The sequence below is a fragment of the Flavobacterium sp. WV_118_3 genome (assembly GCF_039778605.1).
GTDB lineage: Bacteria > Bacteroidota > Bacteroidia > Flavobacteriales > Flavobacteriaceae > Flavobacterium.
This window is the reverse complement of sequence record NZ_CP156060.1, coordinates 2,001,165-2,058,835: the sequence shown is the minus strand read 5'-3', so window position 1 is coordinate 2,058,835 and position 57,671 is coordinate 2,001,165. Positions and strand designations below refer to the sequence as shown.

Here is a 57,671-nt window from a genome sequence, read left to right as displayed (position 1 = left end):
CTGGGCACTCAGCGTTTTGTGAATTGAACTACACACCGGAACTGGAAGACGGTTCCGTAGAAACCAAAAAAGCCGTAAAAATCGTGGAATCGTTTGAAGTTTCCCGTCAATTCTGGGCCTATCTGGTAGAACAGGGATTACTGGATAATCCGGAAAGTTTTATCAGAAGCGTACCACATATGAGCTTTGTTTGGGGTGAGAAAAACGTAAAATACCTTAAAAAACGATTTGAGGAACTACAAAAATACCATCTTTTCAAAGGGATGGAATATACAGAAGACCCGAACCGGATTCGCGAATGGGCTCCTTTGATCATGGAAGGCCGTAAAGGAACTAAAAAACTGGCGGCTACTTCAATGAAAATTGGTACCGATGTAAACTTTGGAGCCTTAACCCGTAGTATTTTTAATCACCTGCAAAAACAGGATGGTGTAAAAATGCACTTTAACCACGAGGTAAAAGACCTTAAAAAATACGAAGACGGAAGCTGGAAAGTAAAAGTAAAAGACGAAACCAACGGACAGAAGAAAAGAGTAAAAGCGAAATTCGTTTTTATCGGAGCGGGCGGTGGATCGTTATTGTTACTGGAAAAAGCGAATATTCCGGAAGGAAACGGTTTTGGTGGATTCCCGGTAAGCGGGCAATGGCTAAAATGTGTAAACCCGGAAATCATCGAAAAACACCAGGCAAAAGTATACGGAAAAGCATCGGTTGGTGCGCCGCCAATGTCGGTTCCGCATATCGATACCCGTATGATCGATGGTGAAAAAGCCTTGTTATTCGGACCTTATGCCGGATTTTCGACCAAATTCCTGAAACAAGGATCGTATTTCGATTTGGCACAATCCATCAAATTAAACAATATCAAACCGATGCTTTCTGCCGGTATTAAAAATATTCCGTTGACAAAATATTTAATTGATCAGGTATTTCAGTCTTCGGAAGACCGTTTAAAAGCGTTAAAAGAATATTTACCGGATGCGAAAAAAGAAGACTGGGTATTGGAAAATGCTGGTCAGCGTGTACAGGTAATTAAAAAAGACAAAGAAGGAAGAGGTGTTTTGGAATTCGGAACTGAAGTAGTGAATGCAGCCGACGGTTCACTGGCGGTATTGCTGGGCGCTTCTCCGGGTGCTTCGACTACCGTTTCGATCATGTTGGATTTGTTGGGACGTTGTTTCCCGGAACAGTTGGCAACTCCGGAATGGCAATCCAAACTAAAAGTAATGATTCCTTCTTACGGTACTTTACTGAATGATCAACCGGAATTGGCCGATACATTACGTGCCCATACGGCTAAAGTATTAAAGTTGGAAAACTAGATTATAGTTTAAAATATAGAAATGAAAAAAACGGCACTGTTATAACAGTGCCGTTTTTTTGTTTTATACCTGACGGTTTTTAAAACCTGTCAGGTATGGATAAACGTTATTCCGCATTTTTATTTTTTAGTGCAATAGTCGCTTTTAAAATATTTTCCGAAAGGTTGGTCAGCCAGATTAATTGTTCGATGACCAATTGGGCTTCTTCCAGTTTTAGTTTAAAATCGACATCATTTTCCAGATCTTCATGAAGCTCTTTTGCCCGTATGCTCTTTAATTCTGAAAAACTGACTTCCAGTTTGGCGCGTTCTTCTTCCGAAAGCAAATCACTTTTCGTATTATTCAATACGGCAATCGCCTGATCAAGATTTCGAACCACGGTATTGACCACGATATTAAAAGCTTCCGAAGCCTTGGTGGTTTTATGCGATTGCACATAAGTTCCGATCGAGGCCAGCGACGATAATAAGGTATGATTGAGTACCGCCAGTTTAAAAACCTGCGACTTCTGACGTTGCTTGGATTTCGGTTCCTGAATCATCCGTTGAAACGAAGCCATCAGGTTCCCGATTTCGATAAAAGCATGTTTTCGAGCCAGTTTATACGAAGTAGTCACATCGCCTTTTTTATTGTAAAAAGCACTGATTTCCAGTAAATATTCCCGGTTGGCGGCGATCGCTTTTTCCAGAAAAGTCTGTACATTCAGGAATTCCCAGGACGGCCATAACAGGTAACTAGCGGTAAAGGATAGCACCGCACCTACAAGCGTATCGAGAATACGGTATTGAATTACTTCGTTTACATTTGGAGTTAATATTCCGTAAATAAAAATCACATAAATCGTAACAAAAGTTGCCCCGATCTTATAATTGGTATTTGAAAACGTAAAGCCCAAAAGCATCGAAATCACACATAAAACGCCTAATATTGTATGATTGTTGGTGATGTACAGAAAACCGAAAGCGATAATACCACCTAAAACCGTTCCCAATATCCGTTCGATGGAACGCTGTTTCGTAAGCCCATAACCCGGGCGCATGATCACGACAATCGTTAACAGAATCCAATACGGATTTTGAAACGGTAAAAACTGACCAATGATGTAACCGAGTAATAACGTGATCGTCATTCGCAGGGAATGGCGGAAAAACGTAGAGGAAAAACTCAGGTTTTCGACCAATGTATTCCAACGGTAGTTTTGTGGTGTCAGGAATTTTTCAATGTCCTTGTTTCGGTTTTTATAATCCTGAAGGTTGATGGAATCGGAAAAAACACGTTCCAATACCTTGATTTTTTCAATCTGACGTTCGGCATAATGCAACATATTGTTAAGCATCAATACACCTTCATAAGCTTCGGCTTTACCCACGTTTTGCTCGTAAGCTGCAATAACCTTTTGCAATGCCTCCAAATCTTCCAGTAGCGAATGTCGGGACGTATATTTGGTGCCTTTTTCGATACTTCGGGCAATTTTCTTCAGACTGGCGGCGAGATTATACGCCAGATTCTGATAGGTTGCCAATACTTTCTGATGGTCGGCAAACTTTTTATGTAATTTATCGTAATCGAAAGCTGTGGATAAAGCCAGTTCCAGAATGTCGACCATCGTGGTAAACACGATCAGCATCTTACGGTTATGATTCGAGTTGGACGCGCTATTGTTTCGGATTAAAAACTCGCGTAGATTCTCATGAATTGTATTGATTTCCACCTGTAAGTGCAATTGCTTTTCGATGATTTTGGATTTATTGGCATCGATATTCCAGAGATCACCTCTCAATTTCAGATATTTTGAAGTCAGTCGGATACAATCCACGGTTAGTAATTCTACATAGCGTTTCGGTCGGATAAAATAGAAAAGCAGTGAAATCAGAATATAAAAAAGACCCCCAACGGCAATCCATACACTATGCATGATCAAGTCCCATCCTTTATAATCGTGACTAAAAGCCAGTGCAATAGCGATAAGTCCTGAAAAAGCCACCAGATTTGCCCGTTGCCCATAGGCCGACAACATCGAAAGGAAAAACAGCGTAATCCCCATCACCGGATATAAAACCCAGGGATTCTGGCTACACGCGCTAATCAATAAGGTACAACCGGCACCGAGGAAAACCGCTACCAGCAAGCCGTTAATTTTGTGTTTCAGATTTCCGTGAATATCACTTGGAAACGCCATAATTGTTCCCAAAGCGACGGTAAAACCAATACTGGAATAATCCAGTTGGGCAAAAACTATAAATGGAATTACAGCGGCAAGGGTAACTTTAAAAGCATTCGTGAAGTTGGTACTGTCGATGAATTTTCTAATTTGATATAGCATTGTCACAGTGTTAAAAGCAAAGGTAGAAAATGTAAAAAAAGTAAGCATAAAATTAAGAATGATTTTGCATAAAAATGTTTAAAAAAGTCAAATCCGGGGAATCGGTATCGGAATCTGTAAAAATTGATTACTTTTGCGGACGGATTAAGGGTATGATTTTTGCTTTTAATTCGTGTAAATCCTTTAAAATAAGAATAATGATTTTACCTATTATCGGATATGGTGATCCCGTACTGCGCAAAGTATGTGAAGAAGTGACGCAGGATTACCCGAAGTTAAAAGAAACGATTGCAAACATGTACGATACGATGTATAATGCCTATGGCGTTGGCTTGGCCGCACCGCAGGTAGGAATGCCAATACGTATTTTTATCATCGATTGTGAGCCGTTTAGCGATAGTGAAGATCTGACGCAGGAAGAACAGGAACTGTTAAAAAACTTCCGCAAAACGTTTATCAATGCCAAAATTCTGAAAGAAGAAGGCGAAGAGTGGGGATTCAACGAAGGTTGTTTAAGTATTCCGGATGTTCGGGAAGATGTATTCCGTAAAGAAAAGATCACCATCGAATATTACGACGAAGACTTTAAGAAGCATACCGACGTGTATGACGGATTGATTGCCCGGGTAATCCAACACGAATACGATCATATTGAAGGAATCTTGTTTACCGACAAAATTTCATCGTTGAAAAAAAGATTAATTTCAAAAAAATTACAAAACATCATGGAAGGCAAAACGCGTCCGGATTATAAAATGAAATTTATTGCCAAAAAAGGGCGATAATTTTTGTTTTTCAATTCAAAGATTAGATATTTGTCATCCTTTAAAAAAATAGAAAAATGAGCATCGAAAGAATATTAGCAATTTCAGGAAAACCAGGTTTATACGCATTAAAATTACAAACCAGAACCGGATTTGTAGCCGAATCATTATTAGACGGTAAAAAAATCACGGTTGGTTTACGTAGTAATGTAAGCTTACTGTCTGAAATTTCAATCTATACCTATGATGGAGAAATCCGTTTGGCAGAAGTTTTCAGAGCAATTGCTGAAAAAGAAGACAACGGACCTGCGATTTCACACAAAGAAGACAACGCAACATTGGAATCCTATTTCAGAGAAGTATTACCGGAATTTGACGAAGACAGAGTATATGCTTCCGATATTAAAAAAGTATTGAACTGGTACAATATGTTACAGGCAAATGGATTGGTATCGAAAGAAGCACCGGCTGAAGCAGCTGAAACAGAAACAGCTACTGAAGAATAATTGCGGAAACAGCTATAAAATAATCCTGCCTTCGGGCGGGATTTCTTATTTTTACACAAATTCTGAACCTATGAATACACGGCAGCAGCAACTGGACGCTTTTAATCGTTTACTCGACATTATGGAAGACCTGCGGGCAAAATGTCCCTGGGATAAAAAGCAAACGCTGGAAAGCCTTCGGCACCTTACGATTGAAGAAGTTTATGAACTGGGCGATGCCATTCTGGACAACGATCTGGACGAAATCAAAAAAGAACTGGGCGATGTTTTGTTGCATATCGTTTTCTATGCCAAAATCGGAAGTGAAAAAGAGGCATTCGATATCGGCGATGTAGCCAATTCGATCTGTGACAAGCTCATTGACAGACATCCGCATATCTATGGTGATACCGTTGTAGAAAACGAAGAACAGGTCAAACAGAATTGGGAAAAACTAAAACTTAAGGAAGGTAAAAAATCCGTTTTGGAAGGCGTACCTAAAAGTCTGCCGGCATTGGTAAAAGCCAGTCGGATTCAGGATAAGGTAAAAGGCGTCGGTTTCGACTGGGAAGAGCCGCATCAGGTATGGGATAAGGTTCAGGAGGAACTGGAAGAATTACAGGTTGAAGTGAAGAAAGGGGATCAGGACAAGATGGAAGCGGAGTTTGGCGATGTGTTGTTTTCAATGATCAACTATGCTCGTTTTCTAAATGTAAACCCGGAAGATGCCTTGGAGCGTACGAATAAAAAGTTTATCAAACGTTTTCAGTATCTCGAAAGTAAAGCCGCCGAAATGGGTAAGCCATTAGCCGATATGACATTGGCCGAAATGGATGTTTTCTGGGAAGAAGCTAAAAAGCACTAAGATGATCGCACAAACACCGGAACCACCGTATTATGCGGTGATTTTTACATCCGAGCGAACGGAAATTGACGACGATTATGGTGTGACAGCCGATCGTATGGTCGAACTTGCCAAACAGCAACCCGGTTTTTTAGGAGTGGAATCGGCACGAAATGCGATTGGTATTACGGTTTCCTACTGGACCGATTTGGAGGCGATTACCCACTGGAAAAAAAATGTCGAACATACTATTGCCCGTGAAAAAGGGCGTGCCGACTGGTATCGTGTTTTTAAAGTGCGTATTGCCAAAGTGGAACGCGATTATGGTTTTGAAAAATAAAAGATAACAAATTAAAACATGAATAAAATTACCCTACTGTTTTTACTGACAGTTAACGTTCTTTTTGCACAAAAAAATAGTACAGTTGCCGAAATCGTCGTACAGGTAAAACCCGGCACTACAGAAGAATTGGTATACGGTTTTGCTGAAGGTGATCAGATTTTGCTCACTTTTGAAGAGGAAAACGGAAAAAAGCTAAACGAAGTATCGGTTTCGGAATTTCCGGACATCCTTAAATTTAAAGCGATGGATGTCAAAAAAGTAAAAAAGCAGGCCATTTTGGTCAGTCATAAAGGGGTTTATAAATTCCTTTTTAAAAATACCGAAAAGGAGCCGAAGCAGCTTTCGGTACTGATACAGCGTACACCGGCTACTGAAGAAAACCGGAATTTTAATACGACGGTCAAATGGGTAACAGAACAGGATACGACCTGGAATTCGTTTACCAAAGAAGTTGTGGTAGGTTATGATACGGTATATGTTCGTAAAAGCCGAAAGGTAGTTACTTTCGAAAAGAAATACGAGGAAATGGTGGTTGACAAAAGTCAGCGGGTGAGTGCCAAAACAAGTCTGGATCCGAGCCAGTCGGGTATCTTTTTTACACTACCGGGGAATTCCATCACGGCAGATGAAAGCAAAAAAGTAGTGGCCTGGGCGTATTGGGTTGGTGTTGGAAAAGAAAGCAATGATTATTGGCAACAAAACCGCAAGGTTATCGTAGGAGCTGTTCAGGGCGCAACAACGATTTTTACCAGTCCGTTAGGTGGACTAGCGGCCGGAGCGGTAACCAATCTGGCATTGCCGTCTATTGGGGAAGACGTGGAATATGCATTGGTAAACGAAGAAAACAAAAAGTTATACCTTCAGGGGAAACCGATTAAATCCTACGATTTCGGAAAAGGAATTGCAACATCGAAACGCTTTACCGAACCGGGAATGTTACAGGGTAAATTCTATGTGATGCTGAAAAATGACAACTACGTACAGCCTATCGATGTGAATGTAAAAGTGTCGGCCATTATAGAACATAAAAAGTTTAAAGAGGAGACCTATATGGACAAACAGATCAGTCCGAAATATGAAAAAAAGATATTGTCCGAACCGAATATTGTAACCCGGAAATTCCCGGCAACGTTCGATTATAAAAGGAAATAGGAAGAGAATAAAGAATAAAGAGGTTGGAATTTTCAACCTCTTTTTGTTTTACACCTGACCCGTTTTAAAAACGGGTCAGGTGTTATAGGTGTTCAAATTATATCTTTTTAAAGATCACAATTCCGTTATGACCGCCAAAACCGAATGCGTTGCTCATAGCGACGTCCACTTTTTTCTCAAGTGCCTGATTCGCTACAATATTTATACCTTCCGGGATATTCGGATCAACGTCATCTAAATTGATTGTTGGCGGAATGATACCGTGATTAATTGCTTTAATCGACAATATGGCCTCGATCGCACCGGCGGCTCCTAATAAGTGTCCTGTCATCGATTTGGTAGCGCTCACACTAAGATTCGGACTGTTAGCAAATACTTTTTTAACAGCGGTTAACTCGCTCACATCACCAACAGGAGTGGAAGTTGCATGCATGTTCAGATAATCCACCTGATTCGGAGTCAATTGTGCTTCTTCAAGAGCCAATTCCATTGCTTTAGCGGCACCGATTCCTTCCGGATGCGGAGATGTCATATGATACGCATCGGCTGTCATTGCAGCACCTACGATTTCAGCATACATTTTAGCCCCTCTTTTTACCGCATGATCATAATCTTCAAGGATTAAAGCTCCGGCACCTTCACCCATTACAAACCCGTCGCGATTCACGTCAAAAGGACGACTAGCCGCTGCTGGATCGTCATTGCGGGTCGACATGGCTTTAAGGGCCGAAAAACCACCCATCGAAGCCGGCGTAATAGGTGCTTCCGAACCACCGGTGACAAACACTTTGGCTTTGCCCAGTTTGATGTAATTATACGCATCCATGATGGCCGTATTAGACGTCGCACAAGCCGAAACCGTCGTATAATTAATGCCGCGCAATCCGTATTTCATTGAGATCATTCCCGATGCCATATTGATAATCAACTTAGGGACAAAAAACGGACTAAAACGAGGTGTTCCGTCGCCTAAAGTATAGTCGCGCACTTCGTTTTCGAACGTTTCCATTCCACCTTGTCCAACACCCCAGATTACCCCGATATCAAACGGATCGATAGTCGTTAGGTCCAATCCAGAATCTTCCATCGCCTCGGCGGCACTATATAAGGCATACTGTGTAAACAAGTCACTACGCTTGATTTCGTTATGGGTGAGATAATTCGATGGTGTAAAATTCTTTACCTCACAGGCAATCTGCGATTTGAATTTCGAAGCGTCGAAACGTGTTATTTTGGAGGCTCCGCTAATTCCTTTGATACTGTTGTTCCAGAATTCGGTGACCGTATTTCCAATTGGGGTAAGCGCCCCAAGTCCTGTAATTACAACTCTTTTCATTATTAATGGTTTTCTACTGATAAGTATGTTTAAAAATCTACGTTTCCTGAATATTTTGCTGAATCACCTGGCAAACATCGTTTTGCAATACCTTGTTTAAAAGCAAAGAAGCTAATAACGACGACTGGATGCAATAGGCTTTTGCTTTTGGAGTTTCCGTAAAATGAAAACTACCATCGGCTTTTCCTTTTTCCAGTAATCCGGTAAGCCACTGAAGAATACTTTCGGCCATTTCCTTGAGCTTTTGCTGCATTTCGGGCGATAAGGTATCGTGTACCGGAGACAAAGCACCCATAAGACATACCCATCGATTCTCACGGGTTTTATTATGCATACAGGTATACTGATGCAATTGCGTCTCATACGGTAATGATTCCCAGGCAGCAATAGTTTCCTTAAATCGTTCCGTTGTATGATCAATAACAGCTGCGCCCAAATCCGATTTGGATGGGAAATAGTAGTGTATGGCCGCGTTTTTAATGTTCAGTTCTTTGGAAATATCCGCATAACTAAATGCATTATAGCCTTTTGACCGGATCAATTCGTCGGCAAGCCGGATAATATGGGATCGGGTATCCTTCATCAGGGCAAAGATATAAATTTTACTTATTAGTAAGTAAGTGTTGTAATTTATTTTATATCCGTACGCAACAAGTTGGTATAACCTTTGGCTAAGAGTCGGGTTTTATCGTGATTCCAGATTTCGCATTGGGCATTTACGATTTGTTTTCCTTTTTTGTTGATGGCGGTTTCGGCAATAATCACATCGTTTTCGCGTGCCGAAGCAAAATAATCGATCACATTATTAATTGTCGGATAAAAATAAGGCTCATTATACGAAATCAGCGTCGCACCGATTGCATCGTCGATCATGGCAGCGATAATGCCACCGTGTAGTGTGCGATACGGATTGGTCATTTCGTGACGTATGGTATATTGGAAAACCAGTTTGCCTTCTTCCACTTCCAACATGGTTGGTCGGAGCCAGTTCATAAAAGGAGATGGAGAAGTATTAACCTCCTTACCGATATGTTGTTTTAAAAAATCAAAAGCGTCGTTTTTCATAAGATAAAATAAGATTACAATTTTTCGAGAACTACGGCCGATGCGCCACCACCGCCATTACAGATAGCCGCGACACCATAACGGCCGTTTTCCTGTTCCAGTACCGATAGTAAAGTTGTGATGATTCGGGCACCGGAAACCCCGATTGGATGCCCCATCGCAACCGCACCACCGTATACATTTACTTTTTCGGGCGCAAGACCTAGTATTTGCTGATTAGCGAGAATCACAGCCGAATAAGCTTCGTTGATTTCAAAATAATCGATTGCATTCAAGGATAGCTTTGCCTGTTCCAGAGCTTTCGGAATCGCAAGCGAAGGTGAAGTGGTAAACCATTCCGGAGCTTGTGCTGCGTCGGCATAGCCAATAATCCGGGCAACGGGTTTTAGGTTATATTGTGCGACAGCTTCATCGGAAGCCAGTAAAATCGCGCAGGCAGCGTCGTTTAGGTTACTTGCATTCGCAGCGGTTATGGTACCGTTTTCTTCAAATGATGGCGCCAGTTTTGCAATTTTTTCCAGGATGATTTTATAAATGTCTTCGTCCTGATCCATAATCCGGGTTTCCTTTTTGTCTTGTATGGTGATCGGAATGATTTCGTTTTTGAATTTACCCGATTGGGAAGCTTCAGTGGCTTTGCGATAGGATTCCAACGCATAGGCATCTTGTGCTTCCCGACTGATATTGAATTTTCGGGCGCAGATTTCGGCGGCATTTCCCATATGAAAATGATGGTACGGATCGGTTAGTCCGTCTTTTAAAAGTCCGTCGGTTACCGTATCATGTCCCATTTTGGTTCCTTTTCGATGTTGGATATAATGCGGAACATTACTCATGCTTTCAAAACCTCCGGCCAATACGATTTGATCAATGCCTAATTGAATTTGTTGTGCGCCCAACATAACGGCTTTCATACCGGAAGAGCAAACCTTATTGATCGTTGTACAATCTGTTTTGTCCGGAATTCCGGCGGTTAATGCAGCTTGTCTGGCTGGCGATTGTCCTAAGTTGGCCGAAAGGACATTCCCCAAATAAACGGAATCAATAGCAGTTGGCGGTAGTCCGCTTTGTTCCAAAAGCCCGGTTATGGCGATTTTACCCAATTCGGTCGCACTTAGTGACGCTAAACTACCCAGAAATCCTCCTATGGGAGTACGTCGGGCTAAGATGATGTTTACATTTTTCATAAAATAGTTTTTATACCGATCGGTATATTTTTGGTTAAAAAAAATCAGAGTTCTACAATTAGTTTTCGAAGCGTCTGCATGATGGAACGGTTATGGTTTAGTTTTCCAGTTAGTTTGATCATCATACGCGAACCTTCGATTAATGCAATGATCGCCAAGGCATTTTCTTCGGCATCGGTTTCGGGTTTAAATTCGCCTTTTTCTTTGCCTTTGTTAATAAGATGCATCAAGGAATCTTTCCAATATAATAAGGCATTTTTAGCCGTTTCTTTTAGTGCCGGATGCGTATCATCGGCTTCAATGGCTGTATTCAAAATCGGACAACCACCAGCCGGGAAATCGTGTTTGGCAAAATCTTCGTATAAATCCGGATAACATAATAATTTGTCCCGATAGCTCTTTTTTTCGGCAATCGCACGAATCACCAGACTACTCACTTTATTGAGATTGTATTCCAAAACAGCCAACGCCACCTCGTCTTTATTTTTAAAATTTCCGTAAATACTCCCTTTGGTTAGCCCGGTTGCGCTGGTAAGATCCTGTAACGAAGTACCCCAAAAACCTCTGGAATTAAAGATTGGAGCAGTTTTTTCGATAATGAACTGTTTGGTTTTTTCGGCTTTGCCCATTGGTTACAGATAAAAAACAAATATATACCGATTGGTATTATTTTGCAATACTTTTAATTTAAAATTAGTATATAGAAATGGTGTTTCGCCTATTTTGGTACTGATAAAACCGCAAAAGACCATGAAATTATCCGATTATACCATTAATTGACAAGCAATCAGGTCAATTGTGATCGTTTTCGCAACAGCATATAAACTAAAGCAAAGACCGACATTACGGCTGTGGTGTACATAATGATCGGGATTTTTGCGATGACATCCTGATAATACCATCCGGCACAAAGCGCCCCAAGACCAATACCGGCTTCGAGTGCGATATACATGGTTGCCATGGCTTTTCCACGATGATCCACATGACTCATATCGACAGTCCAGGCGTTTAAAGCCGGTGATAAAATACCGGTGGCAATACCATAAATAGAAGCACCGACCATCAATCCGGTAAACGTATCGGCAAAACCGATAACCGCCAACGAAACGAACAATAAAACCAGTCCGATATTGATCACGCGGATACGACCGTATTGATCGGAGGCTTTACCGGCTATAAAACGGATCACCAATGAAGCGATTGTATAGACCATAAAAAACAAACCCTTATTCTCAATACCCATATGCTGACTCCAATCCGGGATAAGCGTTAGGATCGCGCCATAGGCAATATAAGACAGAAAAGTAACAATAGCGGCCGGAAGTACTTCGACGGCTATGATATCCTTTCGGGAGATTTTTAAAATGGAAAAACGGAAACGTTCTTTGTCCTTAAGCGTCTCTTTCATGTTCAGTAAAATCAAAATCGACAACAGCGCAAACAGGGAAGAGGCATAAAAGAGTATATTCATCGAAAAATAGAGCTTTATCGAACTTCCGATTGCCGGTCCGATTGCCATTCCGGTACTAAAACAAAGTCCGTGTAAACCCAACGCTTCGCCCCAACGTTCCCTTGGAATAATATCGGCTACATAGGCGGCCGTAGCCGTAGGTTTAAAACCGGTTGAAAAACCATGTAGTAATCGCAGGAATAAAAAGCCGGAAACCGTACTTAAAACCGGGTAAAGGAAACCACATACAAAACAAACGATAGAACCGGTAGCCATAACGGGAACGCGTCCCATGGTATCGGTAAGCCGGCCGCTAAAAGGTCTTGAAATACCGGCAGTAAGTGTAAATAAAGCGATGATCAAGCCTTTATATTCCGCACCGCCCATGCTACTCAGATATTCCGGTAGTTCGGGTATAAGCATATTAAAACTGGCTGAAAATAGTAAAGAACTCAGGCATACCAAGCCGAAGTGAATATTGTAAATGGGATGGGAGGGCTTAGTAATCATTTCCGATAAAGATTTTAAGCACGCAAAATTACGAACTAAAAGCGAGACCGGAAAAAATAGTCCGATCTATTTGGAAGCGTTGTGACGTTATTTTGAGCCATCAGATTTGTTAAAAAAATAAAATGGCTTGGATTTAACCGAGTAAAAAGACATTTTTTGTAAGGTGATTTTGATTCTATTTTATTTTTGTAAAGCTTTTTTAGTTAAAAAAATAGCGGAGTTAATTATTTTTTTTTATACTTTTAGGAGTAAGTTTCAACCATTAAAATTATAACTAATGAAAAAGTTAACGTTAACCCTTGCTGTATGCGGAATGTTATTCGCAACATCGTGTAAAAAAGAAACACCAAAACCGGAAGAAGAAACAATGGAAGTAGCGCCACCACCAGCACCTGCTGAAATGGAAGCCGACACCAATTCGGATATGACGAAGTTGGAGGCTGACGTGAAAGCGGCGGAGAAGTCGTTGGAAGAAGCGAAAGCTAAAGGTGACAAAGCTGCAGAAAAACTGGCTCAGGAGGCTGTAGATAAAGCGAAAGCGGCCTGGGAAACAGCAAAAACCAAAACAGCAGAGGCTGCTCAGGACGTAAAAGATGCTGCAAACAAAGCCGCTGAAGACGTTAAAGCCGGAACTGAAAAAGCAAAAGAAGACGCTAAAAACGCTATGGATAAATTGAAAAAATAAGTCCTGTAATGAAAAAGTAAAACCGGGGTTTCGATCCCGGTTTTTTTATTGGTTTAAATTTATAATGTTGATATGTAGTGTTTTAGTGTAATTTTTTTAAATTTGAAAAGACTTTGGCAATTGAGCCGTGTCGGACCAAACAACAATAACCCCTATAAACGAATGACTATGAAAAAAATACTACTTCTTTTTACAGGTTTGTTACTGGTTGCCTGTAGCGATGATGCAACAACTGTAGCGAGCGCTCCACAGGATCAGAATGTCAATTTCCAGATGGTTGGAAAAGGAAACCTTTATGGTGGCAGTTCTGAAAATATTGGTCAGCAAAATTTAGTGATCAATTCACAAGCGGAATGGGATGCCTTAAAAGCAGCGATGGATGCCGTTAATAATACGACCTATCAGTTTACGCAAACGGAGGTTGATTTTGAGTTATATCAGGTATTGGCCATTTTTGATGAAGTTAAAATGAGCGGCGGATGGACGATTGACATTACGGATATAGCCGAGAACCAACAAAATTTGTTAGTTCATCTGGACAATATCAAAACAGGCGATGCGACCACGGTGATTACACAACCTTTTGAAATTGTAAAAATCAAACGAACCGGGAAGCCGATTGTCTTTGAAGACTAAAAAAGCAGATAAAAATAAAATGAGCCATTAAGGCTCATTTTTGTTTTAAGATAATTACAAATACAATCGTTATTGTGTTATTGTTGGAAACATAATGGTGAAAATTTGTGTATTCCGTCATAAATAGTGATTTTAGCGAGGCCAAACCAACACCCATGAAAAACATTGCACTCGCTTTTTCCGGAGGCGGATTCCGGGCAGCGGCCTATAGTTTGGGATGTCTGTCTTATCTAAACAGAATTCAATACGAAGGGAAACCGTTGTTACATAATGTCCGTTATATATCATCGACTTCCGGTGGTAGTATTACCAATTTATCCTACAGCAGCTTTCTATTTGAAGGGAAAACCTTCGAGGAATTTTATACCTTTCTGGATCAGCAACTCACAGGCGAACAACTTTTAGCCGATGCAATCCAAACCTTAGACAATCCAGCCTTCTGGAAGGAACGACCACATAAGAGTCGTAACTTTATTAATGCTTTTAGTCTGGTATACGATAAAATGTTTGCCGGAAAAACCTTCGGAGTATTTTCACAATCCGAAAACCCGGTACACCTGGAGGAAATCTGTGTCAATGCAACCGAATTTTCAAACGGATTACCGTTTCGTTTCCAATCGCAAAATGGTGATAAAAAACGATCCGGTGGAAAAATTGGAAACCGCTATATCTATTTTACGCCAAAAGGAAAAACCGTAGCCGATCAGCTTAGATTGTCCGATATATTAGCTTGTTCGTCCTGTTTTCCGTCCGGTTTTGAACCCATGTTGTTCCCGGAAGACTTTACAGGTCCGAATCTGACTAAAGAAGCGTTGGAAAATGCCATTGCCTATGAAGAAAACGAATATACCCTGTCCGATTACAATCGGGTGGATTTCCTTAAAAATAAAAATTTCGAGCAAAAACAATTCGGAATCATGGACGGCGGAATTACCGACAATCAGGGAATCGGTTCCTTTTTAAAAGCGGACGACCGACGAAAAAAAGCGGATAAATTTGATTTGTTTATCAGTTGTGATGTGAGCAGTTATCTGATGGATGGTTATACGTTGCCGGTTTATAAAAACCGTTGGTATAATGGTTTTTCACTTCGTAGTATCGGAACCCTGTTTTTTCTGCTGGCATGCGTGTTCCCATTGCTATTGGTTTTTATTAATCAGTGGAAGCCGTGGCATTACATTGTAGGAACGCTGTCCGGAATTTTTTCGGCGGTAGTGATCGGATTTATGGTGTCAAAAATGATAAAAGCGGTCCGAAAAACTTCCGAAACCGGATCCTGGAATACCGTATTTAAAAAATACAGTAATGTATTGTACAGATTGCGTTTTGACATTTTAAAACACATGTTGCTATCAAGAGCCAAATCGGTTTTTATTTTGGCCAATGATATATATCTGAAACAAATCCGGCGCATGTATTACGATCGTTTGTTTACGGATAAAAAATACCGTGATAAAGTCATTCAGAATACGATTTACGATCTGAGCCGAACCAAATTTAATCCCGACGATGTTTCCATCGATCCGTTATATCCGTCGCAAAAACTAATTGCAACAGCCGAAAAAGCCAGAACGATGAGTACAACCTTATGGTTTGATTCCCGTCATCAGTCGGAAAAAGTAAAGGAAAGCATTATTGCCACCGGACAGTTTACCACCTGTTATAACCTGTTGCAATACCTGAAAAAAATAAAAGAAACCGATAAAACACCTGAAATTATCGAATTGGAAGCGCTGTTAAAGTTTGATTTTGAAACCTTTAATGCCGATCCGTTATTTATGATCGCGGCTAGGGCAACGTCTTAATAAATGCAACGGAACGTTGTAAGGCAATAGTTCCGGCTTTATCGTCGAGATCAAATTGGTACTGGTGCGGCAGTTTCGGAGTATAGGTATTCGGGAAAAACAAGGTGTCGACCGGAACGCCCAAATCACATAGATGTCGGGCCAATACCTGTGATTGCAACAATAAATCGTCTCCATTTCCGGCCGAAATAAACGCCGGTGGAAAATTTTTAGTGATGTATTGGTTTACTGAAGCGGTTTTAAAATAAGCATCGTTCATAAAATCTTTGGTACCGCTATACGACCATAATATCGGTCTGGCGAGTCCTTTAAATCCGGTTTCCACATCGGTTTTGCCAATGTCGTATGGTCCACAATACAGAACCAATCCGGCAATGGGACAAACCGGAGTTTTCGGAAGAATCCCCAGTAGTTTGGCATATTCCGGGGACGTAAGTAAAGCAGCGGTTTGTGCTGCAATTTGCGCTCCGGCCGAATCGCCTGCCAAAATCATTTTCGCAGTGCGGATATGCAATCGGTGTTGGTTTTGTATCAGATAATCCAAGGCTGTATTCAATTGGCGTACCGGACCGGGATAGACTACGGATGGTGCCAGTGCATAGTCAATACTAACCACCGAAAAACCTTTTGAGGCCAGTATTTTACCATAATTGGCTACCTGTTCTTTATTCCCGGAAAGCCATCCGCCACCGTGAACCCAGACAATGGAGGCCGTTATCGGTTGATTTTCGGGATAATACACATCCAGAAGCGCTTCCGGATCGGTCGGATCATAACATTGATCCGGTATTGTAGTAATACGATCCGGAACGTATTTTTCTATGGCTTCCGACTTTTTATCGGCGCCGTAATCAAACGCATACCGAAGAAAAAGTGCCATAGGCCACGGACTGATTTTAGAAGTGGTATAGCCAGCAATACCCAAAATCAGAAGGGTTCCCAACAATCCTAAAATGATCTTTTTAATTTTCATAACGAAGTATTGGTTCAGCATTTTTTTGATCCGTATCGCGAGGTTATACAAATATAACACTTCTGTTTTTCCGGTTAAAATTTGTTACTGTAACGAAAACAAGGTACATTTAAGGTAAAATTTGGCATTGATGACTTTGGAAGGATTGATCAACCAGTGGAGCACTTTATTCCTATCGGTTTATTACCTGATCGTAATAACGGTTTGCTGTATTGTTATCTACAACACCAAATCACCAGCCAAAGCCTCTGCCTACCTGCTTTTGGTTACTTTCCTTCCGGTAGCGGGTATTTTTGTTTACTTTTCTTTTGGATTCAATTACCGGAAACGGGAAATTTATTCCAAGAAGATCATAAAAGACGATAATTTACTGGCTCAGGTAATACGGGCGGTCAACGATAATTCCCGGAAGATACTGCAAAACAAACCGGAAGCTTTCGGCAATTTTGACAGTGTAGCGAAGATGGTTTTAAAAAATGAAAACAGTCTGATTTCCGATACCAATCGTGTTGATTTACTGATTAACGGGGAGCAAAAGTTTCCAAGATTACTGGAGGATATGGAGGCGGCCGAAAAAAATATTCATCTCGAATATTATATCTACGAAGACGATGAAACCGGAAATGCGATTGCCAACCTGCTTATCCGAAAAGCCAGAGAAGGTATAGCGGTACGTTTTGTTTATGACGCTTTTGGGAGTTCCGGGATCAAAAAACTGGCGCGTCGGCTACGGGAAAACGGTGTGGAAGTCTATCCATTTTATAAAATCATTTTTTCACTGCTCGCCAACCGTGTCAACAACCGAAATCACCGGAAAATAGTGGTGATAGATGGTAAAATTGGCTATGTAGGCGGCATTAATGTAAGCGATCGCTATATAAACGACTCTCGTTTTGAAAACGACTATTATTGGCGGGATGCGAGCATCCGTATCGCGGGAACTGGTGTGTATAACCTGCAATATACTTTTTTAAGCGACTGGAACTTTGCCTCCGGACAAACCTTACAGCCGGAAGAATGCTTTTTTCCGTCCGGATTAAACCGCGAAAAGGCAGGAAATACTATTGTGCAGACGGTTGTTAGTGGAGCCGATTCGAAGATACCGTCCATTATGTTATCGATGGCACAAAGCATCGCGGTATCGCGAAAGGAAGTATTACTTACCTCACCGTATTTTATTCCGGACGAAACCCTGTTGAACGCGATTAAAGTTGTCGCGTTAAGCGGTATTGCGGTTAAAGTACTGGTTCCAGGCATTTCCGATTCGAAAATAGTAAATGCGGTATCGGCTTCGTATTATAAAGAATTGATGGAAGCCGGAGTTGCGGTATACCGTTACCAAAAAGGATTTGTTCATGCCAAGACTATGGTTTGCGACGGACAATTTAGTATGGTAGGTTCGGCCAATATGGATTACAGGAGTTTTGATCTGAATTTTGAAGCCAATGCGATTATTTATGATACGACCATAGCGGAAGCGTTACGCGCTCAATTTTACAAAGACCTTGACGATTCCGAACAGATTGATCCGGTACAATGGCGAAAACGATCCCGGATGCAAAAATTTAAAGAGCGACTGGTACGTTTGGCAGCTCCGTTAATGTAACTGATCGTGATAAAAAGGGGAATCATCGGAAAATTGGTATCAAAATTGACAAATGCCGTACCTTTGTAACAAACCCCAAGCCTATGAGTCGAATAGCTATTTTTAGTGATGTACATGGAAACCTTCCGGCTTTAAAAACCATTTTAGCCGATTTGGATGTACGAAAACCCGATCAGGTATATTGTCTGGGTGATCTGGTCGATTTTGCACCCTGGCCGAATGAAGTGATCGAATTATTACGAAGTTCCCGCATACCTTGTATCATGGGAAATCATGATGAGCGCATTGCTTTTGATTACCCGGTGATTCCGTTGAAAAAACATTCCGAGGATGAAACCCGTGCGCGGATTCAGGCTGTTGCTCATACCCGTGATACCATTACGCCCGGAAACAAAGACTTTTTAAGCAAACTGCCGCAAAAAATCAAGCTTACTTTTACGCAACAGGAACGCGAACTGGCCCTGTTACTGGTACATGGCAGTACGAGAAGTAACGAAGAATATATTTATGAAAACCATAACGAGGCCGATCTGTACGACATGATGGAACAGGAAAATGCCGATGTTCTGGTTATGGGACATACCCACCAATCGTATATCCGAAAAATCAAAGCCGGTGAAGCCATCGAAAAACTGGCGCTGAATTGTGGTTCGGTGGGACGTTCCAAAGAAGGTGAATCGATGGCGACCTATTTACTGTTGGATATCGGAACAACAACATTAACGGTCGAAATCATTAAATTACCCTATCCGGTAGAAGAAACGGCTGATGCTATTATGACAAGCGGAATTCCCGATTTTTACGCCAATTTCCTATTGTTACAACGCCAGGAACGGGTTATTCGAAATTATCATAATACGTAAAATCTTTAGTGATCATTCCATTTTCAATTGTAAAAATAGTACAGATCGGTAGCAGGAACCGGGACTTATCCGGTGCTGTACCACTTGACGTAAACTCGACTACTACATGATGTTCTCCAGCCAGATAAATCGTCGAAACGGTATCTTTCAGATCGGGAAAGAGCTGTGCTAATTCCGTATATTTTTTAATGATCTGATAGCGGGATTGCTTGACCACATCCGGACCGAGTGACGGATCCCGGAATTCGGCCGTTTCGGTATACATTTCAGACAGTTTTGCCCAATCGTGCTTGTTAAAATAGTCGAAATACTGTTGGATCAGTTTTTCGTTTTGGTGTAACGTTTCTTTTCGATCTGTTTTTTTATCGGAACAAGACACCATTACCGCTAAGGCGAACAAGGCTAAGATAAGATTTTTCATAAGCGTATCGATTAGATATAATTGTAAAAGTCACAGAAATTTAGTAATTTAAAACCAGATAGTAGTTTCTTCTGACAGGAAATTTTGAATTTGGGCAGGTAAAAGAAGAAATAAGAAGCTGTATTCACTTTTAAATCGATCGATATGGAAAAACAATTGTTCAAAAACATTAAAAATGCTGTAAAACATTGGTATTTATCGCTTATTGTAGGTATTCTGTTTCTTTTATTCGGATTCTGGATTTTAAAAACACCATTGGAGTCCTATGTAACGCTGGCCCTTTTGTTTGGTGTTATTTTTTTAGTAAACGGGATTTTCGAAATTATTTTTTCAATTAGCAATCGAAAAGAAATCGATAACTGGGGTTGGATATTGGCCGGTGGGATTATCGATTTGCTGTTCGGAATTGTATTGGCATCCAACGTGGGATTGTCGATGGCAGTATTGCCGTTTTATGTCGGATTTATGTTATTGTTCCGATCGGTGGCAGCCATAGGCTATGCGTTCGATCTGAAAGGTTTTGGCATACGTGACTGGTATTGGCTGTTGCTACTGGGAATTTTGGGATTACTTTTTTCGTTTATTATGATCTGGAATCCGGTTTTTGGCGGAATGACCATCATCATCTGGACGGCAATGGCTTTTATCACCTATGGTATTTTTAGGATTATTCTGGCTTTTAAACTACGCCGATTGCATACATTCAGTAAAAAGCATTTTGAAGACTAATGTTTTTTAAATCTGTTGATTATGAATACTTTGGACTGTTAAATATAAACGAAGAAAAAACAAATTCTTTTTACCGGAAATGATTTTTTCGTAATTTTAAGAGGCTAAATTTAAAAAGAAAGTTATGTCTGATAAACTTAATATAGTATTGGTTCACGGCGCATGGGGTGACGGTTCGCATTGGAAAAATGTGATTCCGGAACTCGCAATGGCAGGACATACGGTCGTAGCCGCACAAAATCCGTTAACGGCATTGGCTGATGATGTGGAAACGGTTAAGCGACTGGTTGAATCTTTGGAAGGTCCTACACTTTTGGTTGGGCATTCGTATGGAGGAGTAGTTATAACAGATGCCGCGGCAAAATGTCCGGATGTAGTAGGACTCGTCTATATCGCTGCTTTTGCGCCTGATGAAACCGAAAACCTAAAAACCCTGCTGACTAAGGATGCCATTCCGGCCGGAGGTGCTCATATTTATCCGGATGCTTATGGGAATTTCTGGATCAAAAGAGACAAATTCAGAGAAAGTTTTGCCCACGATTGTAGCGAAGCCGAAGCGCTGGTTATGGCAGCAACCCATAAGCCCACATCGGGAAGGTGCTTTGAAGACAAGCCCACAACCGTAGGTTGGAAGCGATTACCGGTTTGGTATCAGATTTCGGAAAGCGACCAGATGTTGCCACCGATCACACAACATTTTTTTGCCGAAAGGATGAATGCCAAAACCTTGTCGCTCGATGCCAGTCATGCGTCAATGGTTTCTCATCCGCATGAGATTGCAAAACTGATACTACATGCGGTTAAAGAACTGGAAAAGTAATACTGAAACAAAATAGCAACACCCGGATTTCCGGGTGTTGCTATTTTAATATTAATGATGCAAATAATTGCTCGGTCCGCCGGTACCTTCGATCGATTCCGGTAATATGCCGTAACGATTTCGCAAATCGACTTTGCCCAGTTTTTCGCCGGTCTTCACATCGACTACGGTAATCGTCCCGGAATTTAAGTTGGGTAGATTTAGCAGATTGTTCTGAACCGCAACCACCTCTCTTCCGGATTTTGTTTTAAAGAAAACCATATGATGCGCCCCCTCATCGGCATCCAGTGTTCGCAAAAGCTTTAAAGTCGGCAATTCGCTGATATCGAAAACCAACACTTTTCCGGGTTCTCCAAAACTAACATAAAGATGTTTGTTATTGTCCATATACATTTCCAAAGCCCATCCCAATCCCATAGTCGAACCGTCGAATGCCTTGGTAAAAGCATCGTATTTACCGGTAGTCGCATTATAAGGAGCCATCCAGATATCGCCGCCCAACATCGTCGTCGCCAGCGCAAATTTCGGAAACTGACCGCGCAGTAATAAAACCTCCACCGGACTCGACATATCCGAAGGACTATCGGCAACCGTATAAGTTTCGATCATTTCATAGGTGTTCAAATCGATTAGGGTACAGGTATTGCCCACACCGGAAGTCAGATCCGGATGAATCGTTGAGGTTACCATCATCAATCCTTTTTCGGCACTGATCGAAATACCGTGCGGATACATGATAAACGTATTCGGATTTGCATCAATAGAACCCGATATTGTTTTGATCAATTGATTATTAGTCGCGTTAAAAACACCCACACTTCCGCCCTTCAGACTACCGTCGCCACCCATAAATGTCACAAAATACCGATTATCACTTGTAAAGAAAATATCTTCACCAACCGTACTTGTCCCGGTATTTATCGGAGTAGCGCTCACCAATGTCGGTAAGCCATTGGCATCTTCCACCGTACGGATCTGATACAGATAACTACCACCTAAAGCCGTCGTATAGAGCCTTTGGGCAAAATAGTCGTAATAAATATGATGCGGAAGTACGCCAACACCCAATTCCAATCGACTGCTAATATTTCCAAAATTAGGCGATTCAGGATCGAGTTCGATCACCGCCATGCCATCCGAACCACCGTTCAGATCCCGATAATCGATAAAAAACATCGAATCATGCGAAGTACCAACCGGATTGTCGTCGTGATCATTACAACCGGAAAGAAGTGCCCAAAAAAGGCATCCGGAAAAGAAAAGTAATTTTTTTACCATAACAGTATTGATTTTTGGGATTAATTCTAAAAACTAAAATACGCAAAATGTGATTAATTTTAAAATAAATATAAAAAAAAAATGGTTCTTTTTGAGAATATTTTATATTTTTAAATTCACCAAAGCTAATTCCTTTTATTACAGTATTTTATGGTATTTGTATGAAATTACTGCTGTTATCAATAGCATTCGGTATAAATACGTGAATTGATAAACGGGTATTTGTACTTGGTAATTAAGGGTTTGTATTTGTGATATTTATAGTTTATTAAATTGAAAGTGAAGGTGTTGAACATTCACTGTCGAATAATGAGAAATACTAGATTTTGAATACATAAAAATATTCTCATTTTGAGAATAAAAAAATACCTCAAATCGTTCATTAACGTAATTATTTAACTTGTTATAATATGGCTTATTTAAATTCACCAAGACTAACCTTTTCAGGGAAGTTTCAGGCAGATCCTTCCACGGTAAACAATGATGTGAATCATTACAACAATGCGACCTTCCAACCCAGCTATCAGGAATACGGGGAAGGAGGAACGAATGGTTGGTGGAATCCGGACGGAACCGGGAACTGGCGTTTGATAGACTGCGTCATAACCAGTGTGACCTATATGGACGGCACTACAACCAGTGATCCTGCTAAGGACCCGATTATCGGGATGAGTATTATGGATGCCAACAGCCGGGTAGCTGGAAAAATTGTGGATCTGGACCCGCAACAACAATCGGTTTCCCAAATTTGGGGAATGATTGTTCGGATTGGACAAGGCGAAACCGATTTTGTAAAAGGAAATTTTGAACCAATTGCCTTTAACGACATCTGGTGGAATCGTTCAACGACTCAAAAAGGATCCGGTGGCGCATCGGCTAGCTATCAGTCGGTAGTTACAGACCTGCAATGGTCGGAAGTAGAAAGTAAATCCCGTTATCTGGAGGAACTACGAAAAGAAAGCCCGGAGCGCTTATCGATGAAATTCAATGTGGATATTTTTAACCAGCAACACGATTCCGCCCATTTTACAATTGGCCGAATAGTGGGAAGTATCGGACCATCGCGTATGGACGAACCGAAACACTTTATAATGGGTAGACAATTCGTTTCCGATCTTACCTGTAACAGTGGAATGTATATGCCATTGAGCACCTCCGTATATGTGGCCAATGGACTACTACAGGAAGAAACCAAAGAATTTATTCTGGATCTTGGAAATTTTCTGCAAACTGCAGGTCCGGAAGGAGCCATTGCAGAATCACGCACATTGGTTCTAGCTGCAAATATTGGAGGTGAAGCGTATGTTCCGCTGGGAGAACTCAACTTTAAACTACCAAAATGGTATGAAAACAGAGGTGGTTTGGTTAAGATCAGGCTAACTGACGAGCAGGTGGATATGGTGAGAAATTGCCCATTGGCCATCATGAACCAGCAATCGGACGGAAGCTTATCGCCTTTAGTTAAAGAACTTACCCATTATGTAAGAGCCGACCAGTTTGTATTCCGGATGAATTCGGGAGAAGAAAGTAACATCGATTTCTACGCAACCTATTTAGGGAAACCGATGGTAAATCAGGCTATTGTTTGTCAGTTTCAAGATAGTTTGATCAATATTATGGGACAAGGAGACGGAACGCCGGCCACTTCCACACCAAATATTCTGGCTTTCGAGCCCGGTGTAGTAACCGATACTAATGGAAAAGCGACACTAACAGTAAAAGCATCCAATCCGCAAAATCCAAGAGGATTTATCGATGGTCAGGTTTATGCACTATGGTATTACCTGGAAGGATATCCAACGGTCGATTTCACTTTTACAATAAAAGATGGAAATCCGGTTGTATTACCAGCCGCATTATCGGGGATCGATCCGACGAACTTTATCAGTATTCTGGTTTTCGATTCCGTTAAGCCGGAAGTCATTGCAAAACCAGATTGGGACAAAGACGTGCAACCGGTAATGCAGCAATATGCCAATTTGTACCCGCTAATGTCCAAAGGCATTTTTAATCTTGCCAATAGAGAAGTGGTCGATAATAACGCCAAACTACTGCGCTTTGTTTTCGATCTGCCAAGAGAAGATCCGAACCATATGCCGGTTACCCGTGACCTTTCGAGAGACAAAAAACAGATGATACTGAATTATTTGGACCGTGCCATAAAAGAAAATGCATTGGCCGATTTATCAACAGCAGAACGTATCATCCAAAGCACCTAAAACAAACAAGCAAACAACAAAACAAAACCAACTACTCATGATTTATCTTAAAAATATACAAATAGAAACGATTGAAGATATCAGAAAGGCACTTCAAACGGCAATTGAGCTGGAACACTCGACGATTCCACCTTATCTGACTGCTATGTTTACCCTGTTTGAAACCGGGAATAATGAAATTTCAAAATTAATCGGATCCGTTGTAGTAGAAGAAATGCTGCATTTATCCATCGCATGTAATTTAATGAACGCTATTGGAGGAAAACCGGTACTAAACCAACCGGGTTTTATCCCAACGTATCCGGGGCCACTTCCGGGCGGCGTGGATTCCGGTTTGATTGTACCGATCGCAAAATTTACAAAAGACCTGATGAAAGACGTTTTTATGGCGATTGAAGAACCGGAAGATCCGATCAAAATAAAAAGTTTTATGATGATGAAAGGAGCAGAAGACAAACTGACCATCGGAATGTTTTACGATAAAATTGCCAAACAGCTTACCTTTTTGGAAGCAGAAGCAAAATTAAAAGGTAAAACCATTTTTACAGGCGATTCGACGTATCAGATGACCAATGAAAAATGGTTTCCGGCCAAAGAATTATTCCCGATCAAGGATTTGATTACTGCATTAAAAGGGATCAATATTATAGTGGATCAGGGAGAAGGAACCAGTACCGATCCTTTTATAAGTGAAAAAGATTTAGGGCCGGGTGAAGCAACAGAACCGGCACATTACTATCGTTTTGAGGAAATCTATAAAGGTCGAAAACTGGTTAAAGATCCGAATGCCGAAAGTGGGTATTCGTACTCCGGAGATCCTATTCCGTGTGACGAATCAAAAATCCCGAATATGGCCAAAAACCCTAAAATGAGCGATTACCCTGTAGATTCTCCAGCTTATGTAAACAGCAAGTTTTTTAATTACACCTATACCAACCTGTTAAACAGTTTGCATATCACATTTAACGGAGCACCGGAAAAAATCGACACGGCAATGGGGTTGATGTATTCGTTGCGATTATACGCTTTACGACTATTAAAGCTGCCTAGTCCGAACCAACCGGGATATACCGCCGGACCTAGCTATGAATATATCACAAACGATAATCTAACGCCAAGTGAAAAAGATCAGTACATGGAAAACAAAGTAAATGTTTAATATAAAACACCGGACAGATGTATAAAACGGCAGAAATTACAGCACACCAGGTACTACTGGAATTGTTGCAGGACAGCTTACCGGAAGTCCAACGCAGCTGGTTCGACGCCAACATAGGTTCTAAAAATAGAGATGAACTGGGAAACCAGTTCATTTCCTTATTTAGTTTGATTCCGCGTCATATCACGCTGGATTTACCGGAATACAAACCGGAAACCCTAAGCCGACTGGAAAAATTGTATCCCGGATTTGCGGCTTCAGAATGGAACAACCAACAATTGAGCCGGGTATTTTTAATGGTTAACCTACCGTTGGAAAGAAATGAAAACCTACTGAAACTGATCTTTGAAACTGCCGATATAAAAGAGCTGATAACCCTTTACAAAGGCTTGTATTTTCTGGATAATGCAGAAGATTTCACCTTGCGGATGCAGGAAGGTGTGCGCACCAATATGACCGATGTTTTCGAAGCCATAGCGCTGCACAACCCGTATGCTTATTTGTATTTACCCGAAGACGCCTGGAACCAGTTGGTTTTAAAAGCCGTTTTTACCGCACGACCCTTATTCCGTATTTATGGTTTGGATTTGCGGGCCAACGAAAAACTGGCTTTTATGCTCCACGGATACATCCACGAACGCTGGTCGGCGGGAAGAGCCGTAACCCCGGAAATATGGAGAGGAATTGAAGGTTTTGTCGATGAAGTAATCGAAACCGATCTGTATAAAGTCATGCAAACCGGCACGCCGCTCGAACAAGAAGTGGCCGCCAAAGTTTTGGAGTCCAACGGCAGAGGTTGGAACGAAATAGGAGCCGATTATGAGGCGCTGATCAAAAACACATAACACCATTACAAATTATTAAAAAAGAAACACGATGTATTTTATAGACCCACATATTCACATGGTATCCAGAACAACTGATGATTACCAAGCCATGCGCGCCGCCGGAATTGTAGCCGTAATTGAACCTGCTTTTTGGTTGGGACAACCCCGAACCGAAGCCGGATCCTTTAAAGATTATTTCAGTACGCTAATCGGTTGGGAACGTTTCCGTGCTTCCCAATTTGGAATCAAGCATTATTGTACGATGGGACTTAACTCCAAAGAAGCGAATAACGAAGCACTGGCAGAACAGGTAATGGAATTATTACCCTTATTTGCCGGAAAAGAAGGCGTCGTGGCCATTGGCGAAATTGGTTATGATGATCAAACAGCTGCGGAAGACAAATATTTCAGATTACAAATAGAACTGGCGTTGCAGTTTAATCTTCCGGTTATGGTACATACGCCACACCGCGATAAAATCAACGGAACCATCAGAAGTATGGACGTACTCGAAGAACACGGTATTCCGCCTCATATGGTTGTGATTGATCACAACAACGAAGAAACCGTAAAACACGTATTGGACAGAGGCTATTGGACCGCATTTACCATTTATCCGAATACCAAAATGGGGAACGAACGAATGGTTGAAATTGTCAAAAAATACGGCTCCGAAAGAATTATTGTCGACAGTTCAGCCGATTGGGGTGTAAGTGATCCGTTATCCGTACCCAAAACAGCCGCTTTAATGCTGGAAAGAGGTATTGCTAAAGAAGACGTACACCTGACTTGTTATAAAAATGCCTTAACCGCCTATTCGCAAAGTGGACAGATGAAAGAAGACGACTGGAAAAAAGAAATGATCGTAGAGCAGTCGGCTTTGTATGACGGTAGCGGAATCCTGAGAGGACAAGAAGCCAAAGTCGTATCGTTTTCGAATATTGTTGATAATTAACCGATACAATGAAATTATATTATTATCTGACGTTAATGCGACCGGCCAATATCATGACGGCTTTATCCGACATTTTGGGCGGCGTAGCGATTTCCGGTTTTCTTATCGCAACCGATTGGGACACAACGTCGTGGAGTAGTGTCGGATGGTTATTGCTTGCTACCATTGGTCTTTATGCCGGAGGAATTGTTTTTAACGACGTTTTCGACCTTAAAGAAGACCGTGTCAATCGTCCGGAAAGAATTTTACCCAGTGGAAAAGTCTCTGTTACAGAAGCATCGGTACTCGGAATTGTACTTTTCGTTATGGGGATTGTATCCGCTTTTATGGTGTCCAAAATCAGTGGCATTTTGGCTCTGATTATTATGGTATTGGCTTTAACCTACGATAAAATCGGGAAACACCATTCGTTTCTGGGACCCTTAAATATGGGACTTTGTCGTGGCGGTAATTTATTACTCGGCATGAGTATCATCCCCGAAAACATATTCCGTGACGGGTATATGGTGATCATCCCGGTATTGTTTATTGCCGCGATAACGTTAACCGGACAAAAAGAAGTAAGCGGCAACAACAAAACATCCATTTTGCTAGCCATGCTTTTGGATGCGGTAGTCGTAATTCTATTTATCGGGATTAGTCAATACGGCAACCTTAATTTAAAAATTGCCGCACCGTTTCTGGTACTTTGGTATGGTGTTAACTTTTTAGCCAAGTACAAAGCCTATAAAAACAACCAACCCGATTGGATCAAAAAAGCCGTAAAAACAGGCGTGTTGTCGCTAATACTACTCAATGCCTGTTATATCGCCGGATTTGCAAACTGGAATTATGCCCTTCCGGTTTTAATCTTATTGCCATTATCCGTTTTACTGGCTCGAAAATTTGCAGTAACCTGATTTATAATTTAATACGATAAATTATGTATAAAGCCCAAAATATCCGTCAGCATTTTCAGGTAGACTATCATTACGATGTTGTTTTTACCCGTAATGTCTTTAAAACCGACAATAAAGAACTTATAAACATCATTAAAACCGAAAATTCCAAAATAGTGGTGGTGATCGAACGAGATATCGCGGTTTATCATCCCAACATCATTAACGATATATCCGATTATTTTGAATTACATACAGTTGACAGCAGTATCTTGATTGTAAGAGGCGGCGAAAACATTAAAAATGATGATCATACTATTGAAGAAATATTACAACTCATTCACAACAACCGCATCGACAGACATTCCTATTTAATCGCCATTGGAGGAGGCGCCGTACTCGATGCCGCAGGATATGCCGCCGCTATTGCTCACCGCGGGATTCGTTTGATTCGCGTTCCGACAACGGTATTGTCGCAAAACGATTCGGGAGTAGGCGTAAAAACCAGTATTAATTACTTTGGAAAAAAGAACTTTCTGGGAACCTTTTCGCCACCATATGCCGTTATCAACGATTCCTGTTTTTTGGAAACCCTTGACGACAGAAACTGGCGTTCGGGAATTTCAGAAGCGATAAAAGTAGCGTTGATCAAAGATGCTGCTTTTTTTAACTGGATCGCCCAAAATACCGAAGCACTAAACGAACGGAATATGGCGGTTATGGAACAATTGATTTTCCGTTGTGCCCAATTGCATATCGAACATATAGGAACTGCAGGTGATCCGTTTGAAAAAGGCTCGTCACGACCATTGGATTTCGGACACTGGGCTGCGCATAAACTCGAATATTTGTCCGGATACGAAGTGCTTCACGGAGAAGCCGTTGCTATTGGAATAGCACTGGATTCGGTATATTCATACAAAACCGGACGATTGGATGAAGAAGCGTTACAGCGCATTCTGACCTGTTTAACCGATTTAGGCTTTGAAATTTTTCACACTTTATTATCGGATAAAACCCAATCGGAAGTCAATCCGCTATTGTATAAAGGACTTGAAGAATTCAGAGAACATCTGGGAGGAGAACTCACTGTCATGTTGTTAAAAGGTATCGGAACTGGTGAGGAAGTACACCATATCGAAAAAACGATCCTTTCGCAGGCAGTTCAATATCTGATAAAATCGAATGTTCTAATTCAGGAATAAAATGAAAATCAGGAACAACGCCCATTTAAGTTATTGTACGAACATTCATTCCGGGGAAACCTGGGAGGAAGTGTTTACAAATTTAAAACGCTACACACGCGATGTAAAGTCGAAAATGGCCGAAGGGAAACCTTTTGGAATCGGATTGCGATTATCCAATGAAAGCGCGTTGGCATTACAACAGGAAGAAAATCTGACCGTATTCCAGCACTGGCTAACGGAAAACGATGTTTACGTATTTACAATTAACGGTTTTCCGTATGGCAATTTCCACAACGAGGAAGTAAAAGACCGCGTACATTCGCCCGACTGGTTAAGTCAGGAACGGGTGGATTATACGCGTTTATTATTCGATCTATTGGCACAATTAGTACCCAAAGAAATTGACGGAGGCATATCCACTTCGCCACTTTCGTATAAATATTGGTTTGCTAATGAAGCGGAAAGGGAAGATGCTAAAAGGAAAAGTTGTCTTCATATGATCGATATCGTAACACATCTGATCGGTTTAAAACAAACAACCGGAAAGAAAATGCACCTCGATATCGAACCGGAACCCGACGGATTACTTGAAAATACCGATGATGTTATTGATTTTTTCCAAAACTACCTCTTAAAAGAAGGCGCGAACGAACTGGTCAAAAAAATAAAATGTAGCGGAGCAGAAGCGCGCAATTATATTCGCGAACACATCCAATTGTGCTATGATGTTTGTCATTTTGCGGTTGCTTTCGAAAAACCGGAAGACGTAATCCGCATCATGGAACTTAACAGGATAAAAATCGGAAAGATACAAATCAGTGCTGCTTTAAAATGCACTATAGCCTCTGCATCAGACAAGGAAGCGCTTTCCGGACGCTTACAACAATTTGACGAACCGATTTATTTGCATCAGGCGGTAATTAGAACAAAATCCGGGGCTTTGCTAAAGTTTCCCGATCTAAAGCAAGGTATCACAAACATGATGGAATGCGATTCCGAAGAACTTCGTACCCATTTTCATGTACCAATATTCCTGTCGGATTATCAAGGCTTACTGTCAACGCAGGAGGACATTATCAAGGCGTTGCAACTTTGGTCGAAAAAACCATATTCGACCCATCTGGAAGTCGAAACCTATACCTGGGACGTATTGCCATCGCAACTGCAAATGCATTTGACCGACGCGATACACCGGGAATTATCATGGGTGCAAATGCAGCTGGAAAAAGAACATTCAACCGTAACAAAAGCAGTAAAAAATGCAGCAAACAGCAGTCATAAACATAGTAGGGCTTACGTCCGGTTTACTCGATAACGAAACACTTTTCCTAAGCCGATGGATAAAGAAAAAAGCAGCTAAAAGCCTTATAGAACCCGTTTTTCCGGCGTTAACCTGTTCGGTACAAGCAACCTATTTAACCGGGAAATGGCCTTCGGAACACGGTATAGTAGGGAACGGATGGTATTTTCGGGAGGAAGCCGAAGTCAAATTATGGCGGCAATCCAATAAACTGGTTCAGGCACCCAAAATCTGGGATATGGCCAAAGCGATCGATCCGGAATTTACCTGCGCCAATATGTTTTGGTGGTACAATATGTATTCCGATGCCGATTTTTCGGTGACGCCACGGCCGCAATATTGGGCAGACGGACAGAAAAAACCGGATTGCTACAGTCAGCCGGCAGGCCTTCGCGATCGGTTACAACAAACCTTGGGCACTTTTCCGCTTTTTGATTTCTGGGGACCGAAAACATCTGTAAAGTCCAGTAAATGGATCGCCGATGCTTCCAAATTGGTACACGAATGGCATGATCCGACGCTAATGTTGATTTATCTTCCGCATTTGGATTATTGTTGTCAGAAATTCAAACAAGGAGCGCCAGAAATCACCAAAGATCTAAAAGAAATTGATGCCATTTGTGAAGACCTGATCTTGTTTTTTGAAGCTAAGGGAGTGAACCCGATTATTGTATCGGAATATGGGATTACCAATGTCAGTAATCCGATTGCGATCAATAGGACACTACGCGATAACGGACATATTGCAATCCGGGAAGAAAGAGGACTCGAACTGTTGGACGCCGGACAATCATCGGCATTTGCTTTGGCCGATCATCAGATTGCCCATGTTTATATCAAAAATCCTTCGCAGATTGCCGCAGTAAAAGCCTTATTGGAAACCATTCCGGGAATAGAACGGGTATTGGATGAAAAAGGTAAAAAAGAATACCATATCAACCATGAAAGAGCTGGAGAGCTGGTTTGTATCGCCGATAAAGACAGTTGGTTTACCTATTATTACTGGGAAGACGATCGTCGCGCGCCGGATTTTGCCCGAACGGTCGACATTCATAAAAAACCGGGTTACGATCCGGCGGAAATGTTTTTTGATCGGAAAAAGAAAATGCTCTTTCCGCGAATAGTGATAAAATTACTTCGCAAAAAACTTGGATTCCGAACCGTAATGGACTTGATTTCTCTGGATTCCGGATTGGTAAAAGGTTCGCATGGACGAATTGACACAGATGATGTGGACAAACCGGTTTTTATCAGTACATCCGCCATTAAGGAAAAGATAAGCGCTATAGACGTTTGTCCGCTTGTACTGAATGCGATCTTTGGGGAAGATGCCCGGAAAATACAACAAACCGACCGGATTACAGAAAAAGAACTAACCGATTAAAAACGAATACCATGATTTTTAAAGCAATAAAGCAACAACAACAAATGGTGATCAAACTATCTGTGAGCAATATGCCGGTTTCCGAAAAATTCTATACCGAAAAGTTAGGATTTAAAGTACAGTCGGATTACACGATCAACAATGGCGGGACTTTTGAAAAGGACTCCTATGTACAACTGTTACACGATGCTATGGACACCATAGCTATCGGCTTGTTTAAAGATATTGACAAACCGTTAGAGCCCGAAGAAACCGGAACCGCGCCCACTTTTATGGTGAGTGATATTGTAAAAACAAGAGAACATTTAATCGCGGAAGGTATAGAAGTAAGCGAAATTGTTGAAAACACATCTGACAAAGGGTATATTGATCATTTCGCATTTTTTTCCGATCCGGATAATAATACCCTGGCCATTCGTCAGAATATGAATTAATTAAAAGCGATTGATAAAGCCTCCAAAAGGAGGCTTTATCTTTTTAGCAGCGATCCGTTTTTATTTTAAGTAATATTTAACAGTAATTTTAAGAGTAATATTATTTTTATTTAGTCTAAATAGTGTTAATTTTGACCGCGATAAATTACAAAACCGTGAGACAATTTTACCTATTACTACTGGTCGTATGGAGCCAGTGTGCCGTATACGCCCAGGAAACTGCAACAACCCTAACCGGAAAGATCGTTAGCGAAACCGTACCGATGGAATTTGTAAACATCGTGTTACTCGATTGGGAAACCAAAAAAATAGTAACCGGAGCCGTAACCGATGCGGACGGAGCTTTTTCATTTGCGATCGCACCGGGAACCTATGCGGTTAAAGCCAGCTTTTTAGGATACCAAAACTACGAATCGGATGCTATAAAAGTGGGTAGTGATACCATGCAGACTATACCTTTGATCAATCTAAAACAGGACGGCAAGTTGCTCAACGAAGTCGTGGTGGAAGCCACAACCAAAAAACCGTTAATTCAGTTGCAATCGGATAAAATCGTGATGAATGTTGAAAACAGTGTACTATCGGAAGGGAACACCGCATTGGAATTATTAGAAAAAGCACCCGGCGTTATGGTCGACAATGATGGCAATATAAGCCTGAGAGGAAAACAGGGTGTTACAATTATGATCAACGATAAAAAGACCTACTTGTCACAACAACAACTCACCAACCTGCTAAAAGGAACATCCTCCTCGTCGATCAGCGCGGTAGAAGTCATCACCAACCCTTCGGCCAAATACGATGCCGCAGGAAATGCCGGAGTGATCAATATTAAACTTAAAAAAAATGCCCGCAACGGATTCAACGGATCGGTTAATGCCAACTATGGACGCGGTCGTAAAAACCGTTTCGGAAGCGGATTGAATCTGAATTATAAAACCGGGAAATACAATTTTTATGGAAGTTATGATCAATACTATCGTGGCGAAAGTGAAACCTTTACGTTCGACCGGAATTTTTATACCGATGCCACGGGACAAACCCTTGACAAATTTTCGAACCAATATAGCGTGACGGACGAACCGTTAAAAACCAACAATTTTAAAGCCGGACTGGAATACGATCTTTCCGAAAACACATTTGTGGGCTTTAAAGTGAGCGGCGATATCGGTAGTTATACCAACAACAGCATGTCGGAAAACAAAGTCCGTTCGGCCGATACGAGTCTTTTATCGGACGCTTTGACCAATAATCACAACCATTCCAAATGGAATAGTATGAGCTATAATGGAAGTTTTTTACACAAATTTGACAGTGACAAACAGGAAATCAGCGCCGATGTCGATTATACCCATTCCCGTTTTCGGGACAATGCACTATTGGCGACACAATTTAATCCGACACCGGTGCAACAAGCCTACGAATCGACCCGCCGCGGAATGACGCCGTCCAGCACCTCGATTTTTGTAGCAAAAGCCGATTATGTATATCGGGTCAAAGAAAAATTGTCGTTTGAAGCCGGTTGGAAAAGCAGCTTTGTAAAATCGGATAACGATGTCCGTTACGATACGATTTCCGGTGGTAACTGGACGATTGATCAAGGAACGACCAACCATTTTATTTATAAAGAACAGATCCATGCCGGTTATATCAACTACAAACAAAACTTTGGATTTATCGATGTTCAGGCCGGATTACGCGCCGAACATACCATCGCAGAAGGCAATCAGGTTACGATGCAATCTACGGTAAAAAGAAACTACACGCAGTTGTTCCCAAGTTTGTTTCTAAAAAAGAACCTCGGCGAGGCGCATACCGTGCAACTATCATATAGCAGACGAATCGACCGACCGGATTATTACGATCTGAACCCGTTCCGTTTTTTTAGAGACCCGTTTATTTTTTATGAAGGAAATCCGTATTTACAACCGGAACTAACGCATTCGATAGAATGGGGCTATTCGTTTCGAAGTAAGCATATGATCAACTTTTTTTACAGTACAACCAGTGACGTTATTGTCGATGCGATCACGCAGATTGACAATACCAATACCACGATATTGCGTTCTGAGAACCTGAGTACACGGAAAAATTACGGGCTAAGTCTTACGTCTTCTATAAAACTAACCCGTTGGTGGGATTCGAGCAATTTTCTAAATCTATACCGAAATGAATTTAGCGGTGAACAAAACGAAACCGATGTTGCGACCGGAATTTGGAGTTATACGATTAATTCGCAAAACAGTTTAAAACTTACAAAAGGATTGTCTTCGGAATTTAGTTTCCAGTACAACTCCCGATCGATATACAGCACGTTCGAACGTAAGGACTTCTTTGTCGTTTCGGCAGGGATTCAGAAAAAACTGTTTTCGGATAAAGCAACGGTAAAACTGGCGGTCAATGATATTTTTAAAAGTCGACGCTTTTATCGAAACATGCAGTTTAACAACATCAACATGAAAGAAAACATCAACCTCGACAGTCGTATTTTGAACGTTTCTTTTACCTATAATTTTGGTGATCAAAGCCAGTCGGCCCGGAAAATAAACATCGAGGACGACGAAACCAAAAAACGAATGAAAAATTAAAAAAGAGACTACCTTCGGGAAAGCCGCGGTTTCGAATGAAATGGCGGTTTTCTTTTTTAGAAAAACAGGCGATGCTATTTTTTAATTGGCTAAATTGTACTGAATTAATGGATTTAAAAAAAAACGAAAGCTATGAATTTCTTCAATCGTAAAACCACCTGGACCAATGCGGAATTTATTCCGTTAAAACTATGTATTGCCTCGGCCTACGTTATAATTGGGACCTGTTTTCATTCTTTTTTTGAAAAGTATTACATGCTGTTATTTATCCTGTTTGGCATTACTGTAATTTGGTGTATAAGGTTATGGCTACGAAAAATGAAACAGGAAAACCCATCGGGCGGAAAAAACGAATTATAGAATAGGCTGTATGTTTTGCGGATAAAGCATGATATATAGAATTTTAGAAATCCCGATCGTAATAAAACTGAGTGAAGTCCAGGTAATTATGGTAATCGCTGCAAAAAGTGGATTCAGGATCAGGAAAAGAGAGAACAAAAAACCGAAAGCACCGAACAGCATATACCAGCCCCAATTGTGTCGTTTTAGCGAAAGGAGCTCGAAACCTAAAGCGAATATGGTTGACGAACGAAATAAAAGCATAAACCCGATAAAATAGGGAAGTACGATTTCGGAGAGTTCCGGATTGGCCAACAGGCATATTCCTAATACCAGATCGAGTATACCGGCCGAAACGCCCCATCCAAAGCCATATACTTTTTCTTTTTGGGTGATATAATAACCCAGTTCCAAAAGACCATTTACAAGGAAAGTAATACTAAATAAGGTGGCCAGTACGGCATATGAAGTTAACGGTGTGCAAAACACTTTTATTCCAACTCCGATAAAAAGTAAACCGAGTACCAGAAAAATAAGCTTGTTATTCATAATTTTCTAAGCAATTAAATTAAATCGTATTCTAAAAACGATCGGAATCGCCTTAGTTTTTTGTAAGTCCGAAATCACAATAAATATACTATTTTAATCTTAAAACCAGTATAGTATCGATATAAAAAATAAGATTAAGTTGAAGTGAAACAAGAGCAGTTGGCATTCTATTGCTCTTTGTGTTGGTAATTCAATTTATAATCTGATGCAAAAACAATCCGTGATCGATCTAAATCTTCCAAAAAAACAAAACTGTGTCCTATAAAAATAAAGAAATTGTATCTGTGTACAGTAGTGTCTTTTTGCGAAATTTGTGGGTACAAAATAATTTACACAAATGATCACTATAGAAAAATACAAACCGGAATACCAACGCTATTTCGAAGCCTTTAACAAAGCCTGGCTCGAAAAATACTTTGTCGTTGAAGCGATAGACGAATATGTGTTGACCCATCCGGAAGAAGCAATTTTAAACGATGGCGGGCAGATTTTATTTGCCGTTTATCAGAACGAGGTTATTGGTACGGTTGCGTTGCGAAAAGTAGCCGATGGCGTAATGGAATTTACCAAAATGGCGGTGGATGAAAAATACCAGGGATTGGGCGCCGGTAAGCTACTATGTGAAGCGGCAATAGCACTGGCACGCGACCTGAAACTTCAAAAATTGGTTTTATATTCGCAAACACAATTGGAAACGGCAGTAGGAATATACCAAAAATACGGTTTTGAACACAAGCCAATTGACAGTTCCAAATACAAAAGAGCCGATGTATATATGGAAATGGAACTAGTGTACGAATCGTAACGTAGCCTAAAAAACAAACTCAAAAAGCGAATGTCCCGGAATAAAAAATTTGTCCTGCCGGCTATACCGGCTGTTCTTTTATCGATGATCAGTATACAATCCGGTGCTTCACTGGCCAAACAATTATTCCCGGTTTTAGGAATTAGTGGTGTGGCAACCCTACGGATAGGTATTTCGGCCATGGTATTGTATGGATTTTTCCGACCGGATTTCCGAAAACTGACGCGAAAAGAACTGCTGCTGGGTTTGGTATACGGATTGTCTATCGGGGCTATGAACCTCATCTTTTATTTTGCGATCCAACGCATTCCGTTAGGATTGGGCGTAACCTTGGAATTTTTAGGACCATTGGTACTGGCATTAGCCGGATCACACAAGCTTTTGGATTGGATTTGGGCGTTATTGGCCGGGCTGGGAATTTTCCTGATAGCTCCATGGAATGAAGGCACTGTAGACGTATTGGGAATTATACTGGCGCTACTTGCCGGTGCTTTTTGGGCGGGTTATATCGTGATAGGTGGAAAGATTTCAAAAATGATGAAAAGCGGCGATGCCGTAACACTTGGAATGTTATTTGCGTCTCTGTTTGTGATTCCATTTGGAGTTTTTAGTGGCGATCTGAATGTATTGAACGGTAATTTACTACTATTAGGATTAGCTGTTGCTTTACTCACCAGTGCTATTCCATTTAGTCTCGATATGGGTGCTTTGCGACAATTGCCATCCAAAACATTTAGCATTTTGATGAGCTTGCATCCGGCATTTGCAGCTTTATCCGGTTTCCTTTTTTTAAACGAACAATTAAGCCTTATACAGGCAATCGCTATAGGCTGTGTCATTGCAGCCAGTATAGGCGCTACCCTAACAATTAAGAAGAAATAAAGTATCGATTTTAAATGTGAAAAATGTATTTAAAATCGTTATATTTTGTGTTAATGATTTATTTTTTGGTTAAAATGATGAATATTTTTATAAATTCGTTATTCTAACCAAAACTACGATGCCAAAAATTACACTACTAATTGCATTATTTTTCTTTCAAATGACCGGCGCTCAAACACCCGATTGGGAATGGGTCAGGAGTATGGACGGAAATCTTAATAATTGGGCACGCTGCGTGACTGTTGATAATAATGGTGATGTTATTGTTGTTATCGATTTTGTAGGATCTTCCATATCATTTGGAGATATAACACTGACGAGTGATAATCCTTCTCATTATTATAGCGAGATTGCAATTATAAAATACGATAATCAGGGAAATGTGTTATGGGCTAAAAATTATGGCGGACCCAAAGCGGATATTCCATCTGCAGTGACGACAGATAATAATGGAAATATTTATCTGATAGGGCAATTTGAGGATGCTATTACGTTTGGTTCTTTTACATTAAATGCTACAGGGAAAAACGTATTTATAACAAAGCTGGACGCTACCGGGAACACTATTTTTGCCCGGAAAATTATACAGGAAGATGCTTTTGCGTTTTATGCGGCTATAAAAACCGATACTTCCGGGAATGTTTATCTGACCGGTTCTTTTAATACAGCGACAGCCACATTTGGAACAATTAGTTTTAATAACGAAGGTTGGACAGCGAATGCGCCTTGGGCTCAACGACCTTATGTGGCAAAAATGGATAGTGAAGGGAATTATATTTGGGTGAAAGTCCCGAGAAGTCCGAATGCTGAAACGAAAACAGTTGTAGCCTACAGTCTTGATATTGACGCTGAAGGGAATGTGTATTCGGGTGGATATTTTGCCTGTAATACGCTTCAGTTCGGGACAATCGTGTTAAATAAAACGACCAATGGACCGGATGATAAAAATATATACCTGGTTAAATATGATCCTAACGGTAATGAGATATGGGCGCGTAATGCAGGAAGTAGCTCCGAAAATAAAAGTGCTCACCTTTGGTCGGTAAAAGCCGATTTGGACAATAACGTATACGCAGCCGGTTATTTTGCGAATGACATACGTTTTGACAATATAACCTTGCAACCTCCTGGTCAGGCGGGACAACTATTTGTTGTTAAGTATGATGTAAATGGCAATGTACTTTGGGCGAAAACAGCGATCAACGAATCGGGAATCAATCAGATACAAGGTTTGGCTATTGATGAAGCAAATAATCTGTATGCCGCCGGAATCTTTTCAAATATTCCGCAAATCGATTTTGGAAATGAAGTCGTACTAACAAATCCGACATCGTTCGAAGGAGCGCTTTTTCTGGTAAAATTTACACCGGAAGGTGAAGCGGTTTGGGGACGAAAAGCATTGCCGTTTAATGGAAATTGCCTGGTGGATATCTATTGTAAATCGGAAAATGAAATCTATTTGTCCGGTTCTTATGCTTATGCGATGACTTTTGGAAATCATGCAGTGGAAAAACTGGATGGGATTTACGATCAGTTTCTGGCAAAGTTGTCTTTCGATCCATTAAGCACCACCAACTGGAATGCGCATACGATTAAAGTATATCCAAACCCTGTCAAAGATCAATTGTTTATCAACCAACCGGAAGCTTACACCAACTATTCGGTATATAATGTTTTCGGAGCTAAAATAACAAGCGGGATGATCCGTCCCGAAACCGGACCGATTAATGTTGGTTTCCTTTCGAAAGGTGTTTATCTGTTGCAATTATCAAATAGCGAATCAAAAACCGGGACAATCAGGATCATAAAGGAATAAGAACCCGATTGGATTATCGGTATCCGACCGTTTTAATCATAATTAGAAGCTACAATGCAAAAAATGATCCTTTTAATAGCTTTGTTTGGTGTGCAAATTGCCTTTTCACAGGTTCCCGATTGGCAGTGGGTTCGCAATATGGATCTGTATTTTGATACCGGGAGGCATTGTTCTGTAGTAGATAGTAATGGTGATGTTATTGTGATCACCGATTTTAGGATGCCTGAAATAACCTTTGGAAACATAACCCTTTATAATGACAGCCCTTCGTATTACTATGCCGACATTGCCATTGTGAAATACGACAGTCAGGGGAATGTACTATGGGCCAAAAAATACGGTGGTCCAAAGACCGATTTTTCAAATGCCGTTGCAACGGATGCTTTTGGAAATTTTTATATATCCGGCGGGTTTAACGAAACGATTACATTAGGCTCTTTTACACTGACAACCTTTACGGTAGGTACTTTTATAGCCAAGTTTGATCCCAATGGAGATGTCATTTTTGCTAAAAAAATAACGGAAGAAGGTCCCGGATGGGCTACAAAAATTAAAACGGATACTGCTGGAAATGTATATTTTACAGGAAGTTTTAGTACACCAACAATTACTTTAGGAACGATTAGCGCAACTGTCGAAGACTTTATCGATACACAAAGTTCCAACCGTGGCTATGTTGCTAAAATGGATAGTCAGGGGAATTATCTTTGGCTGAAAATTTCACAAAGCAACCACCGGCATTTTACTGGGGTCTTATCCTATGGTTTGGATATTGATACAGCAGGTAATGTGTACAATAGCGGGCAATTTGGATGTAATACACTCCGGTTTGGCGCCATAACACTAACTAAAACAGCAGTAGGGGATAATAATCTCAATATGTACCTCGTAAAATACGATCCAGACGGAAATGAGCTATGGGCGCGTAACGCAGGAAGTAACCAAAACACGGCAACAAACAGCAGGACAGTAAAAACCGACTTAGAGAATAATGTTTATGCTGCGGGATCTTTTTCAAACAGTATTAATTTTGCCCAGACAACCTTAACTTCTTCAGGGGATTCCCAACAGTTTATTGTCAAATATGATGCAAGCGGAAATGTACTTTGGGCTAAGAATGCCAATGCTCCGGCGGGTTATAATGCCATATATGATCTGGATACCGATGAAAACAATAATCTGTATACTGCAGGGGTTTTTAATACAACTCAGATGGATTTCGGGAATGGTGTGCTACTAACCAATCCATCCGCTCTACAAGGAGCCGTTGCTGTAGTCAGATACACACCTCAGGGGGAAGCTGTTTGGGGGCGAAAAGCCTTTTCGTTAAGCTGGTATAATATGGTAAATATCCATTGTAAATCGGAAAATGAATTGTATTTATCCGGATGCTACAACACTTCCGTGATGAATTTTGGCGATCATACCATAACAAAATCCGAGGAAAGTAACAATCAGTTTCTGGCAAAGTTGTCTTTCGATCCGTTGACCACGACCAGCTGGAATACACATACCATTAAAGTATATCCGAATCCTGTGCAGCATCAATTATATATGGATCATCCCGAGGTTTTTACAACCTATACTTTATACAATGTTTTGGGTATAAAAGTAGCGAGCGGAGGGATTCGTTTGGAAACCGGATCGATTGATGTTAGTACCCTTCCGAAAGGTGTTTATCTGTTGCAATTATCAAATAGCGAATCGAAATCCGAAACGATCAAAATCATAAAAGAATAACAAGCCGTATCGGACTTTAGAAGTCCGATCGTTATAATCATAATTAGAAATAACGATGCGAAAAATTACCCTTTTAATAGTCATATTTTGTGTGCAGATTGCCTTTTCACAGGTTCCCGACTGGCATTGGGCTCGTAGTATGGGCATACATTATAATAGCGTAAAACAATTTACTGCAGTCGATCCTAATGGAAACAGTATTGTGATTACCGATTTTATAACACCATCGATAACCTTCGGAAACATAACCGTATACAACGATAGTCCATCCTATTATTATTCGGATATTGCTATTGTAAAATACGACAATCAGGGGAATGTGGTATGGGCCAAAGCCTATGGCGGTCCGAGAGTGGATCAGGCCACCGCGATTACAACCGATACAGCGGGCAATTTCTATATAGCCGGTGGATTTTTAGATACGATTACCTTCGATTCCGTTACCTTAACTGCCGACCCATCCGGAGTAGCCGGAAATTTTATCGCAAAATTCGACACGAACGGAAACCTTATTTTTGCCAAAAAAGTAACCAACGATTCTTCAGGAACGGTAATTCGTATGATTAAAACAGATAATGCTGAAAATATTTATCTCACGGGATTTTTTAATACCCCTTCGATACAGATGGGAGCGATCACATTAAATTATGAAGACTATAACAGTGCGGGTTTGGGCTCATCGTATAGAACGTATGTTGCCAAAATGGATAGTCAGGGGAACTACCTTTGGGCGAAAGCGTCTCAAAGTAATGATGCGCATTACATGGGAATCATACCCTTTGGGCTTGATGTAGATACGAATGGTAATGTATATGTTGGAGGGCATTTTGGCTGTAATACGATTCGCTTTGGAACAATAACATTGACAAAAACCACAACCTATAATTATAATTTCAACATGTATCTGGTGAAATACGACAGCAACGGAAACGAAATCTGGGCTCGTAATGCCGGAAGCAGTTACGATAACGGCACCTGTACGCTGGCCGTAAAAACTGATTTAAACAACAATATATATGCGGCCGGTTATTTTTCGAATATAGTTAGTTTTGGAGATGCAATATTGAGTGCAAGTGGTGGTTCGCAACAATTTCTTGTAAAATACGATCCGAGTGGAAATGTACTTTGGGCTAAAGCGGCCACTGCCACAGCCGGATTTAACACGATTCATTCCATAGATGTTGACGAAAACAATAGCTTGTATACAGCGGGAACCTACAATAATACCCAGTTAAATTTTGGAAACGGAGTGACACTAACGAATCCTGTTCCGACCGATGGTGCCGTTTTTGTCGTAAAATATACTCCGGGTGGTGAAGCCGTTTGGGCTAGAAAAGCCACTTCACTTAACGCAAATAATACATTAAATATCGATTGTAAATCGCAAAACGAGATCTATATCTGCGGTACTTTTAATAATCCGACAATGACTTTTGGGAACCAATTGGTAACAAAATCGGAAAATAATGTCGATTTGTATCTGGCCAAACTTTATTACGAACCATTGAGTACTACCGATTGGAATACGAATAAAATTAAAGTCTACCCAAACCCGGCCAAAGACCAATTGTATATCAACCAGCCGGAAGTTTTTACAACCTATGCCTTATACAGCATCCTAGGAACAAAAGTTGCCGGAGGTAGCATTCGTCCGGAAACCGGATCGATTGATGTTAGTGAGCTTACAAAAGGTATTTATATACTACAGTTATCGGATAACGGATCAAAAACGGCAGTGATAAAAATTATAAAAGAATAGCAAGCCCCGACAGATCCTACACCTGACAGGTTTTCGAAACTTGTCAGGTGTGTAAAAAATCTGGATCAAGATAGGACGGATTAGGGTATTTATAAAATCCTTCACCGGTGGCGACACCCAGTTTTCCGGTATCGATAAAATGGGTTTTGAGGTAATCCACCACTTTTTGCTCGTGACCGTTTTTGGTCTTTTCGGCTGCAATTTTATTAATATTATAGGCCGTAGTAATTCCTACAACGTCCAAAATGCCAAAAGGACCAACAGGCGCACCGGTTGCCACCATCCAGGTTTTATCGATGGTTTCCACGTCGGCAACACCTTTTACCAAAAGTCCGAGTCCGGCACCCAACAAAGGTACCAGTAAAGAGTTCACAATATAACCTGGTTGTTCTTTATGTAAAGGTAAAGCCACCATTCCGATCGATTTAGCAAAAGCGACAACTGTATCAAAAACCTGAGAACTGGTTCCCGGATGTCCCATGATTTCAGCAGTATTGTGTTTCCATATTTCATTGGCAAAATGTAATGCTAAAAAACGTTCCGGCCGGCCGGTAGCAGCAGCAAACTGGCTTGGTAATAAGGTGGACGAGTTCGACGCAAAAATGGTCTTTTGAGGCGCTACGGTAGCCAGTTTTTGATAGAAATCAATTTTGATTTCCGGATTTTCAGGAATGGCTTCAATGAGCAGATCACTGTCGGCAACTGCCTTACCTAAATCGGAAAAATAACGAATGTTTCCAATAGCTTTTTGAATTTGATCTGGCGTTGCTTTCAGATCTTGCTCATAGGCTTCTCCCAGTTTTTGAAACGTTACTTTGGCTTTCTCCAGTAGTGCTTCGCTGATGTCATAAACATTTACGGTATAGCTGTGGAATGCTGTTTGAAATGCGATTTGCGCTCCCAAAACACCACTTCCGGCTACAGTTACAATTTGAATCGGCATGATGAATATTTTTTAGTTATATCGTGTTTTATGCAGTATTGATTTTTATGATTTCCGGGATAGCAATTGGAAATTATATCAAGTTAAAATTACATAATTTGGATCAAAAACCGAAAACAGAATATGTGTTTTAAAAATAAAAAGTTACTTTTTTAATGAGGATACGGCTACTGTAAAATCCGTAACTTTAAAAGAAAAAACGATGAAAATAAAAGTGTGTATAGCCGGTGCCACCGGATGGGCAGGTTCAGCGTTGAGCCGTGGCGTGGCAACCGATCCGGAATTGGAATTGGTTGCCGGAATTTCAAGAAAAGCAAAAGGGCAGAATCTTTCGGAGCTATTAGGATTGGAAACGGCTCCAGTTCCGGTGTATGAAACCGCTTCGGAGGCATTGAATGCCGTAAACTGTGATGTTTTCGTCGAATTTACCCAACCCGATAGCGCCAAAACGAATGTTATGACGGCTATTCGTAAAGGTGTTCATGTAGTAATCGGAACTTCTGGTCTAACCGATGCGGATTATAATGCGATAGCGGCACTGGCCGATGAACATAAGGTGGCGGTACTTGCCGTGGGAAATTTTGCGATTACAGCGGTCTTACTACAGAAATTTTCGGAGATGGCAGCAAAGTATATTCCGAATTTTGAAGTGATCGATTATGCCGATGATCGAAAAGTGGATGCGCCAAGCGGTACGGTACGCGAACTGGTAAAAAGACTGTCGGAAGTACAGGTTCCGAATGAAACAGTTGCAGCAGCCGATCGGGTAGGACCACCGGAAGTTTGGGGTGCCAAAATGAATGGTGTACGCGTACATGCGTTGCGTTTGCCCAGTTATACCATTTCGGTCGAAACCATTTTCGGACTTACAGACGAACGACTTACGATCCGTCATGATTCCGGAACCGGAGCCGAACCCTACGTAAAAGGTGGTATACTGGCGATTAAAAAAGTAAGTAGTTTTACCGGTTTTAAAAGAGGATTGGATAGCGTAATGGATTGATAAAAGTAGCCCTGATCGGTTACCGATCAGGGCTATAGTTAGCTAGAAAGCCACTTCGTCGGGAAGTAAGCCCGATCCGCCAATATAAGGCAGGGCATCGATACGTCTCATATCGCTTTCCGAAATTTCGAAATGGTATACATTTAGATTTTGCTTGATTCGCTCCGGAGTAACCGATTTCGGTAATGGCAGGGTTCCGTTTTGTAAACACCAGCGGATACACAATTGTGCCACCGAAACATTGTAATTTGATGCGATTTCCAATAAAGTAGGATCGTTAAGCATTTTTCCGGTTCCCAGTGGCGACCAGGCTTCGATCAAAATGTCGTTTGCTTTACAAAATGCCACAACTTCCGTCTGTAGATAACCCGGATGGTATTCGATTTGGTTGATCACCGGTTTTACGGTAGCCGTTTCCAATAAGGCTTCCAGGTGATGTACCATAAAATTACTCAGTCCGATGGCTTTGATTTTTCCGTCCTGATATAATTTTTCGAAAGCACGCCAGGTATCGGCATTTTTCTGTTTCCAGTCGGGAAATTGTTTGGCGTTAGCCGGCCAGTGAATCAGATAGAGATCCAGGTAATCCGTTTGTAAATCGCTTAACGTTTTGTCAAACGCTTTTAAAGTGCTTTCGTAACCACGTTCCGAATTCCAAAGCTTACTGGTAATAAACAATTCTTTACGGTCGATTCCTGAATCGGCAATCGCCTGACCAATACTTTTTTCGTTTCCGTAGATCGCAGCGGTATCGATATGACGATATCCGTTTTCCAAAGCCGATTTTACAGCCAGTACTGCGGTTGCTCCATCGGGTGTTTGCCAGGTTCCGAAACCAATTTCCGGAATGGTAACCCCGTTATTAAGCGTATAATCTGGAATGCTGTTATGCATAATGGTTGTGATTTATAGATTTATGATCAATTCAAATATACCAATTCAAAGGTAAAGAGATGTTAAATTCGTGTTGTATTATACCTTTAATCCACCAAAAATGCTGGTCATAATAATACTGAGAACGATTAGTGTAATGACGATATACATTTTGTCCCTTTCAAGAATAAAAGCAAATAGCGAGAGTACCACACGCAGGATTGGTGTTGCAATCAATGCCAAAACGCCAAACTGTATGATCTCGGTAGGATTTAATGCCATTGCACCTTTAAGAATCCCTTCGAAAGTGGTATATGCTGCACCTTCTCCCTGGAAAGTATGATAGGAAGGAACGGTCGACCCGCCATGATGTAACAGGTAGGCAACACCACCGGCAATGGCCAGAAAACAAGCCGTTAAAACACCATAACGCAACACTTTTCCCACCAGTTGCTGTACATCGGTATCTGAAATATGTTTTTTCATAAGGCGTTGTTTTAAAATTTATGGTGATAACCGTTATAAATCATTTCCAATGCGACAAAAGTGATCGCCACACAGAAAATAATTCGCAATACTTTCGGATCCATTCGGGTGAGGAGTTTCGAACCTGTAAAAGCACCGGCCAATACACCGATGATCACCGGAAAAGCAATTCCAGGATCCATATAACCTCGTTGTAAGTAAACAACAGCACTCGCTGCGGCCGTAACACCAATCATAAAGTTACTCGTGGTCGTACTCACTTTAAATGGGATATGCATGGTCGCATCCATCGCTAATACTTTTAAAGCGCCGGAACCAATTCCCAGTAAACCCGAAAGTACACCGGCTACGGTCATAATTGAAAAACCGGCTCCGATATTTTTGAGTTTATACGGAACTTCCCCGTTTGGAGTGGGATACGTACTGTTTAATTTCAGTTTATAAGAAAGCGGACTTCCTTCGGTCAAAGCGGATTGATTTTTTTTTCGTAAAGTCATCGCAGCAGAGAAAATCAGGACGCATCCAAATAAAATGGCAATCGTATTGGTAGGCGTATACACGGCTATCAACGCACCGATAACGGCTCCAATGGTAGTAGCAATTTCGAGAAACATACCCAGCCGGATATTGGTAATTCCTTCTTTTACATAGGCACTGGCCGATCCCGATGAGGTGGCGATTGAAGCCAGTAAAGCCGCTCCGATAGCATAACGGATATCCACACCAAAAGCCAGTGTTAATAGGGGAATAACGACAACACCACCGCCCAAACCGGTTAACGATCCCAAAAGACCAGCCAGATAGGCACCTAATAAAAGGATTAGGGTAAAGGTTAGTACAGACATAAGAAGAGGTTTTAATTCGTAATCACGTTAATTTTGTGCAAACATACGCTCTTTTATTTAAACGTATGATGTTTTGGTTTTTTTTGGACTAATTTTAACACCGGAGTTTACTGATTTTGATCCAGTATTTTTCGGAGTGTAGCGATTCCGGCGGCTTCCTGTTGTGATTTTAGTGCTTCCAGCAACTGTTCGTGCAGGTGATGGTTCATCGCAAACTGACTGATCCCTTTCGGCTCGCGGGCAGCAAAGAAATTGCGCAGAATCACGGTAAAACCATAGTATAATTCGGCGAGTACCTTATTTCCGGAGGCAAAAGCAATCGCCATATGAAAATCGATATCGGCATTGGCACATTCCTCTGGGTTTTCGGCGAGTATGGCTGTTTTTCGACGTTCCAGACATTGAGTTATTTCGGTCAGTTGTATTTCTGTCCGGTTGGCAGTTGCGAGGCGTATGATTTCTTCTTCCAACAGTTTTCGAACGGCATTGACATCTTTAAAATCAGCCCGTTGCAAGCGTTGTTCCATATTTAGTTCCTGGTAATTGCTGGTCACAGTAGTACCGGAACCCTGTTTTACTTTAAGGATTCCCGAGATGGCCAGTGTTTTAATCGCTTCCCGTATGGTCGAGCGTCCCACGCCATATTTTTGCATTAATTCTGGTTCGGCAGGAATTTTTTCACCAGGTTGGTAAACTCCGTTCGCGATATCTTCTTTAATACTGTTGATAATTTTGGTATACAGTTTCATACGCTTTATTTTGTACAAACATATGATGTTTTAATGATATGACGGATGTTTTTAGGATGGATTTGTGACAAAGGTCAAAAAAAGGACTTTATTAGCATTAATAAAGTCCTTTTTGAAATGGAAAACCTGATGGTTTCTATGATGTCTTATGATTCGCAGCTACTACAACTTACCAGGTTGGTGATAAACTCTTTGGAAACACTTTGACTGCGTTGGTAATACAAGGTTTTAACTCCCAGTTTCCAGGCTTCAATCAGCAGACTATTGACCTCTTTGATAGGCAATTCCGATGGAATATTCAGGTTTAGACTTTGCGCCTGATCCACAAACTTCTGACGGATAGCTGCTTGTTGGATAATCTCCAACTGACTGATTTCTTTAAACGTTTTAAAGACATCTTTTTCTTGTTGTGTCAATTCCGTGATATGTTGCACGCTACCGCCATTTAGCATAATACCGCGCCAGATTTCTTCGTTATCCAGTCCTTTTTCTTCCAATAGTTTTTTAAGGTATTTATTTTTACGCATAAAATTCCCTTTAGAAAGTCCGGCTTTATAATAGTTACTGCTAAACGGTTCGATTCCAGGAGAGGTTTGTCCCAAAATGGCCGAAGAAGACGTCGTAGGAGCAATAGCCAACGTTGTGGTATTACGACGGCCGTATCCTTTTAGTAATTCCGGTTCACCGTAAATACGCGCCAATTCCTGAGTCGCCTTATCGGCTTTATCACTGATATGTTTGAAAATTTCGGTGGTTTTCATTTTGGCTTCCATACCTTCAAACGGAATCATGTTCTTTTGCAGGTACGAATGCCAACCTAGTACACCTAGCCCTAAAGCTCGGTGTCTTTTCGCGAATTTGTTCGCAGCGGTCAGGTAATAATTTCCTTCCGTTTTTTCGATAAACTCCTGTAATACGGCATCCAGGAAAAAAATAGCCAGTTTAACGGCTTCGGTATCTTTCCATTCTTCATATAATTCCAGATTCATCGACGACAGGCAGCAGATAAACGATTCATCTTTTGTAGACGGCAACATGATTTCACTACACAGATTACTGGCATTGATACGCATGTTGAGATCTTTATAAACCTGCGGTTTATTTTTATTCACATTATCGGAAAAGAAAATATACGGAAGTCCTTTTTGCTGACGGCTTTCGAGTACTTTGGCCCAAACATGGCGTTTTTCGGTATCACCGTCAATCATTTCCTGCATCCAGTAATCCGGTACGCAAACTCCGGTAAACAGATTTTGAATTGGATTTCCGATATTTTTAATTTTTAAAAACTCTTCGATATCTGGATGATCAATATCAAGATAAGCAGCAAAAGCACCTCGGCGAACACCGCCCTGAGAAATGGTATCCATAGCAGTGTCGAATAGTTTCATAAAACTAACAGAACCGCTACTTTTTCCATTGTCGGTTACGGCACTGCCGCGTTCGCGTAACTCTCCGAAATAACCCGAAGTACCGCCTCCGATTTTGGTTTGCATGATCACTTCGCCCAATTTATGGGTAATTCCTTCGATATGATCGGGAACGTGTACATTAAAACAGGAGATCGGCAAACCTCTTTCGGTTCCCATATTGGCCCAAACCGGTGAACTGATACTCATCCAACCGCGTTCAATCATTTCCTGGAACGATTCTTTTAGTTCCGGGCGGAACAAACGACGCGCCGCAGCGCTACAAATCCGGTCAATAGCACCTTCTACAGTTTCTCCTTTTAAAAGGTACCCCCGGTTTAAGATTTGTTCGCTTTCTGAGTTTTTCCACCATAATTTAGGTAGTGTATTGTTGCCGGTTGCGATCTCGGTATTTGTTTGTGGGATATCTTGCATGTTCAAAAACTCAAATTAAAATAAATCGTTAGCGGTAATACTTTTGTCATGTTTGGTATAATCAACCGGGCGTTTAGCGAAGAAATCATCCAGACTGTTTGCAAATACCTCTTCTTCAAACCACGCCATAGCCTGATAGTCTTCCGGAGACACATAGAATACTTTCTCTATGCCAATTTGACTAAGACTTTCATCAATACGGAACTTCATAAAATTCACCAAATCGTGTTTTTTAATGATTTCAATTTCGCCTTCTTCAAAGATCCAGTCCAGGATATCCGATTCAACGTTGATGGAATCTTTAACACTTTCGCGAATCAGGTCGATGGTTTCCGCGTCAAAATATTCCGGGTGTTCTTCGCGAATTTTGTTTACGATATAGATGCCGGCATTAGCATGAACCTGTTCGTCAACTGAAGTCCAGGCAATAATGTTGCTTACGTTTTTCATATATCCTTTAAAACGGGTAAAGGCAAGAATAATCGCAAACTGACTAAATAACGATACATTTTCGATCAGGATACTAAACAAAATCAATGCCACGACATATTTTTTATTGTCTTCCGAACGGGTGTCCTGTAATACTTTCGACAAATAGTTCACCCGTTGCATAATTACCGGAATGTCCAGTAATTTTTCGAATTCGTCATTGTAGCCCAACACTTCCAATAAACGGGAATACGCTTCCGAATGGCGAAACTCACATTCGGCAAAGGTGCTACCCAATCCGTTGAATTCCGGTTTCGGGAAATGTTCATAAATATTGCCCCAAAAACTTTTTACGGCCACTTCAATTTGTGCAATAGCCAGTAAACTATGTTTGATCGCCGTTTTTTCGGATGAACTCAGATGCGAGTGAAAATCCTGCGTATCGGCTGTAAAATCGACCTCACTGTGTACCCAGTACGATTTGTTGATAGCTTCTGTAAATTGTAGTACTTCCGGGTACTCAAATGGTTTATAGTTGATTCGTTTATCGAAAATTGACATATATATAGAATTAAAATTGAACCTGATTTGGGGAGGTAGCGTCGGGCTTTTTTCCGATCGGAAAATAAGCTTGTCCGGTATTTTTCAAAGGTACGACAAGCCTGATTTTTGGTCAAAAGATTTAAGAAAGAAATCCGGATGTTTTATCAACAGCCTGTATGGAGCTTGTAAAAAAGAGTTATCAACAGCTGATAATTTTGCGGAAAGTAGTAGGATTGTGGCAGCTTGCTCAGTATCGGAAAAAAGTTATAAACAGGTTTTTCCTGGATTCGTTTTTACTTTTTAAAACGACTTATCAACAGTTTGTATCCGGAGCTATTTTGTTCCAATATAAAATAGAAGTTAGATAAGACGATTTTATCTAAAATGATTTTAAATAAGTGGTTTGTAGGCGTATTCTTATTTGTTGTTTGGAATCAAATAGTTATAAAATTAAACGCAATTAAGTTGCGTTTATTAAAATAATCGTATTTTTGTCTCCGAAAGGATATTTTTTTGTCCTGATATTTCTATATAAAACATAAAAAGCTATGACAAAAACGACTTATGATGTTATTATTGTTGGAGGAAGTTACTCCGGTTTATCCGCTGCCATGAGTCTGGGACGGGCTTTGCGACAGGTATTGGTTCTGGACGATGGAAAACCCTGCAACCGGCAAACACCACATTCCCATAATTTCCTGACACAGGACGGAGAAACGCCACAACATATTGCCACAATTGCCAGGGAACAGGTTAGCCGTTACGAAACGATCCGTTTTTATAAGGGTAGCGCAACAGAAGCTAAAAAAACAACCGGGAATTTTGAAATCAAAACGGATGACGGGAGCGTTTTTACCGCCAGACGATTGTTATTTGCGACCGGTTTAAAAGATAACTTTCCGGATAGTAATGGCTTCGCAGCTTGTTGGGGTATTTCGGTATTACATTGTCCGTATTGTCATGGATATGAAGTAAAGGAACAACCAACCGGAATCATCGCCAATGGAGATGTAGCCTTTCATTATGCACAACTTATCTTTAACTGGACCAAAAGGCTGACGATTTATACCAATGGAAAATCGACACTTACAGGGATACAGGAACAAGGAATAAAAAGCAATTCAATTGCGATTATTGAAAAAGAGATTGCTTCTCTCGAACATGAGCAAGGGAAATTAAAAAAGATCGTATTTCAAGATCAGAGCAGTGTGCCGCTTCAGGTGGTCTATTCCCGCCCGGAATTCACACAAAATTGCCCGTTACCGGAAGCATTGGGCTGCGAAATAAATGAAATAGGCTTACTAAAAGTAGATTCATCTTTTAAAACGACTATTGAAGGGGTATATGCATCAGGCGATTGTTCCAGCATGCGAACCGTGTCAGTTGCTGTCGCTACAGGCACTCAGGCCGGAGCTTTTATCAATAATGACCTGGTGACGGAAGATTTTGTCAAGTAGTAAAATGTTGATTATTAGTGATTAATACTTTAAATGGGGAATAAAAGTAAAATTAACCCATCCGGAAGCTTTTTTCCTAACCTTAAAATGCTATTTTTGTTTTTTAATTTTTAACAAAATATAATATTATGAAAGACTTATTAACGAAGATCAACGCCGAAATTGATGCATTCAAAGCCGAGTCAGAATTACAAGTTGAAAAAGGAAATAAAGCTGCAGGAACAAGAGCTCGTAAATCTGCTTTAGAACTAAGCAAATTATTAAAAGAGTTCAGAAAAGTATCTGTAGAAGAATCTAAAAAATAAGAAGCTATAGCGGGTGTATTTCCATTTATAAATACGCCGGGTTATAACAACATCGAATGCCACCGGACTATCGGTGGCATTTTGTTTTTGGAGGAATCGGTATAAAAACAGTTGTTTCTGTATCTTTGTCGGACGAAAACAGGAATTAGACATTACAGTTTATTTCTACCATAAATAGTAAAACCGTGCAAACCCAATCCAAGACGATAACGCAATTACTAAAGGAGAATCCCCTTTATGTATTTGCACTAAATTCTGAAGCAGGAGAACTGTTTCAAGACGAGAAAACCCTTTTTGTTGGTATTGGGAAAGTCAACGCAGCCTATCATTTGACCCGTGAAATTCAGCGAAACCGACCAGAGTTGATCATAAATCTGGGATCGGCTGGGAGTACTACCTTTACAAAAGGAACTGTAGTCAATTGTACCCGTTTTATCCAACGGGATATGGACGTAAGAGGATTGGGATTTGATTTGTATAAAACCCCGCTTTCGGATGAGGACATCGTTTTGGAATACGGATTAACAATTCCGGGTTTACCGGAAGGGATTTGTGGAACCGGCGACAATTTTGAAACCAATCACGATACAATCGATTATACCGTTGTGGATATGGAGGCTTATGTGATGGCACTGATTGCGAAGCAGGAACAGATTCCGTTTTTATGTTTAAAATACATTTCGGATGGTGCTGATGGTGCTGCAGCGGAAGACTGGACAATTCAGGTGCATAACGCAGCAACAGCTTTTAAAAAAGTGTTCGATTCGATCGCTGTCACTTCACAACCAATCGTATAAAGTGTCGGATAAAATGGAGTAGCCTTTTTTATAAGAATGGCCTATACTAGTAGTCCGCTTTTGGATTAATTTTGAAAGTCAAAAAAATAAAAACATGTTATTTTCCATTCAAACACCCTTAGAAAACGATAAAGTCGGGTTATACCCGTTACAGGAAACCGATTTTGCCCCTCTTTTTGCCCTGGCTTCGGACCCAAAAGTCTGGGAACAACATCCGAACAAAGACCGGTGGAAAGAAGCCGTTTTTCGTGTTTTTTTCGACGGAGCGATACAAAGCAAAGGCGCTTATAAAATTGTAGACAAAGCGACCGGAGAAGTTGCCGGATGTACCCGTTTTTACGATTACGATGAAAAAGAAAACAGGATTCTGATTGGTTATACTTTTTATGCGGTACCATTTTGGGGAACCGGAATCAACCCGTCTGTAAAAAGACTAATGATGGACTACGCTTTTCAATATGTTGATGCGATTGACTTTCATGTCGGTGCAACCAATTATCGTTCGCAGATTGCCATATCACGACTTGGTGTAACCAAAATTGCCGAAGAAAACATAGCCTATCATGGCGAAACGCCCAAACTAAATTTTATCTACAGAATCCGAAAACAGGATTGGGAAAAGCTCGAAAAAGGATAATCAACCGATAGTAAAAATGACGACCCGAAAGGAGTCGTCATTTTTTTTAGAAAGAGGTTTGGATCACATTTTAAACGATAAGCGACATAATGATAACCAGAAGGTATCATTAGACTTGGAGGTGACAGATTTAACGCTTAAATAACTTTTTTTAAACCGTATTTGCTTAAATTTATAAGGTTAACCTTTAAAAAACAGTAAGTATGAAAGCAGTACGATATTTTGGGCATAAAGATGTCAGAGTAGTAACCGATATGGAAAAACCGGTTCCGTCGGGTGATGAAGTACTATTAAAAATTGGAGGAGCCGGTGTTTGTCATTCCGATTTACATATTATTGATGAGGGGATTGTTTCGGGAGTTACGTTTACATTAGGGCACGAAAATGCAGGTTGGGTAGAAGAAGTGGGGCAGGATGTAAAGGGTTTTAAAAAAGGCGATGCCGTATTGGTTTACGGTCCGTGGGGATGTGGACATTGCAAACCGTGTCAGCATTCGCAGGAAAATTATTGCGATCATCAGTCGGAACAGGCTTTTGGAGGCGGATTAGGGCTTAATGGCGGTATGGCCGACTATATGTTGGTACCGTCTTCCCGTTTATTGGTTCCGATTCATGACCTTGATCCGGTAATTGCAGCACCTTTAACTGATGCGGCTTTGACACCTTATTCGGCTATCAAACGATCGTTACACAAATTAATGCCCGACGAATATGTAGTAGTGATCGGAGTTGGCGGATTAGGACATGTGGCCTTGCAAATACTAACAGAAATGAGTGGCGCTACGATTATTGCCTGCGATATCACTCCGGAGCGACTGGAATTTGCTAAAAAACTGGGCGCTGCTTATGCGATCAATTCGATGGATAAAGATGCAGCGGAACAAATCCAGAAGATTACCGGTATCCGAAAAGCCAAAGTCGTGATCGATTTTGTTGGCGCATCGTCTACAATTGACCTTGGTACGAAGGTAGTTGGCTTGGATGGTGACCTGACTATTGTTGGACTGGGCGGTGGAAAATACGAATACAATATGAATGGCTTACCCTTTGGTGTAAGCATGACCAATCCGTATTGGGGTTCGCGTACCGAGTTGATGGAAGTTATCGGATTGGCCCGACAAAAGAAAATTCATATTGAAGTTGAAAAATACAATTTGGACCAGGCCGTGGAAGTATATGATAAATTGCGAAACGGACAAATAAAAGGGCGTGCTGTTTTAATCCCATAAACCACCATAAATCATAAAAAAGCGACTGCCAGAGTTTTCCAGCAGTCGCTTTTTTATTGTTATACCGGAAAATAAATCGGGAATTGCGATAAAAAAACTATCTTTGTCGTACAAAAATGTGATCTACATGTGAAAATAATTTCTTTCAGGCACTACTAAACCGGGGACTACAAAATACTCCCGGATGTTTTGTTTCATCTCTAAAGAAAGAAATTATGTTGCTTTTACAGCATGTCTCCTATATACATCCCAATAGGGAGCTTTTATTTGACGACCTGCATCTGGTTGTTAACAATTATGACAAAATAGCCTTAATCGGGCATAACGGCGTAGGAAAGTCCACGTTGTTTCGTATCATCACCGGAGCTGTACCAATTTCCGGAGGTCAGTGTACTATTTGTACCGAACCGTATTACATCCCACAGGTATTCGGGCAATTTAACGGGCTTACCGTGGCCGAAGCTTTACGGATTGACAGAAAATTACAGGCACTATCCGAAATCCTTTCCGGTATTGTAACCGAAGAAAATTTTACGACGCTCAATGACGACTGGACGGTGGAAGAACGTTGTCAGGAAGCCTTGCGTTACTGGAAATTAGATGCCATCGACCTGAATCAGCCGATGCATACGTTAAGCGGCGGACAAAAAGCCAAAGTTTTTCTGGCCGGAATAACAATCCATCAACCGGAATTGATTTTGTTGGACGAACCCAGTAACCATTTGGATTATGCTGGCCGTGAATTATTATACGACTTTATACAGTCTGACAATAGGGCTATGATCGTAATCAGTCACGATCGCAAACTGCTTAATTTACTCGATATAACCTGCGAACTAACCGCAAACGGTATTATGACCTATGGCGGGAATTACGATTTTTATAAGACTCAAAAAGAAATCGAAAACAATGCCTTGCAACAGGACATCCAGAGCAAAGAAAAAGCCTTAAAAAAGGCCAAAGAAAAAGAGCGTGAAACCTTGGAGCGCCAACAAAAACTGGATGCAAAAGGAAAAGGAAAACAGGAAAAAGCAGGTGTGGCAAGAATAATGATCAACATCATGCGGAATAAAGCCGAAAACAGTACTTCCAAACTAAAAAATGTTCATGCCGAAAAAATAGGCGGTATCGCAAAAGAATTACAAAATTTACGGGCTACAGTACCGGATATCGACAAAATGAAATTTGGTTTTGGACTACCAGCGCTACATAAAGGCAAATTGCTTTTTAAGGCAACAGAACTAAATTACTATTATGACAAGACACCATTATGGAAGCGCAATCTTGACATTGAAATCGCCAGTGGCGATCGTATTGCGATAAAAGGACAAAATGGCTCCGGAAAGACGACATTGATTCAGCTTATTTTAGGCAATTTGCAACCTGAAACCGGAACAATGCACAGAATACCAATTAAAACGATTTATATCGATCAGGAATATTCATTGATTGATAACGGTATAACGGTATACGAACAAGCGCAACAATTTAATACGACTGTTTTACCGGAACACGAGATAAAAATGCGTTTAAACCGTTTTTTGTTTACTTATGATGACTGGCAAAAGCCCTGTAAAGTCCTTAGTGGAGGAGAGCGAATGCGTTTGTTGCTTTGTGGTCTTACGATTGGAAATACAGCACCGGATTGTATTGTTCTGGATGAGCCGACAAATAATCTGGATTTGCAAAATATCGAAATTCTTACGGCTTCGATCAATGAATACAAAGGAACCCTGCTTGTTGTTTCCCATGATGAGGTTTTTCTGGAGCAGTTGCATATTGAGAGGGAAATAATTTTATAATGTTGTTATTACTTCTTTACACCTGACAGGTTTTTAAAACCTGTCAGGTGTTTGTGTTAAAAAAACTGTTGAGTGTTTGTATAGAGGATAAATTATATTCGTATTGCGAATAATACACTTTTATTGTTTTAAAATGCAGTCTCGAAATCTGAATGATATACCATAATACACATATTGTAATTTATAAAGATTCTATTTTTCACAGATTGCAATTCTTTCTTTTTGAATAGCGCTAATAAAGAGTTAGCTTTGCAGTCCACTAACTTAATTGACAATAGTTTAATGACAAAAATGACGAATCGTGCCTTACT

The 57,671-nt window shown here is 40.8% G+C and carries 55 protein-coding genes (2 of these 55 cut by a window edge); 37 read left to right on the top strand and 18 right to left on the bottom strand.

Annotated features, from left to right (window positions below; all coding sequences use genetic code 11):
• Positions 1-1,322 carry the 3' portion of a malate:quinone oxidoreductase gene (locus ABFU83_RS09615; protein ID WP_347065498.1) on the top strand. Its footprint begins 175 nt before the window's first position, so 1,322 of the gene's 1,497 nt are visible here — the last part of the coding sequence; the start codon falls outside the window, past its left edge; the stop codon is at positions 1,320-1,322.
• A 106-nt stretch (positions 1,323-1,428) separates the two neighbouring features.
• On the opposite strand, the gene ABFU83_RS09610 is transcribed toward ABFU83_RS09615, so the two are convergent.
• A complete protein-coding gene (locus tag ABFU83_RS09610) occupies positions 1,429-3,645 on the bottom strand; it encodes an FUSC family membrane protein (RefSeq protein ID WP_347065496.1) in 2,217 nt (738 codons plus the stop codon).
• Between the two features lie 197 nt (positions 3,646-3,842).
• On the opposite strand from ABFU83_RS09610, the gene def reads away from it, so the two are divergent.
• From def to ABFU83_RS09585, 5 genes are all read left to right on the top strand, one after another.
• Positions 3,843-4,430 carry a peptide deformylase gene (def, locus tag ABFU83_RS09605; RefSeq protein ID WP_347065494.1) on the top strand — a complete coding sequence of 196 codons (588 nt, stop codon included), beginning with the start codon at positions 3,843-3,845 and terminating at the stop codon, positions 4,428-4,430.
• Positions 4,431-4,486: 56 nt separating this feature from the next.
• Entirely contained in the window at positions 4,487-4,915 is a 429-nt protein-coding gene (locus ABFU83_RS09600; RefSeq protein WP_136402657.1) for a DUF5606 domain-containing protein, read from the top strand.
• A 70-nt stretch (positions 4,916-4,985) separates the two neighbouring features.
• Positions 4,986-5,759, top strand: coding sequence for a nucleoside triphosphate pyrophosphohydrolase (gene mazG, locus ABFU83_RS09595; RefSeq protein ID WP_347065492.1), 774 nt, complete (start codon positions 4,986-4,988; stop codon positions 5,757-5,759).
• Position 5,760: 1 nt separating this feature from the next.
• Complete coding sequence (locus ABFU83_RS09590; protein ID WP_347065491.1) at positions 5,761-6,078, top strand: antibiotic biosynthesis monooxygenase; 318 nt, start codon at positions 5,761-5,763, stop codon at positions 6,076-6,078.
• Between the two features lie 18 nt (positions 6,079-6,096).
• Positions 6,097-7,233, top strand: coding sequence for a hypothetical protein (locus tag ABFU83_RS09585; RefSeq protein WP_347065490.1), 1,137 nt, complete (start codon positions 6,097-6,099; stop codon positions 7,231-7,233).
• Between the two features lie 97 nt (positions 7,234-7,330).
• Here ABFU83_RS09585 and fabF read toward each other — a convergent pair whose 3' ends face one another.
• From fabF to ABFU83_RS09555, 6 genes are all read right to left on the bottom strand, one after another.
• Entirely contained in the window at positions 7,331-8,569 is a 1,239-nt protein-coding gene (gene fabF / locus ABFU83_RS09580; RefSeq protein ID WP_347065489.1) for a beta-ketoacyl-ACP synthase II, read from the bottom strand.
• 37 nt (positions 8,570-8,606) lie between these two features.
• Complete coding sequence (locus ABFU83_RS09575) at positions 8,607-9,152, bottom strand: TetR/AcrR family transcriptional regulator (RefSeq protein WP_347065488.1); 546 nt, start codon at positions 9,150-9,152, stop codon at positions 8,607-8,609.
• Positions 9,153-9,199: 47 nt separating this feature from the next.
• Positions 9,200-9,634 carry a PaaI family thioesterase gene (locus ABFU83_RS09570; RefSeq protein WP_347065486.1) on the bottom strand — a complete coding sequence of 145 codons (435 nt, stop codon included), beginning with the start codon at positions 9,632-9,634 and terminating at the stop codon, positions 9,200-9,202.
• A 14-nt stretch (positions 9,635-9,648) separates the two neighbouring features.
• The gene (locus ABFU83_RS09565) at positions 9,649-10,821 is read right to left on the bottom strand and encodes an acetyl-CoA C-acyltransferase (RefSeq protein ID WP_347065484.1); all 1,173 of its coding nucleotides are present in this window, start codon (positions 10,819-10,821) and stop codon (positions 9,649-9,651) included.
• Positions 10,822-10,865: 44 nt separating this feature from the next.
• Positions 10,866-11,450, bottom strand: coding sequence for a TetR/AcrR family transcriptional regulator (locus tag ABFU83_RS09560; protein WP_347065483.1), 585 nt, complete (start codon positions 11,448-11,450; stop codon positions 10,866-10,868).
• Positions 11,451-11,608: 158 nt separating this feature from the next.
• Positions 11,609-12,781 (bottom strand): MFS transporter, encoded by a 1,173-nt coding sequence (locus tag ABFU83_RS09555; protein WP_347065481.1) that lies wholly within the window; start codon positions 12,779-12,781, stop codon positions 11,609-11,611.
• A 277-nt stretch (positions 12,782-13,058) separates the two neighbouring features.
• Here ABFU83_RS09555 and ABFU83_RS09550 point away from each other — a divergent pair, with 277 nt between their 5' ends.
• The 3 genes from ABFU83_RS09550 to ABFU83_RS09540 all read left to right on the top strand — a co-directional run bounded on the left by ABFU83_RS09550 (position 13,059) and on the right by ABFU83_RS09540 (position 15,907).
• Positions 13,059-13,466, top strand: coding sequence for a hypothetical protein (locus tag ABFU83_RS09550; protein ID WP_347065479.1), 408 nt, complete (start codon positions 13,059-13,061; stop codon positions 13,464-13,466).
• Positions 13,467-13,634: 168 nt separating this feature from the next.
• Positions 13,635-14,102 (top strand): protease complex subunit PrcB family protein, encoded by a 468-nt coding sequence (locus ABFU83_RS09545; protein ID WP_347065477.1) that lies wholly within the window; start codon positions 13,635-13,637, stop codon positions 14,100-14,102.
• A gap of 155 nt (positions 14,103-14,257) precedes the next feature.
• The gene (locus ABFU83_RS09540; protein WP_347065475.1) at positions 14,258-15,907 is read left to right on the top strand and encodes a patatin-like phospholipase family protein; all 1,650 of its coding nucleotides are present in this window, start codon (positions 14,258-14,260) and stop codon (positions 15,905-15,907) included.
• On the opposite strand, the gene ABFU83_RS09535 is transcribed toward ABFU83_RS09540, so the two are convergent.
• Positions 15,891-16,880 (bottom strand): alpha/beta hydrolase, encoded by a 990-nt coding sequence (locus ABFU83_RS09535; RefSeq protein WP_347065474.1) that lies wholly within the window; start codon positions 16,878-16,880, stop codon positions 15,891-15,893. The genes ABFU83_RS09540 and ABFU83_RS09535 overlap by 17 nt on opposite strands.
• A 130-nt stretch (positions 16,881-17,010) precedes the next feature.
• Here ABFU83_RS09535 and cls point away from each other — a divergent pair, with 130 nt between their 5' ends.
• On the top strand, positions 17,011-18,486 hold the full coding sequence (gene cls, locus ABFU83_RS09530; protein ID WP_347065472.1) for a cardiolipin synthase: 1,476 nt from the start codon (positions 17,011-17,013) through the stop codon (positions 18,484-18,486).
• Positions 18,487-18,569: 83 nt separating this feature from the next.
• Positions 18,570-19,349 carry a metallophosphoesterase family protein gene (locus tag ABFU83_RS09525; protein WP_347065470.1) on the top strand — a complete coding sequence of 260 codons (780 nt, stop codon included), beginning with the start codon at positions 18,570-18,572 and terminating at the stop codon, positions 19,347-19,349.
• Here the strand turns inward: ABFU83_RS09525 and ABFU83_RS09520 are convergent.
• A complete protein-coding gene (locus ABFU83_RS09520) occupies positions 19,324-19,770 on the bottom strand; it encodes a nuclear transport factor 2 family protein (protein WP_347065468.1) in 447 nt (148 codons plus the stop codon). The two genes, ABFU83_RS09525 and ABFU83_RS09520, sit on opposite strands and share 26 nt — an antisense overlap.
• 144 nt (positions 19,771-19,914) lie before the next feature.
• Here ABFU83_RS09520 and ABFU83_RS09515 point away from each other — a divergent pair, with 144 nt between their 5' ends.
• Positions 19,915-20,499 carry an HdeD family acid-resistance protein gene (locus ABFU83_RS09515; protein WP_347065467.1) on the top strand — a complete coding sequence of 195 codons (585 nt, stop codon included), beginning with the start codon at positions 19,915-19,917 and terminating at the stop codon, positions 20,497-20,499.
• A 124-nt stretch (positions 20,500-20,623) separates the two neighbouring features.
• A complete protein-coding gene (locus ABFU83_RS09510) occupies positions 20,624-21,319 on the top strand; it encodes an alpha/beta hydrolase (RefSeq protein ID WP_347065465.1) in 696 nt (231 codons plus the stop codon).
• Between the two features lie 51 nt (positions 21,320-21,370).
• On the opposite strand, the gene ABFU83_RS09505 is transcribed toward ABFU83_RS09510, so the two are convergent.
• Entirely contained in the window at positions 21,371-22,597 is a 1,227-nt protein-coding gene (locus ABFU83_RS09505) for a hypothetical protein (RefSeq protein WP_347065464.1), read from the bottom strand.
• Between the two features lie 410 nt (positions 22,598-23,007).
• Between ABFU83_RS09505 and ABFU83_RS09500 the strand changes: the two genes are divergently transcribed.
• From ABFU83_RS09500 to ABFU83_RS09450, 11 genes are all read left to right on the top strand, one after another.
• Positions 23,008-24,816 carry a hypothetical protein gene (locus ABFU83_RS09500; protein ID WP_347065463.1) on the top strand — a complete coding sequence of 603 codons (1,809 nt, stop codon included), beginning with the start codon at positions 23,008-23,010 and terminating at the stop codon, positions 24,814-24,816.
• Positions 24,817-24,853: 37 nt separating this feature from the next.
• Entirely contained in the window at positions 24,854-25,975 is a 1,122-nt protein-coding gene (locus ABFU83_RS09495) for a ferritin-like protein (protein ID WP_347065462.1), read from the top strand.
• A 17-nt stretch (positions 25,976-25,992) separates the two neighbouring features.
• Positions 25,993-26,820, top strand: coding sequence for an EboA domain-containing protein (locus ABFU83_RS09490; RefSeq protein WP_347065460.1), 828 nt, complete (start codon positions 25,993-25,995; stop codon positions 26,818-26,820).
• Positions 26,821-26,851: 31 nt separating this feature from the next.
• The gene (locus tag ABFU83_RS09485; RefSeq protein WP_347065458.1) at positions 26,852-27,757 is read left to right on the top strand and encodes a TatD family hydrolase; all 906 of its coding nucleotides are present in this window, start codon (positions 26,852-26,854) and stop codon (positions 27,755-27,757) included.
• Positions 27,758-27,765: 8 nt separating this feature from the next.
• Positions 27,766-28,656 (top strand): UbiA-like protein EboC, encoded by an 891-nt coding sequence (gene eboC, locus ABFU83_RS09480; protein WP_347065456.1) that lies wholly within the window; start codon positions 27,766-27,768, stop codon positions 28,654-28,656.
• 23 nt (positions 28,657-28,679) lie between these two features.
• Complete coding sequence (locus ABFU83_RS09475) at positions 28,680-29,840, top strand: 3-dehydroquinate synthase (protein ID WP_347065455.1); 1,161 nt, start codon at positions 28,680-28,682, stop codon at positions 29,838-29,840.
• 1 nt (position 29,841) lies between these two features.
• Positions 29,842-31,137, top strand: coding sequence for a metabolite traffic protein EboE (eboE, locus tag ABFU83_RS09470; protein ID WP_347065453.1), 1,296 nt, complete (start codon positions 29,842-29,844; stop codon positions 31,135-31,137).
• Positions 31,082-32,506: a nucleotide pyrophosphatase/phosphodiesterase family protein gene (locus tag ABFU83_RS09465; RefSeq protein WP_347065452.1), complete on the top strand. Its 1,425-nt coding sequence runs from the start codon at positions 31,082-31,084 to the stop codon at positions 32,504-32,506. The genes eboE and ABFU83_RS09465 overlap by 56 nt, the downstream gene beginning before the upstream one ends.
• An 11-nt stretch (positions 32,507-32,517) precedes the next feature.
• A complete protein-coding gene (locus ABFU83_RS09460; protein WP_347065451.1) occupies positions 32,518-32,940 on the top strand; it encodes a VOC family protein in 423 nt (140 codons plus the stop codon).
• A gap of 155 nt (positions 32,941-33,095) precedes the next feature.
• Complete coding sequence (locus ABFU83_RS09455) at positions 33,096-35,528, top strand: outer membrane beta-barrel family protein (protein ID WP_347065450.1); 2,433 nt, start codon at positions 33,096-33,098, stop codon at positions 35,526-35,528.
• A gap of 132 nt (positions 35,529-35,660) precedes the next feature.
• Positions 35,661-35,888, top strand: a complete 228-nt coding sequence (locus ABFU83_RS09450; RefSeq protein ID WP_347065448.1) for a hypothetical protein — start codon at positions 35,661-35,663, stop codon at positions 35,886-35,888.
• On the opposite strand, the gene ABFU83_RS09445 is transcribed toward ABFU83_RS09450, so the two are convergent.
• On the bottom strand, positions 35,883-36,416 hold the full coding sequence (locus ABFU83_RS09445; RefSeq protein ID WP_347065447.1) for a DUF308 domain-containing protein: 534 nt from the start codon (positions 36,414-36,416) through the stop codon (positions 35,883-35,885). The genes ABFU83_RS09450 and ABFU83_RS09445 overlap by 6 nt on opposite strands.
• A gap of 337 nt (positions 36,417-36,753) precedes the next feature.
• Between ABFU83_RS09445 and ABFU83_RS09440 the strand changes: the two genes are divergently transcribed.
• The 5 genes from ABFU83_RS09440 (at position 36,754) to ABFU83_RS09420 (ending at position 43,418) form a co-directional block, all read left to right on the top strand.
• Positions 36,754-37,221, top strand: a complete 468-nt coding sequence (locus ABFU83_RS09440; protein WP_347065445.1) for a GNAT family N-acetyltransferase — start codon at positions 36,754-36,756, stop codon at positions 37,219-37,221.
• Between the two features lie 30 nt (positions 37,222-37,251).
• Positions 37,252-38,103, top strand: coding sequence for a DMT family transporter (locus ABFU83_RS09435; protein WP_347065443.1), 852 nt, complete (start codon positions 37,252-37,254; stop codon positions 38,101-38,103).
• A gap of 118 nt (positions 38,104-38,221) precedes the next feature.
• A complete protein-coding gene (locus ABFU83_RS09430) occupies positions 38,222-39,919 on the top strand; it encodes a T9SS type A sorting domain-containing protein (protein ID WP_347065442.1) in 1,698 nt (565 codons plus the stop codon).
• Between the two features lie 63 nt (positions 39,920-39,982).
• Entirely contained in the window at positions 39,983-41,659 is a 1,677-nt protein-coding gene (locus ABFU83_RS09425) for a T9SS type A sorting domain-containing protein (protein ID WP_347065441.1), read from the top strand.
• A gap of 55 nt (positions 41,660-41,714) precedes the next feature.
• Complete coding sequence (locus tag ABFU83_RS09420) at positions 41,715-43,418, top strand: T9SS type A sorting domain-containing protein (protein WP_347065440.1); 1,704 nt, start codon at positions 41,715-41,717, stop codon at positions 43,416-43,418.
• A gap of 43 nt (positions 43,419-43,461) precedes the next feature.
• Here the strand turns inward: ABFU83_RS09420 and ABFU83_RS09415 are convergent, their stop codons facing one another.
• Positions 43,462-44,361, bottom strand: coding sequence for a 3-hydroxyacyl-CoA dehydrogenase (locus ABFU83_RS09415; protein ID WP_347065438.1), 900 nt, complete (start codon positions 44,359-44,361; stop codon positions 43,462-43,464).
• 202 nt (positions 44,362-44,563) lie between these two features.
• On the opposite strand from ABFU83_RS09415, the gene dapB reads away from it, so the two are divergent.
• Positions 44,564-45,364 (top strand): 4-hydroxy-tetrahydrodipicolinate reductase, encoded by an 801-nt coding sequence (gene dapB, locus ABFU83_RS09410; protein ID WP_347065437.1) that lies wholly within the window; start codon positions 44,564-44,566, stop codon positions 45,362-45,364.
• A 42-nt stretch (positions 45,365-45,406) separates the two neighbouring features.
• Here dapB and ABFU83_RS09405 read toward each other — a convergent pair whose 3' ends face one another.
• The 6 genes from ABFU83_RS09405 to ABFU83_RS09380 all read right to left on the bottom strand — a co-directional run bounded on the left by ABFU83_RS09405 (position 45,407) and on the right by ABFU83_RS09380 (position 51,151).
• Positions 45,407-46,258 carry an aldo/keto reductase gene (locus ABFU83_RS09405; RefSeq protein WP_347065436.1) on the bottom strand — a complete coding sequence of 284 codons (852 nt, stop codon included), beginning with the start codon at positions 46,256-46,258 and terminating at the stop codon, positions 45,407-45,409.
• A 78-nt stretch (positions 46,259-46,336) separates the two neighbouring features.
• Positions 46,337-46,723 carry a DUF1634 domain-containing protein gene (locus ABFU83_RS09400; RefSeq protein ID WP_347065435.1) on the bottom strand — a complete coding sequence of 129 codons (387 nt, stop codon included), beginning with the start codon at positions 46,721-46,723 and terminating at the stop codon, positions 46,337-46,339.
• An 11-nt stretch (positions 46,724-46,734) separates the two neighbouring features.
• On the bottom strand, positions 46,735-47,568 hold the full coding sequence (locus ABFU83_RS09395; protein ID WP_136402695.1) for a sulfite exporter TauE/SafE family protein: 834 nt from the start codon (positions 47,566-47,568) through the stop codon (positions 46,735-46,737).
• Positions 47,569-47,675: 107 nt separating this feature from the next.
• Positions 47,676-48,317 carry a FadR/GntR family transcriptional regulator gene (locus tag ABFU83_RS09390; protein WP_347065432.1) on the bottom strand — a complete coding sequence of 214 codons (642 nt, stop codon included), beginning with the start codon at positions 48,315-48,317 and terminating at the stop codon, positions 47,676-47,678.
• Between the two features lie 146 nt (positions 48,318-48,463).
• The gene (locus ABFU83_RS09385; protein WP_347065430.1) at positions 48,464-50,161 is read right to left on the bottom strand and encodes a ribonucleoside-diphosphate reductase subunit alpha; all 1,698 of its coding nucleotides are present in this window, start codon (positions 50,159-50,161) and stop codon (positions 48,464-48,466) included.
• A 15-nt stretch (positions 50,162-50,176) separates the two neighbouring features.
• A complete protein-coding gene (locus ABFU83_RS09380; protein ID WP_136402698.1) occupies positions 50,177-51,151 on the bottom strand; it encodes a ribonucleotide-diphosphate reductase subunit beta in 975 nt (324 codons plus the stop codon).
• A 530-nt stretch (positions 51,152-51,681) separates the two neighbouring features.
• On the opposite strand from ABFU83_RS09380, the gene ABFU83_RS09375 reads away from it, so the two are divergent.
• The 7 genes from ABFU83_RS09375 to ABFU83_RS09345 all read left to right on the top strand — a co-directional run.
• A complete protein-coding gene (locus ABFU83_RS09375) occupies positions 51,682-52,590 on the top strand; it encodes an NAD(P)/FAD-dependent oxidoreductase (RefSeq protein WP_347065428.1) in 909 nt (302 codons plus the stop codon).
• A gap of 128 nt (positions 52,591-52,718) precedes the next feature.
• Entirely contained in the window at positions 52,719-52,895 is a 177-nt protein-coding gene (locus ABFU83_RS09370) for a histone H1 (RefSeq protein ID WP_136402700.1), read from the top strand.
• A gap of 185 nt (positions 52,896-53,080) precedes the next feature.
• Complete coding sequence (locus tag ABFU83_RS09365; protein ID WP_347065426.1) at positions 53,081-53,692, top strand: nucleosidase; 612 nt, start codon at positions 53,081-53,083, stop codon at positions 53,690-53,692.
• Between the two features lie 94 nt (positions 53,693-53,786).
• Entirely contained in the window at positions 53,787-54,329 is a 543-nt protein-coding gene (locus ABFU83_RS09360) for a GNAT family N-acetyltransferase (protein WP_347065424.1), read from the top strand.
• A 203-nt stretch (positions 54,330-54,532) separates the two neighbouring features.
• On the top strand, positions 54,533-55,558 hold the full coding sequence (locus ABFU83_RS09355; RefSeq protein ID WP_347065422.1) for an NAD(P)-dependent alcohol dehydrogenase: 1,026 nt from the start codon (positions 54,533-54,535) through the stop codon (positions 55,556-55,558).
• A gap of 215 nt (positions 55,559-55,773) precedes the next feature.
• Positions 55,774-57,360 (top strand): ABC-F family ATP-binding cassette domain-containing protein, encoded by a 1,587-nt coding sequence (locus ABFU83_RS09350; RefSeq protein WP_347065421.1) that lies wholly within the window; start codon positions 55,774-55,776, stop codon positions 57,358-57,360.
• A gap of 291 nt (positions 57,361-57,651) precedes the next feature.
• Positions 57,652-57,671 carry the 5' portion of a T9SS type A sorting domain-containing protein gene (locus ABFU83_RS09345; RefSeq protein WP_347065419.1) on the top strand. 1,579 nt of this gene lie beyond the right edge of the window, so the window shows 20 of its 1,599 coding nt (coding positions 1-20); it begins with the start codon at positions 57,652-57,654; its stop codon lies beyond the right edge, outside the window.

What these genes read in the sequence shown, in the direction of transcription:
- ABFU83_RS09610 (WP_347065496.1), bottom strand. Translation starts at nt 3,645, where the DNA reads ATGCTATATCAAATTAGAAAATTCATCGACAGTACCAACTTCACGAAT.
- def (WP_347065494.1), top strand. Translation starts at nt 3,843, where the DNA reads ATGATTTTACCTATTATCGGATATGGTGATCCCGTACTGCGCAAAGTA.
- ABFU83_RS09600 (WP_136402657.1), top strand. Translation starts at nt 4,487, where the DNA reads ATGAGCATCGAAAGAATATTAGCAATTTCAGGAAAACCAGGTTTATAC.
- mazG (WP_347065492.1), top strand. Translation starts at nt 4,986, where the DNA reads ATGAATACACGGCAGCAGCAACTGGACGCTTTTAATCGTTTACTCGAC.
- ABFU83_RS09590 (WP_347065491.1), top strand. Translation starts at nt 5,761, where the DNA reads ATGATCGCACAAACACCGGAACCACCGTATTATGCGGTGATTTTTACA.
- ABFU83_RS09585 (WP_347065490.1), top strand. Translation starts at nt 6,097, where the DNA reads ATGAATAAAATTACCCTACTGTTTTTACTGACAGTTAACGTTCTTTTT.
- fabF (WP_347065489.1), bottom strand. Translation starts at nt 8,569, where the DNA reads ATGAAAAGAGTTGTAATTACAGGACTTGGGGCGCTTACCCCAATTGGA.
- ABFU83_RS09575 (WP_347065488.1), bottom strand. Translation starts at nt 9,152, where the DNA reads ATGAAGGATACCCGATCCCATATTATCCGGCTTGCCGACGAATTGATC.
- ABFU83_RS09570 (WP_347065486.1), bottom strand. Translation starts at nt 9,634, where the DNA reads ATGAAAAACGACGCTTTTGATTTTTTAAAACAACATATCGGTAAGGAG.
- ABFU83_RS09565 (WP_347065484.1), bottom strand. Translation starts at nt 10,821, where the DNA reads ATGAAAAATGTAAACATCATCTTAGCCCGACGTACTCCCATAGGAGGA.
- ABFU83_RS09560 (WP_347065483.1), bottom strand. Translation starts at nt 11,450, where the DNA reads ATGGGCAAAGCCGAAAAAACCAAACAGTTCATTATCGAAAAAACTGCT.
- ABFU83_RS09555 (WP_347065481.1), bottom strand. Translation starts at nt 12,781, where the DNA reads ATGATTACTAAGCCCTCCCATCCCATTTACAATATTCACTTCGGCTTG.
- ABFU83_RS09550 (WP_347065479.1), top strand. Translation starts at nt 13,059, where the DNA reads ATGAAAAAGTTAACGTTAACCCTTGCTGTATGCGGAATGTTATTCGCA.
- ABFU83_RS09545 (WP_347065477.1), top strand. Translation starts at nt 13,635, where the DNA reads ATGAAAAAAATACTACTTCTTTTTACAGGTTTGTTACTGGTTGCCTGT.
- ABFU83_RS09540 (WP_347065475.1), top strand. Translation starts at nt 14,258, where the DNA reads ATGAAAAACATTGCACTCGCTTTTTCCGGAGGCGGATTCCGGGCAGCG.
- ABFU83_RS09535 (WP_347065474.1), bottom strand. Translation starts at nt 16,880, where the DNA reads ATGAAAATTAAAAAGATCATTTTAGGATTGTTGGGAACCCTTCTGATT.
- cls (WP_347065472.1), top strand. Translation starts at nt 17,011, where the DNA reads ATGACTTTGGAAGGATTGATCAACCAGTGGAGCACTTTATTCCTATCG.
- ABFU83_RS09525 (WP_347065470.1), top strand. Translation starts at nt 18,570, where the DNA reads ATGAGTCGAATAGCTATTTTTAGTGATGTACATGGAAACCTTCCGGCT.
- ABFU83_RS09520 (WP_347065468.1), bottom strand. Translation starts at nt 19,770, where the DNA reads ATGAAAAATCTTATCTTAGCCTTGTTCGCCTTAGCGGTAATGGTGTCT.
- ABFU83_RS09515 (WP_347065467.1), top strand. Translation starts at nt 19,915, where the DNA reads ATGGAAAAACAATTGTTCAAAAACATTAAAAATGCTGTAAAACATTGG.
- ABFU83_RS09510 (WP_347065465.1), top strand. Translation starts at nt 20,624, where the DNA reads ATGTCTGATAAACTTAATATAGTATTGGTTCACGGCGCATGGGGTGAC.
- ABFU83_RS09505 (WP_347065464.1), bottom strand. Translation starts at nt 22,597, where the DNA reads ATGGTAAAAAAATTACTTTTCTTTTCCGGATGCCTTTTTTGGGCACTT.
- ABFU83_RS09500 (WP_347065463.1), top strand. Translation starts at nt 23,008, where the DNA reads ATGGCTTATTTAAATTCACCAAGACTAACCTTTTCAGGGAAGTTTCAG.
- ABFU83_RS09495 (WP_347065462.1), top strand. Translation starts at nt 24,854, where the DNA reads ATGATTTATCTTAAAAATATACAAATAGAAACGATTGAAGATATCAGA.
- ABFU83_RS09490 (WP_347065460.1), top strand. Translation starts at nt 25,993, where the DNA reads ATGTATAAAACGGCAGAAATTACAGCACACCAGGTACTACTGGAATTG.
- ABFU83_RS09485 (WP_347065458.1), top strand. Translation starts at nt 26,852, where the DNA reads ATGTATTTTATAGACCCACATATTCACATGGTATCCAGAACAACTGAT.
- eboC (WP_347065456.1), top strand. Translation starts at nt 27,766, where the DNA reads ATGAAATTATATTATTATCTGACGTTAATGCGACCGGCCAATATCATG.
- ABFU83_RS09475 (WP_347065455.1), top strand. Translation starts at nt 28,680, where the DNA reads ATGTATAAAGCCCAAAATATCCGTCAGCATTTTCAGGTAGACTATCAT.
- eboE (WP_347065453.1), top strand. Translation starts at nt 29,842, where the DNA reads ATGAAAATCAGGAACAACGCCCATTTAAGTTATTGTACGAACATTCAT.
- ABFU83_RS09465 (WP_347065452.1), top strand. Translation starts at nt 31,082, where the DNA reads ATGCAGCAAACAGCAGTCATAAACATAGTAGGGCTTACGTCCGGTTTA.
- ABFU83_RS09460 (WP_347065451.1), top strand. Translation starts at nt 32,518, where the DNA reads ATGATTTTTAAAGCAATAAAGCAACAACAACAAATGGTGATCAAACTA.
- ABFU83_RS09450 (WP_347065448.1), top strand. Translation starts at nt 35,661, where the DNA reads ATGAATTTCTTCAATCGTAAAACCACCTGGACCAATGCGGAATTTATT.
- ABFU83_RS09445 (WP_347065447.1), bottom strand. Translation starts at nt 36,416, where the DNA reads ATGAATAACAAGCTTATTTTTCTGGTACTCGGTTTACTTTTTATCGGA.
- ABFU83_RS09440 (WP_347065445.1), top strand. Translation starts at nt 36,754, where the DNA reads ATGATCACTATAGAAAAATACAAACCGGAATACCAACGCTATTTCGAA.
- ABFU83_RS09435 (WP_347065443.1), top strand. Translation starts at nt 37,252, where the DNA reads ATGTCCCGGAATAAAAAATTTGTCCTGCCGGCTATACCGGCTGTTCTT.
- ABFU83_RS09430 (WP_347065442.1), top strand. Translation starts at nt 38,222, where the DNA reads ATGCCAAAAATTACACTACTAATTGCATTATTTTTCTTTCAAATGACC.
- ABFU83_RS09425 (WP_347065441.1), top strand. Translation starts at nt 39,983, where the DNA reads ATGATCCTTTTAATAGCTTTGTTTGGTGTGCAAATTGCCTTTTCACAG.
- ABFU83_RS09420 (WP_347065440.1), top strand. Translation starts at nt 41,715, where the DNA reads ATGCGAAAAATTACCCTTTTAATAGTCATATTTTGTGTGCAGATTGCC.
- ABFU83_RS09415 (WP_347065438.1), bottom strand. Translation starts at nt 44,361, where the DNA reads ATGCCGATTCAAATTGTAACTGTAGCCGGAAGTGGTGTTTTGGGAGCG.
- dapB (WP_347065437.1), top strand. Translation starts at nt 44,564, where the DNA reads ATGAAAATAAAAGTGTGTATAGCCGGTGCCACCGGATGGGCAGGTTCA.
- ABFU83_RS09405 (WP_347065436.1), bottom strand. Translation starts at nt 46,258, where the DNA reads ATGCATAACAGCATTCCAGATTATACGCTTAATAACGGGGTTACCATT.
- ABFU83_RS09400 (WP_347065435.1), bottom strand. Translation starts at nt 46,723, where the DNA reads ATGAAAAAACATATTTCAGATACCGATGTACAGCAACTGGTGGGAAAA.
- ABFU83_RS09395 (WP_136402695.1), bottom strand. Translation starts at nt 47,568, where the DNA reads ATGTCTGTACTAACCTTTACCCTAATCCTTTTATTAGGTGCCTATCTG.
- ABFU83_RS09390 (WP_347065432.1), bottom strand. Translation starts at nt 48,317, where the DNA reads ATGAAACTGTATACCAAAATTATCAACAGTATTAAAGAAGATATCGCG.
- ABFU83_RS09385 (WP_347065430.1), bottom strand. Translation starts at nt 50,161, where the DNA reads ATGCAAGATATCCCACAAACAAATACCGAGATCGCAACCGGCAACAAT.
- ABFU83_RS09380 (WP_136402698.1), bottom strand. Translation starts at nt 51,151, where the DNA reads ATGTCAATTTTCGATAAACGAATCAACTATAAACCATTTGAGTACCCG.
- ABFU83_RS09375 (WP_347065428.1), top strand. Translation starts at nt 51,682, where the DNA reads ATGACAAAAACGACTTATGATGTTATTATTGTTGGAGGAAGTTACTCC.
- ABFU83_RS09370 (WP_136402700.1), top strand. Translation starts at nt 52,719, where the DNA reads ATGAAAGACTTATTAACGAAGATCAACGCCGAAATTGATGCATTCAAA.
- ABFU83_RS09360 (WP_347065424.1), top strand. Translation starts at nt 53,787, where the DNA reads ATGTTATTTTCCATTCAAACACCCTTAGAAAACGATAAAGTCGGGTTA.
- ABFU83_RS09355 (WP_347065422.1), top strand. Translation starts at nt 54,533, where the DNA reads ATGAAAGCAGTACGATATTTTGGGCATAAAGATGTCAGAGTAGTAACC.
- ABFU83_RS09350 (WP_347065421.1), top strand. Translation starts at nt 55,774, where the DNA reads ATGTTGCTTTTACAGCATGTCTCCTATATACATCCCAATAGGGAGCTT.